Here is a 57,671-nt window from a genome sequence, read left to right as displayed (position 1 = left end):
GGTGATCGCGCGGGGTAATAACACACTGCGGCACAATGGCAGGGCACCAATATGCACGGTGCCCTGCAAAACCCCTTGCTGTGCGGCAAGATCTTCCGGGATATGGCGAATTTCATTCAGGGCGCGGCTGACATGTGGCGCCATTTCACGTGCGGCGGCCGTCGGCTGCATACCTCGCGGGGAGCGCTGGAACAGCACAATATTGGCTCCTTTCTCCAGCACCTTGAGCGCGGCACTGACGGCGGGCTGGCTGATATCCAGCGAGCTGGCCACGCTTTGCGTGTGCTGCAGATGAAACAGCCGTAAAAATATCTGCAGGCGTCTGACGTTGAACAACCAAATCGGTTCAGCGTCATCACGCATAGATTCACGCTGTTTAAACCGGGCGAGAAGTGCGGGTATCTGTTTGAGTTCCTGAAGGGCGCGCTGGGCGCGGGGTAGCACGCATTTTCCCTTCTCGGTAAGCAGCATCCCGCTGGCATGACGTTCAAACAAAGGCGTCGCCAGAGTGTGTTCCAGATCACGTAACGATCGCGTTACTGCCGATTGCGTGCGAAATAAATCTCCTGCAGCTTCCGAGACGGTTCCCCGTTCGGCAATCATACAAAGTGACCTTAGCTGCATGATTTTAATGTGGTTACCGTCTTCCTTTGCCAGCATGCTTTCTGCTCCTGATCCTCTGATAGTGATCACTACATAAATAAAAATCATAGCTCGTACAATGAAAGGCATTATTCGGCCTGGATGCTGCGTGTCAGGATGAAAAAAACGCAACAGAAGGGGAACACAATGGAAAACGCAGTGAAAAAGAGTGCTCTGGTGGTCAGTGCCCATTCAGCTGACTTTGTCTGGCGCGCAGGCGGTGCCATCGCTTTACACAGTGCGAGCGGCTATGACGTACACGTTGTCTGCCTCTCTTACGGGGAGCGCGGTGAGTCGGCAAAACTGTGGCGCAAAGGCAACATGACCGAGCAGACCGTGAAGCAGCATCGACAGGCCGAGGCCGAACGGGCAGCGGATGTGTTAGGTGCGAGCATTGAGTTCTTCGATCTTGGCGATTATCCCCTACGCGCAGATAAGGAAACGCTGTTCCGCCTGGCCGATGTGTTTCGCCGCGTGCAGCCACACTTTGTACTGACGCACTCGATTGCCGATCCTTACAACTACGATCATCCACTGGCGGCGAATCTTACGCAGGAAGCGCGCATCATTGCGCAGGCAGAAGGCTATCGTCCGGGAGAACCGATTATCGGGGCACCGCCGGTTTACTGTTTTGAACCGCATCAGCCGGAACAATGCTTGTGGAAACCGGATGTGCTGCTGGATATCACCCCGGTTTGGGAAAAGAAATACCAGGCGATTCAGTGCATGGCCGGGCAGGAACACCTGTGGGAATACTACACCCGCGTGGCGCTACAACGCGGCGTACAGGCCAAACGTAATACGGGGATTGCTTCGACGCGCGTCATCACTCACGGCGAAGGCTATCAAAGCCTGTTCCCAAGGGTAACGGAGGATCTCTCATGATCGCGGTGAACCAGAAAGGCATCGTTGTCACTCAGATTGAGCGGGGCGATTCTGCTCTGATTGCGCAGTTTGCTCGCGCCGGAGTGGCGACCGTCCATGAAGCGCAACAGCGGCAAGGTCTGCTTGATGTGCGGATACGGCCGATCCAGCAGGGCAGCTCGATCGCCGGCAGTGCGGTCACGGTGCTGGTTTCTCCCGGTGATAACTGGATGTTTCATGTGGCCGTGGAACAGTGTCAGCCGGGCGATGTGCTGTTGGTGGCGCCGACCTCGGATTGCCATGACGGCTTCTTCGGCGATCTACTCGCCACCTCGTTAAAAGCGCGCGGCGTAGTGGCGCTGGTGGGTGATATTGGTATCCGTGACAGCCAGACCCTGCGTGAGATGGGTTTCCCGGTCTGGTCACGTGCGGTATTCGCGCAGGGAACGGTAAAAGCCACGCTGGGCTCGGTGAACGTGCCAATTATCTGTGCCGGCCAGCTGGTGTATCCCGGCGATATTGTGGTCGCCGATGACGACGGCGTGGTGATTGTGCCGCGAGCGGATGCGAACACCGTTGCCAAGGCAACCCAACAGCGGGTCGCCAATGAGGAGAGTAAACGAGTAAGACTGGCTGCCGGGGAACTTGGGCTGGATATTTATCAGATGCGTGGCACATTAGCGGAGAAGGGATTGCGCTATGTCGATTCACTGGATGCCTTGCAAAAGAGTTCGCTATGAAACAGACGCTGATACCCTGTGTTTTGATGCGTGGCGGTACCTCTAAAGCTGCCTGTTTCCTTGCCAGCGATCTGCCGGAAGCGGGACCGCAGCGAGACCGCGTGTTGCTGGCCGTCATGGGTTCACCGGATCCACGTCAAATTGATGGCATTGGCGGAGCCGATCCGCTGACCAGCAAAGTCGCGATTATCTCACCTTCGACGCGGCCTGATGCGGATGTCGATTACCTGTTTGCACAGATTAACGTGGATAAAGCAGTGGTCGATTATGGACAGAACTGTGGCAACATCCTTGCCGCGGTGGCGCCCTTTGCAATAGAGAAAGGCCTGATAAGCGCGCAGGACGACATCACGCGCGTGCGCATCTTTATGGTCAACACCGGGCAAATCGCGGTGGCGCAAATCGCCACGCCCGATGGCACGGTGGAATATCAGGGCGATACGCAAATAGACGGCGTGCCCGGTTTTGGCGCAGAGCAAATTCTGCAATTCGAGGATATCGCCGGTTCCAGCTGCGGATCGCTGTTGCCGACCGGAGAGGCGCGTAATCGTTTTGACGGGATTGAGGTGACCTGCATCGATAACGGTATGCCCGTGGTGATCCTGCGTGCTGAGGATGTGGGATGCACTGGACAGGAAACCCGCGAGCAGCTGGAAAGCAACGCCGGGTTAAAAGCCCGTCTGGAATCCATCCGCCTGCAAGCCGGTCCGCTGATGAACCTTGGAGATGTGACCAAACGAACCGTGCCGAAAATGACTTTGATTGCGCCACCCGCTAATGGCGGTGCACTCTCCACGCGGACATTTATTCCCCATCGCTGTCACGCTTCTATTGGTGTACTGGGTGCGGTGAGTGTGGCCACAGCCTGCCTGATCCCCGGTTCCGTGACGCAGGGAATCGCGCAGATTACCGATGCCAGGCAGCAGCGTCTGGCGGTAGAGCATCCCAGCGGCGAGTTTAGCGTGATGCTGACCTGTGATGAGGCAGGGAAGGTGACGCAAAGCGGCTTGATACGCACGGCACGACTGTTATTTGACGGACGGGTCGCCATTCCAGCCTCACGCTAAAACACGAAATACCCTGCACGCTGACGTTCTCCTATGCTGACAACTTTATGGGTTGCCGGCATTTTCCATTCGCTCGCAAAACTCTTCGTTTCCACGCGTAACTTCGTGCTCCCACTCACACTGCCTGGCCAACCCTTATTTGCCTTAAATTAATGTCGGCTAATTCATTATTAATGTGACAAGTGTGCGCACGGTGTGTCTTTAATGTTACGAGTCGGTATATTTAATAGCGAGATTTTCAAATATTTAAAGGCGCAGGAATTAAGTGTTCTGAAAGTGATAATTGTTTTTTGTTTGTTAAATTAAATCGCTCGAGCTGTTATTAAAATACAATAACTCAATGCTTGTTAAAATTCCGTATTATTGATGTTGACCGTATGTCTACGGTAATTGTAACCCTGCTAAATAATAAGATAATCGCATCATTGCGGGATGAACGCTGATGATTTCTCCCTTCAATGCAACATAATTAACGCTCAAAACCCCGCTAAAAGCTTGAATTAAGTTGATAAAAATCAAAGATTATTCATAAATTAACCTCATGATTACATTTAATTCACATGAAAATCATTCATTTATACAGCGAATTTTTTCTTTTTGTTACAAGTTACCCCTTTAATTAGGATGCCTTTGTGTAAACGAAAATATAGAATAATTTACAGAAAAATTCTTATTACGAGCCGTGTCGATACCTACGCCTGCAAGTGTTATCGACAGACATTTCGTTAACAATCATGATTTATTTTCCCCGTTCTTTCTCCGGAATGAACGCCGAAGTGAATATCCTATTTTCCAGTCGTCACTTGTCTGGAAAATAAACTGTGGTTGTTGCTCGTAGTTAAGAGAAAGACGACAGTGCGGTACCGATTTCAACCTGTTATGCACGAGCTTGCTTCATCTCACTCCATAACATGTGAAACGGCGCTGGATTGCCGTTAACTAACTCGGTCACTCAAAAAAAGAAGATAGTCATGTTAAGTAACGATCTTACATCGCTGATCACGCGTATTGACTTCGCGCTAATTTCATCTATTCACATCATTTTTCCCCCGCTAACCATTGGACTGGCTGCACTGTTGTTCATCTCTGAACTGATGTGGGTCAGGAAGCAAGATGAGAAGTGGTATCGCCTGTGTCGCTTCTTTGAAAAGCTGTTTATCGTTAACTTCGGTGCTGGCGTGGCAACCGGCGTCACCATGGAAATGGCCTTTGGTATTCTTTATGGCCGCTTCTCGCAGGCTGCCGGCCCGTTCTTTGGTCAGGTGCTCGGCTATGAGACCATCACTGCCTTTATGTATGAAGCCGGCTTTATCGGACTGATGATCTTTGGCTGGGGCAAGATCAGTAAAGGGATGCACCTGTTTGCGACCTTTAACGTGGCGCTCTCTTCGACGCTTTCTGCGATGTGGATCCTGGTGGCTAACTCCTGGATGCAGACACCGACTGGCGTTGAGCTGCATAACGGCATCTTTATTGTGACCGACTGGCTGGCCGCGCTGTTTAACCCGAATGCGCGCAGTGCTTTCCCGCATATGCTGCTGGCGAGCTTCGAGCTCTCGCTGTGCTTCGTGGTGGCCACCTGTGCCTGGTATGTCCTGAAACAGCGTCATGTTGATCTGTTCCTGAAGCCGCTGAAGTACTCGCTGATGGCGCTGGCCGTGGTTGCTGCCGTTCAGATCTATATGGGTGACGTGCTGGGTGAAGCCACGCTGGAACATAAACCGGCAGCGCTGGCAGCGATGGAAGGGCACTACGATACCTATGATTCTGCGGGTAACGTCAACAGTGCATGGCACATCCTGGGTTGGCCAAACAAAGAAGGCACCGGCCTCGCATGGTCAATCGACATTCCGCACGGTTTAAGCCTGATTGAAACCAAAACCTGGAACGGTACGGTAACGGGCCTGAACAGCTTCCCGAAAGATCAGCAACCGCCTGTGGTATTACCGTTTTACGCCTTCCGCGCCATGTCGGGTGCTGCGGGTGCCATGCTGCTGGTTAGCCTTTGGGGCGTCTGGCTGATTGCACGTCGTCGCATGACCACTGAGCTGGCTCCGCGCAATAAGCTGTTCCTGGCACTGGCCGTTATCATGGTAGTCCTGCCTTATGTCGCAGTGATTGCGGGCTGGTGGACGCGCGAAATTGGCCGTCAGCCGTGGATCGTGTATGGCCTGATGCGCACCGAAGACGGCATGAGCCCGATGACCATGGGTCTGGCGATCTTCTGGCTGGTCGGCTTCGCTATCTTTGAAACCGCTGTGGTGGCGGGCACCATCTGGTTCCTGGCAAAAGTGGTGCGTATGGGACCAGATTTGACCAGCAAAATACCGGGCGAAGGGCATGAGCATTTAGGTCACCTTGATATGCCTGCCAGTGGTCATGCTGACCATCCTGAATATATCCGTCCGGTTTGATGGGAGAAGAAATCCATGGACATGCTTAACTCGACTCAGCACTTCCTGATCATCGCCTGGTGGTTAGCGTTTGGTATCAGCGTTCTTTTATATATCGCACTGGATGGTGCCGATCTGGGGGCGGGGATCTTCTCGCTCTTCGTCCGCGACCATGACGAGCGCGGTGCCATTATGTCGGCGATGGCCGGCACCTGGGATGCCAATGAAACCTGGCTGATTGTCGCCGGCGGTATTATGTTCGGCACCTTCCCGTTTGTGTACGGTTCAGCCTTTAGCTACTTGATGGTTCCGATGTCGCTGGTACTTTGGGGCATTATGTCCCGCGCAGTGGCACTGGAGTTCCGTCATCTGGCTTCGCCATTCTGGCAGAAGTTCTCAGACGGCATCTTCGGCGTCGCCAGCCTCGCCGTCACCTTCTTTGGTGGAATGTGCGTGGGCGCATTGCTGCAAGGTTTCCAGATGGATTCACCTGCACAGGGTGTTCCGACCTACGTGGGTGGCGCATTTAACTTCATCTCCGCTTTCTCCATCTGGACCGGTGTGGCTTCTTGTGTCGCCATGACGCTGGCTGGCGTATTGTTCGTGCGTGCTCGCTTCGAGAAAAACGAACCGATTCGTCAGGACGCGGCTCGCTGGACCGCGGTAATTTTCTGGCTAGCCATCGCTGCCGTGGTGATTACCTGGGTATGGAGTGCAGTGATCTTTGACTGGGCACGTACGAAATGGTTTGGTCCTCACTTCTGGATCTGGGGCTTGTTTGGTCTGATTGCGCTGGTGTGTATCGACCAGGTTCGTCGTGACACCCTGAAGGACAAAGATTTCGCCGCGGTGTTGTGGTTCAATGGCGCTGCGTTCATTCTGGGCTTTGGTATGCTGCTGACCATGTTCCCATGGATTGTGCCAGGCACCTGGACCATCTGGGCGGGCGCCAGTCCACAGGTTTCGCTGATTACCTTCACCATGACCATGGGTGGGTTTGTACCGGTAATGCTGATGTACAACTGGTATCAGATCTGGGTATTCCGCGGCCGTATCTCCAAGCTGGTTGGTCACGGGGGTCACTAAGACATCATGTCTGCTAGCTCTCCTCCTGGTAGAATAGCTGCCCGCCTGGCAGAACGTTGGCTTTCGAGCCTGCGTCGCCAGGCGGGCGGGTTATTTTCACTGTCCATCAGTATGGCGGCGCTCAATGCCATACTGATGATTGCACAGTGCTGGCTGTTAGCCTGGCTAATCAGTAACGCTGTCCTCGGCGGTAAAAACTTCACTGCGCTGTTGCCATATCTCTTATTGCTGCCGGTTGTGATGTTACTGCGCGCAGGTATCGATATCCTGCGTCAAGGCTTTGCATTCGAAGCGTCCGCGCGCATCCGCCAGGGTCTGCGCGGCATGTTGTTAGACCGCATCGCCACACTGGGTCCGTCATGGAGCCAGAATCAACGTACGGGCAGTATCGCCAGCTCGCTTGGCGAAGGCGTCGAAGCTATCGAAGCCTATTTTTCCGGTTTTCTTCCGCAAAAAATCATCATCGGCATTGTGCCGCTTGCCATTCTGGTGGCGCTTTTTCCTTTTGACTGGGTTTCCGGCTTGATCATGCTGATCACCGCACCGCTGGTGCCGCTGTTCATGATCGTAGTAGGAAAGGGCGCGGAGAAAATGAGCCTGAAGCAGTGGCACAAACTCAGCCTGATGAGTGCACACTTCTTTGATGTGATTGCTGGCCTGACAACGTTACGTCAGAGCAATGCGGCGCGTCGGCAAGCGAACATTATCGCGGCGATCTCGGACAGCTATCGCCAGACCACCATGAAGGTGTTGCGACTGGCGTTTCTTTCTTCATTAGTGCTGGAATTTTTTGCCACCATCAGCACCGCAATGGTGGCGGTGTATGTGGGATTCCGTCTGTTCTATGGCGAGATGGGCTTTCTGCCAGGGCTGTTTGCCTTGTTGCTGGCACCGGAATTTTTCCGTCCGCTGCGCGATTTGGGCACGCATTACCATGCCCGTATGGATGCGATTGGCGCGACGGAAGGTTTACTGGCGATCCTCAATGCGGAAGCGCCTGAATCGCCAGAGGGTAATGAAGTGCTTCCGGCGAAACCGCGTGAAATAAACGTCGAAGGCGTTAGCTACCAGTATGAAGAGGGTGGCGGTGTCACGGATGTTTCCTTTACTTTGCGTAGCGGGGAAACACTGGCAATTGTCGGCACCAGCGGTGCCGGTAAAACCACGTTATCGCGAATGCTACTGGGCTTTATCTCGCCCAACTCAGGGCGCATCGTCATTGATGGCAAGGATCTTTCTTCATTAGATCTTCCCGCATGGCAGCAGCAGATTGGCTGGCTCCCGCAGCGGCCCACTCTGTTTGCCGGTTCGATTGCTGAAAATATCCTGTTATCGCGTTCGGGTATCAGCCAGGCAGAGGTTGAAGCAGCGGCACAGCTGGCTCAGGCTGACACGTTTATCCATTCATTGCCGGCGCAATATGATTACCGCCTGGGCGACGGTGGAAAAGGGCTGTCCGGTGGGCAGATTCAGCGTATTGCGATGGCACGTGCTGTATTGAATGCGCCAGCCGTAGTGGTTCTCGATGAACCCACTGTGGCGCTGGATCGCCAGACGGCACAGAAGATGATTGCCGCTTTGGGTGAATCATTACCGGATAGCGCACGCTTAATCATCACCCACGATACGGAGATCGCCGCCACTGCTGATCGAGTCATCGTGCTGGAAAAAGGGCGGGTGGTTGAATCGGGGATGCCGCAGGCATTGCGCGACCACGCTGGCGTATTCGCGGAACTCGAACGCCTGCAAAAAGGAGATCTCGCATGAATGATCTTTGCCATCTCCTGCGCCTGGCGCGTCCATGGCGTTTTCGCATGGCGGTGGGGATTTTGCTCTCTGTGATTGTGATTCTCTCCAACGTTGCGCTGCTCGCCTTATCAGGTTGGTTCATCACGTCCATGGCGCTGGCTGGCGTAGGCTCACTGGCTCTGGAGTTTTTCACTCCGGCGGCGGCGATTCGTGGGCTCGCGGTATTACGTACCTTCGCGCGTTATCTGGAAAGGCTGGTGACGCACGACGCAACCTTGCGCTTGTTGTCGGTTTTACGCGTCTGGTTCTATCAGCAGTTAGCGGATCTTGCGCCCGCGCGACTGCAGGATTTCCGTGATGGGGATGTGCTGGCGCGTTTTCGTGCTGATATTGACAGCCTCGACAACTTCTATCTACGCATTCTGACCCCAGCGATTGCAGGGCTGATCTCGGCGCTGATTATTTTGGCCGGGATTTGCTGGTTCTCACCTTCAGTGGCAATCATTGATGCCGTGGTGCTGATTCTTGCAGGCGTGGTTGTGCCATGGATTGTGGCATCGTTGACGCAAGCCAGTGGCAACCAGATTGCCACCGTGCGTTCGTCCGTTCAGGCTGCATCCACCGATTTGGTACGTGGATTAGCAGAGTTACAGATGGTCGGCGCCGTTAGTCATCAAACCAAACATCTGCGCCAGCTTTCTCAGCAACTGATTAGCGCACAGCGTCGGCAAGCCTGGATCAGCGCCAGCGGCGGGGCGATCTGCGCCTTAATGGGACAGCTCGGGGTATTTTTCGCCTTTATCCTGCTCTTCAATACCGGGCACGCGAGCGGCATTTCTGCCAGTGAAATCGTGATGTTGCTGTTCACCATACTGGCGAGCACTGAAGCGGTGGCTGGATTGCCCGCTGCCTTTGCTTCACTCGGCACTACGCGTGAAGCGGCACGCCGTCTGTTCTCCATGACGGAGCTGACACCGGCGATCGTCTTGCCTGAAACCAGCCCGATACCGGAAAGCAGCGAATTATCATTTGCTGCTGTGACAATGCGTTACACGCCTGATGCGCCTAAGGTACTGGATAAGCTGAGCTTTACTGTGCCCGTCGGCCATTGTCTGGCGATTTTGGGACCTAGCGGAGCGGGTAAAACTACCGTACTGAATCTGGTGCAAGGATTCTGGGAAACAACAGATGGAGATGTGTCTATTGGTGGTCGCCCGGTCAGGACGCTTTCAGAAGAAACGTTGCGTCAGATGATTTCGGTGGTTGGCCAGAAAACCTATCTCTTTAACGCGTCGATTCGAGACAACCTGCGGCTGGTTTCACCGGATGCGGATGACGAGACATTATGGGATGCACTGGCACGTGCTGCCTTAGACGAAGAAGTCCGTGCATTTCCGCTGGGGCTCGATACCCTGGTGGGCGAGTTAGGAGGGCGTCTGTCTGGTGGTCAAGCCCGCCGGATTGGGATTGCCCGCGCTTATCTTTCCCACGCGCCGATCGTACTGCTCGATGAACCCACCGAAGGGTTAGACGCAGTGAATACGGAACTGGTACTTAACTGTTTGAAAGAACTTATTAAGGGTAAAACCACGTTGCTGGTGACCCATCAGATTCAACCACTTTCTCTTGCGGATAGCCGGTTACTGCTCGACAGACAATAACAAGAGCAGGGATCTGTTTTTTGGTTTATTTACATCTGCTTAGGGTCAACCTGAGCAGATGCTTAATCAATACAATAATAAAACTTGTGAGACAACTGACCAGGGATCACCATGGATAAAATGACAAACTCCAAAACCCGACGAAAGCATATTCGTTTCCCACATCTGCTGATTGATCAGATCGAAGAGAGTATGAAGAGCGAAAACATTCAAAACTTCTCAGCCTGGGTAGTTGAAGCTTGCCGTTTGAAAGCGCGGGACGTCGGCAACGAAAAGAAGTAGTTTTCAATTTCCCGTCAGTAGCAGGTCATCATCGCTGGCGTGTTGCAGACGGGAAATCCAATCTGGTTTAATCCTTCAAATTTCATCTCACATAAGTGTTCCGCGCTAGAAACAGCAGCGCCAGTAGAACGCAACACAGCAGATTCAGCTCAACAAAACACAGGCATATCCGAGGCGGTCATCTTAAGTTAGCCAGATAATCAAAGGGCGCATAATGTATATTATGTTAAATAAGGCATCTGAAGGCGCACTACAGACTTTACCAGGTATTACCTGCTGATAATTGATGACGTATCTTCTAATCCATACCGAGTGCCAAGATAATCCTCAATACAACTTTTAAGATTTTTAAGATGCGTGCCGGAAAAACTAATTCCACCTGCAAAATCAGGGTCTTCGCTAAAGCGATTGCCGCCATAGCACAGCCTCAATGAGGTACCGCCCTGGAATGTAAGGTCCTGCAGTAATCCTTCTCTATCCAGGCAATATAGAATGTCGTAATGCAGTAGCTCTTTCTCAACCACATTACGCATACCATCAAGTTCAGCTGACTCCATGGCTTGACCCACCAAATCGGCAAAATTAACCCTCTGATTCATCCTGAAGCTCCGTTGTATCGACCAGATGCAGGTTACGCCCTACCCGCCGCAAATCTCTGAGTGCTGTCTTCATCGTTGCCTGACGTAAAGGCGAGTCACCGATGTATGTGTCTTGCAAAATCTGTTCGGGAGAACGCTTGGTGTGCGTAAACTCAATGACGCCATAGGGCGTTTTATGTTCTTCAGAACGTCCAGTGGTCATCACTGTAATTCTGCTCATTGGAATCTGTGAGATAGCACCATAAGCAGATAACGCTGATTCCAGACTGAGATAGTTGTATTCACCTCTACGCAGCGCCAATACCACCCTTTCAAGCGTGTAGGCATCTTTACTTCTGGCTAAGGCGTAAACATAAACGCCTCGAATAGCACGTGTAAGGATGCCGTCTTTTACTAGTCGATTTAAACCTGCTTTAAGGGTTTTCGCGCTATCTTCAAAAAAAATTTTGGCTAAATCCCGAAGAGTAAAGACATAGCGTCCTCTCATATCAAACAGGTTAAGCTGCATAATAGCCGTCATTCTGTTCATAATTAAGTCTACACAAAGGCCAATAAAAGATGACTTATATGTAAACATAATCACATCCAAAACGTCAAGTGCACATGAAAACACCATATGTGTAGCCTTCATGTAGACTTATTTGGTAGTCGATGCTCATGTTTAATATCACTGAGGTATTCACCTCAACCTCCATGAATCGCTTAAAATACCGACAAAAAAAGGCATCGCTACGTCAATAATCAGTAGCAATCCCACACGCGAAATCTCAGAATTCACGTAGCGACGTCAGCCAATGTTGCTTTCAGTCAACTTTTAACCCGTCAGCGCGTCTGATTTCGATAGGATTCTCAGCCGTCAGCTCAGGCGTTTTTCCTGCCATCAACTACAGTTAACTGATTCAAACCTCAATAAAAAACAACATCATGCCCTTTTCTCTCACCACACATCTGTTCGCGCGACTGCGTCTGTTAATCTCGATTGTTGCCGGTGTTGTCTGCTATTTATTGCTGCCTGCAAAATTGGGAGAACTGCAACGCGTATTGATTGGCTGGAATGTGCTGGCGTGGCTTTATCTGTGGTTTATCTGGTTTCGCATGCTGCGTACCGATGCAGGTGAAATCAAGCGTATTGCCCAGATGCAAGATCAGAGCGCCGCGTTAGTACTTGGGATGGTTATTGTGGCCTGCATGATCAGCATCGTGGCGATCATGAGTGAGCTTCCGGCTCTCAAACATCTCACCGGCACACCGCGTGTGTTGCATCTGCTGCTGACCGCCATGACGTTGATTGTCTCATGGGCATTACTGCCGAGTTCGTTCGCTATGCATTACGCACATCAACATTACTTGCAGCGTAGTCAGGATGTCACACCGATGATATTCCCAGAAAAACCGGACGAACCGGCGTACTGGGATTTTCTCTATTTCTCATTCACCATCGCAGTCGCATCGCAGACCGCCGACGTGGCAACGGGTACCACCGAAATGCGTAAGCTGGCGCTGCTGCAATCGGTGATCTCGTTTATTTTCAATCTGGCCATTCTGGGATTGTCAGTGAATGTGGGGGCCGGATTGCTGAGTTAGCGCTTAGCGACGCCCTTTATTAATGGTTGCGGACCAGTTGAAGTCACTGACCTCACTGGCAGACTGCGCTTCAGGTTTCTTACGGCGCGTCGGTGTCTTTTTCGCTTTGTCCGCTTTGGCTTTCTCTTTGGTTAACTTAATAGTCATGACTTGCTGACGCGCATCTGCGGTATATTCTTTCTCTTTTTTCGCATCAGGCTCTTTACCACTGCGCTGGCGATGTTTTTCCATTAACCCTTTGAAGATTTCATCCACTTCAATTCGCTCAGCTTCATTAAACTGGTCGATTGAAATCATTTTCTTATCGCTCATCGCGTTATTTCCTCAGTAAATGGCTAAGCTCAAGTCTACACCATTGCTGCCGGCGCGGCTTTCTTGTAATCTTGCCCGCCAATCATCCGCCTGCAAATTAGGACGTAACATGACCACTCACTCTTCTAAAGATCCCATGCACGGCGTGACGCTGGAAATGATTATCAATGCGTTAGTGGCGCGTTATGGCTGGGTCGAACTCAGTAAACTTATCAATATCAACTGCTTCAAAAGCGATCCCAGCGTAAAATCCAGTCTCAAATTCCTGCGCCGCACGCCATGGGCACGTTCTGAAGTGGAAGCACTCTACCTCGACTCTCTCGAGGAACCCGCCAAACAAGATTCGGTAGATAGCGACTTTAACCCCTGGACTCAGGGCCAAAAATAAACACATCGGCTAACCTTCTCCTCGTTCTTTCATTTTGGTGACAACCTTGCCAGCGTCATCACAATTTCCAATGACCGGCTGCCTTGTAACTTCGTTTATCGCGTGACAATATCGATACATGTATATACATGTATCGCCCAATGCCATCACAACAGATAAACAAAAAATAACATAACGCACTGCGTTCATTGTTTCAGCGAGGAAACTATGTCAGCCGAATCACCTGCAGCCGATTATTCAGGCACAGAAAACCAGCGTCTGTCTGAAACCCGATCAATCGATTACATTCCGCTCCGTGAACGTCATGGCCACCCTTTCAGCCAGTTCACACTCTGGTTTGGCGGTAACCTGCAAATTACCGCTATTGTTACCGGTGCTCTCGCCGTAGTGTTGGGCGGCGATGTGGTGTGGTCGCTTGTGGGTCTGTTGGTGGGCCAGATTATCGGTGCCGCCATTATGTCGTTGCATGCCATTCAGGGCCCGCGTCTTGGCTTACCGCAGATGATCACCAGCCGCATGCAGTTTGGTGTGTTTGGTGCGGTGATCCCGCTGGTGCTGGTGTGCATTATGTATGTCGGATTTTCGGCCAGCGGCACCGTGCTGGCCGGTCAGGCACTGGCAAAGCTGATTAATGTGAGCAACGCGACGGGTATGATCCTGTTTAGCGCCATCATTGTGGTGATTGCGGTGCTCGGATACCGAGTGATTCACAAGCTGGGAAAAGTGGCGAGCGTGATCGGTGTGCTGGCCTTCGCTTATCTGTTCATCACCCTGCTTTCCACGCATGATTTATCGGCCGTGTGGCAGAATCAGCACTTCACTATCGCCAACTTCCTGCTGGCCGTTTCACTCTCTTCTTCCTGGCAGATTGCCTTTTGCCCGTATGTTTCTGATTACTCGCGCTACCTGCCAGCTAACGTATCGGCGAAGAAGCTGTTCAGTTCGGTGTTTTTTGGCACCGTTTTAGGCACACAAGCCTCGATGACGTTGGGCGTCATTGTGGCAGCGATTGCCGGAAAAGCGTTTTCCGGTAATGAAGTGGGATATATCGTTGGTCTGGGCAGTAGCGCCACTATGGCGATGGTAATCTACTTCGCCATCTGCTTTGGCAAGATTACTTTCACTACCCTGAATGCTTACGGCAGCTTTATGTCACTCACCACCATCGTGTCAGGCTTTCGTCAGCAAACGTCCCTCAGCCGAGGCGGACGTATTCTGTTTGTGGTGCTGATGGTCACGATTGCCTGCATTATCGCCCTGATCAGTGAGCCGGCCTTCCTCAAGTCGTTTACCCATTTCCTGTTGTTCCTGCTCGCTTTCTTTGTCCCATGGAGCGCAATCAGCCTCACCGATTTCTATCTGATCACCAAAGGGCGCGTGGATATTCCGGCGCTGTCACAGCCTGATGGCCGATACGGCCGCTGGAGCTGGGTTGGGATTGTGGTGTATTGCCTCGGCGTGATGGTGCAACTGCCCTTTATTGATAATCCGCTGCACCATGGCTCATTAACCTGGATATTTGCCGGTAATGATGTGTCGTGGATTATTGGCTGGTTTGCCACCGCATTAATGTGGTTAGCCGCGCGTCGATGGGATCGACGCGGGACGCTGGAAAGATCGATCTACCCTGCTGAGTGACGTTGTCACGGCCGCCATCTAAGGCGGCCGTTCTCTTTACTTATCGTTAGTAAAACGCCCGACAAGGGTTGAGGCACCCAAACTGTGCCCTTTCAATTTGGCAATCAATTCATCATGTGTAAGTCCCGCAGGTAATTGGTTTACCGGCAAGTCTGTGGCCACCATCACGAAGTTATAATGATGCATGCCACTTCCCACCGGTGGACAAGGACCATAATAATTTGTGGTGCCTGGCGAATTCTTACCCCGGTATAACCTTCGCCTTTAGTTAACTCGCCCTGCGCAAACTGCGTGCGATCCGCCGCGATGTTATAGGCCACCATATGCGTTACGCCTAAGCCTTTGCCACCCACGGGATCGGTGAGCATCAGCGCAAAACTGCGGGTGCCGGCCGGCGCATTTGACCAGCTTAAAGCGGGAGACACATTGTCGCCGGTGCATGACGGGTTACTTTTGTTGTTGCCTGCAAAGGTTTTATCCAGCGTGGCACTGTCGTTAAAATCCGATGATTGCAGCGTAAATACCGGGGCAGCCAGCACGGTTCCCGGAAGCAGCGCCAATAATAGTGCGCGTTTGAACATCATCATTTCTCACTCCTGTTGATGAAAAAATCAGCCAAAACATCAAGTATATAACCTGATCACAATCATGCCGCAGACTACACTGCTGAAAGCCCTCTTTGAAACGCAGGAGCATCGGATGCCAGCCTCATCACTCGCGTTGTTTACCGCCGCCACGCAGCAATGGTTTCGCCACACTTTTAAAGCGGCGACGCCCGCTCAACAGCAAGCCTGGCGAGCCATTTCGAGCGGTAAAAATTGCCTGGTGATTGCGCCTACCGGTTCAGGTAAAACGCTGGCGGCATTTCTTTATGCGATTGATGCCCTGTTCCGTGAGCGCAGTGGCGCAGAACTGCCTGAGCGGAGCCACAGGACGCGCATTCTTTATCTTTCACCGGTCAAAGCACTGGCGGCGGATGTTCAGCGCAATTTGCAACGACCTTTGGCGGGAGTGGCTGATGAGCGGCGCAAACGCGGTGAACCGGAGATCGCGATTGAGGTGGGCATGCGTTCAGGCGATACGCTCAGTGGCGAGCGGGCAAAATTACAGCGCCGTCCACCTGACATATTGATCACCACGCCCGAATCCTTATTCCTGATGCTGACGTCGAAAGCTCGCGATACGCTGTGCGGCATCTCCACCGTGATTGTTGATGAAGTACATGCCGTAGCGGGCAGTAAACGTGGCGCGCATCTGGCGCTCAGTCTTGAACGGCTGGATGCACTGCTCGCGCACCCTGCGCAGCGCATCGGTCTCTCTGCCACGGTAAAACCGCCCGAAGCCGTCGCACAGTTTCTTGGCGGGAGTCGCGAAACGCTGATCGTTAATCCTGCCGCACAGCGTCCATTGCAGCTCACCATCCGTGTACCCGTTGAAGATATGACGGATATCCAGCAGCGCCCCGATAGCCGTTCCGTTCAGGATGCCACACTTTCTGCCGGTTCCATCTGGCCACATATTGAAGCCGGGATTCTGGATGAGGTGTTACGCCATCGCGCCACATTGGTGTTTACTAATTCTCGTGAGTTGGCTGAAAAACTCACCGCGCGACTGAATGAACTCTACATGCGCCGCCTGGGAGAACAGCCCCCTGCGCCAGAAGCATCCTTTGCCTACGGTTCTTTTACCGGCGGCACGGAAAAACGCAATGTCACACCGGATAACTTATTGGCCCGATCCCACCACGGTTCTGTCTCCAAAGAGCAACGGTTGGAAATTGAGAACGCGCTCAAAGCGGGAGAGTTGCGCTGCGTTGTCGCCACATCAAGCCTGGAGCTGGGGATCGACATGGGCGATATCGATCTGGTGATCCAGGTGGGTGCACCGCCTTCGGTTGCCAGTGCGCTCCAGCGCGTCGGGCGCGCGGGTCATCAGGTCGGTGGCACGCCGAAAGGCATCATCTGGCCGCGTACCCGCCGCGATTTGGTGGATGCGGCAGTTATCGTCGAATCGATGATGGCAGGTGAACTTGATGCGATTACCCTGCCACACAATCCGCTGGACCTGCTGGCTCAGCATACGGTCGCCGCCGCCTCAATGGACACCCTGGAAATCGACAGCTGGTTTGAGCTGGTGCGGCGCGCAGAACCGTTCAAAACGTTACCGCGTAACGCATTTGACGCCGTATTGGATATGCTAGCCGGGCGTTATCCTTCCGATGAGTTCGCCAACCTGCGACCCCGCGTCATTTGGGATCGACAAAACAATACCCTCACCGGGCTGCCTGGCGCGCAGCATCTGGCCGTCACCAGCGGCGGCACCATCCCGGATCGCGGGATGTTCAGCGTTATGCTTCCCGAAGGTGAAGAACAGACGGGCGCACGTCGCGTCGGGGAACTGGATGAAGAGATGGTCTATGAGTCGCGAATTAACGACATCATTACCCTGGGCGCGACATCCTGGCGTATTCAGCAAATCACCCATGACCAGGTTGTGGTGGTGCCTGCGCCGGGCCGTTCAGCGCGTCTGCCATTCTGGCATGGCGACAGCCTTGGCCGTTCAGCGACACTCGGTGAAGCGATTGGTGGCTATTTACGACACGCCAGTAATGAGGCGTCACTGCCCGGCGACAGTCTTGACGCCAATGCCCGACACAATATAAAAAGCCTGATCGCAGAACAAATTCAGGCAACGGGCGAATTGCCAACAGATCGCAACCTGTTGATTGAGCGCTGTCGGGATGAAACCGGCGACTGGCGTCTGATCCTTCATTCGCCATATGGCCAGCGTGTGCATGCACCCTGGGCGCTGGCGGTTGCGGAACGCATTGGCCGCATCATGGGCATCAATCCAGCCGTGGTCGCCAGCGATGATGGCATCGTGGCACGTTTTCCCGATAGCGAAGGCCGGGTGCCCGGTGCCGAGCTCTTCTTGTTCGAGCCCGATGAACTGCAACGCGTCGTGACGGCATCCGTCGGGCATTCGGCGCTGTTTGCCGCCCGTTTCCGTGAATGTGCTGCCCGCGCCCTGCTGTTGCCGCGCCGCAATCCCGGTAAACGTTCACCGCTTTGGCAGCAACGTTTGCGTGCAGGCCAATTGCTCGAAGTGGCACGTCAGTTTGCAGACTTTCCCATCCTGATTGAGACGGCACGCGAATGTTTGCAGGACGTTTACGACCTGCCTGCACTGCATCATTTAATGGCACGTATCCATCAGGGTGACGTGCGGTTAACCGAAGTCACAACAGAAACTCCCTCGCCGTTTGCCGCACCGCTGCTGTTTGGTTACGTCGCCGAATTTATGTATGCCAGCGATGCGCCTCAGGCGGAACGGCGCGCTTCGATGCTAGCACTCGACAGCAATATGCTGAGTGATTTACTGGGCCAGGTGGATATGCGCGAACTGCTGGAACCCGCAGTGATTGCGCGTGTTGAGCAGGAATTGCAGCGTACCGTGGCGGAGTATCAGGCGCGCAGTATTGAAGCTCTGATAGATATGCTGCGCGAGCTGGGCCCGCTATCAACCGAAGAACTTGCCGCCCGTTTTACGGGCGATGAGCCGCTTGAGCCCGGTTTGCTCGCCCTGCAGCAGGTGCAGCGAATCATCAATGTAAACATTGCGGGTACCGCGCGCTGGGCGGTGGCTGAAGATGCAATACGTCTGCATGATGCGCTGGGTTGCGCTCTGCCTAACAATCTCCCTGCTGCACTGCTCGAACCGGTTAACCGCCCATTGCATGATCTGCTGGGGCGCTACGCCCGCACGCATGCGGTGTTTACCAGTTTGCAGGTAGCCCAACGTTTTGGCCTCGGACGCGCCGTTGTCGATGAAGCTCTGGAACAACTTCGCCAGCAAAATAAATTGCTTAAAGGCGATTTTCTGTCCCCCGAACCTGATGAGTCCACGCAGTGGGCAGCCGAAAGCGTGTTCCGCCGCTTGCGCGTGCGGTCGTTACAGTCCGCGCGCGACGCGACTCAACCCGTTGTGCCGGCCGCCTATGTGGCGTTTCTGCTTGAGCGTCAGGGGCTGTTGAGTGATGCGAGCGCCCGGCAGACACAAGGCGCCTTCTCAGGGCTGAATGGCGTGGTCAGAGTCATTGAACAACTGGCGGGCGTGGTGCTGCCAGTATCATTGTGGGAATCACAAATCTTCCCTGCACGCGTTCGGGATTATCAGCCTGCGATGCTGGATGAATTGTTTTCATCGGGAGAAGTGATTTGGTTCGGTCATACTTCATCAAACGTGCATGACGGTCTGGTTTCCCTGCATTTGACTGAGTTCGCCAGCGAAACAATCCCTGCTCTGGATAATCAAGTGACGTTGTCACCCATCGAGGCGTCCTTACTGGCGCTGATGCAGGATGGCGCGGGTTGGTTCGTCAGGCAGCTGCTCCCGCGCATAACCGAAAGGCTGGATAACGGAGAAATGATTGATCCAACGGACGTTTATCAGGCTCTTTGGCAACTGATCTGGCGCGGAGTCCTCACCATCGATACCTGGTCGGCGTTGCGACATCTTAGCCAAATGGCCATCACACCCAAACCGCGCCCTGTGCGTGCACGCCACGGACGGCACAGTCGCGCCAGTTTTAACGCCAGTCGCGCCGCAGAACCCCGTTTATCACTGAACACCATGGCCGGTCGCTGGTCGTTGATCCCTCGCCAGCCGATTGCCGACACCGAACGCGCGCTGGCATTAGCAGAAAATATGCTCGATCGATTTGGTGTCATCACGCGGGGATCCGCTATCGCCGAGCAGATCCCCGGCGGCTTTCCGGCGTTGCAACCAGTGCTGCGCGGGATGGAAGATGCCGGCCGACTGTTGCGCGGGCGTTTTATTGCGGGCATGGGCGCGGCACAGTTTGCCGATAACCCTGCTATTGATCGACTGCGTCAACTCGATGCGGGCAAGCCAGTGCGGCATGCTCACGTCGTCGTATCTGCAGTTGACCCCGCGAATCCCTACGGTTTAACACTGCCGTGGCCGCTCAGTATCACCGGAGCCAAACCCACGCGCCGCACGGGCGCTTTCGTGGTGATCGCCAGTGGGCACGTGCTGCTTTACCTTCCACCTGGCGGTAAAGAGCTGATGACCTTTGATGCGCAGGATAGCGACGAAGACCTTCATGCCGCGCTGGTAGCGCTGGGCCAGGCATTAAAGCGCGAGAAGCACCTTAATTTCATCCTCGAGCGCATTAACGATCAATCTGTCGGACAATCCAGTCTGTTCACCGCGTTAAAAGAAGCCGGTTTCTCCCGCGTACCCAAAGGCTACAGCTGGGACGGCTACCAGGCGCGCTGACGATAATCCTGTAGTTGCATCCTCTCCAGCTGGCGCGGCGTGGCAACGGGCCACGGTTGCTGCGGGAACAGGTAGAGCCGGATGCTGAACAGATGGAACAGCGGCGTCAGCAAACCGTCATCCTGCTTTGCCAGCCGTTCCAGCATCAGCAGCAGCCAGTCGAGTTCGTCCAGTAAATCCTGATGAGGCGGTGTTTGCAGCGATTTCAGGCGACGCTTCAGGAACAAGGCCAACTCGTGAAACATCTGTCCGCTGTCCAGCTGATGTTTTGCCAGCAGATCTTTATGGCGGGCGTAGTAATCAAAACTGTTCACGCCCAGCCACACTTCCGTCAATAACATCCCAGCAGTCGACATATCCGGTTGTGGATCCAGTCGTAAACGCGGCAGTACCACGTTGACTTTATCCAGCATCAAACTGATAAAGCGTTGTCTGCCCAGCAGCGATGAACCGGTACGTTCAAGTTCTTTAATGAAGCGCAACAGCTCACGTAACCCCTGACGGACCGCGCGCCGCGCCGTCCATGAGGGGCGTTTGTTGCGCATCAGCACGGTCACAATCACCGCAAAAAGCACGCCAGCCAGCGAGGCAATCGCATTGTTAATCAACAACACCAGATCGGGCTTGAGATGATGGCCTAAACCGATAAAGCCAGGAATCTGGATAGCAACGCTGATACCAATCATATTGGTTGAGGGGCGCGCAATAATCAGGCCCAGTATCAATAAGCCCGGCAGCAGACAAATAATCAGTGCTTCAAATGAGGTCGCCTGCGGCAACAGCAGCGCCACATAAATCACGCTGATAAAGATGGCCACAATCACGCCGCGCACAAACAATTTCATTGAGGTCAGTGGCGTATCCATACTGGCAAAAAGTGAACTCAGGATGGCGGCCATCACCGGTGCCGACGCGCCATCGTGCCAACCCGTGCCAATCCACAGTAAACAGGAACCAAAAATCGCGCAAAAGGCGGTTAATGCAGAAAGTCTGATCAACCCTTTGTCGTAGAAACGATGGGTGCGTTTGCCGCGGGCGGGCGTGGTGTCGCCCGAGAGATCGCTGACCAGCCCGCCGACGCTTTGATAGGCACCCGCAATGCGCACAAAGTCCGCCATGCGCTCCAGTAAACCGGTAAACAGCAGGCAGTGCTCAATCGGTAACTCCCCGTTACGCCAGGCCTGATTGATATCATTCTGACAACGACTTAATTCCAACTGTATACCGCTGGTTTCCCCGACGGCTTCGCCATCGTTGAGCCAATGCAAAAACAGACGGAACGCCACAGCGACGTTGTCCGGGAAGGTAATCTGCAGCGCTGATAATCGCTGCAGGCGCAGCTCAATCGCGGTGAGCGTGGGGATCAAGTAAGAGAGATGTTGATACTGCACGCTGACCAGACGAATCAAACGCCGCGCCGCATCGCCTTCATAGACGCAGTGCGTAATCAGAATTTCCACTTGCTGTGGATTGGTCGCCATACGCGTCAGAATTTCATCGCGCTCGGGAGATTTAACGCCAGAAATGCCTGACAGCAAATCGTGGCACAACTTGCGGGCATTCAAATACCACTGGCTGACACTCTGCTCCAGCAAGCTACGCATCGATACCGGAAACAAAAGTGCGTGCACCAGACTGCTGCACACTGTACCGACTGCGATCTCTTCAATACGGGATAACACGGTATTGGTGATCGATAACGGCGTCATGACTTCAGGAAAACCCATGATTGCGGCGCTGTAGCCTGCCAGCATGAACACATAGCTTTTCGGCGTGCGATCGTGCAGCGAAAGGTAAAGACACACACTCACCCACAGCGAAATGATGAAGCTGAAAAGTAATGGGTGTTCAACGGTAACGGGAAAAACAAAGAAGATAAACACGCCGCCCAGCAAGGTGCCAAGCATACGAAACAGTGATTTTGAAATGGTGGAGGCAGAATAAAGCTGGGAAGCGATGAAAACCGTGGTAATCGCCCAGGCCGGTTTATCCAGGTTGAGTTCGAGTGAAAAGTACAATGCCAGAAAGGCGGCCAGACAGGTTTTTACAGCAAAAAAAACGGTGTTTTTTGAAAACCACTGCATGACAGTATTGAGACCAGACGGCACTAAGTGCGGCGTATCCTGCCAGAATATTCAATCTACTCACGGCGATAAATATGTCAGATTGTTACAGCATCAAATTTGGTGATATTGGCAGGCAATCAATATCAGGATAATTGTTAAGGGTTACTAATGGTCAAGGCAATAAATCCACATCCATTTACAGAATCTCTATGATTTATAAAGCTATTGATCCAAGACCTGTCATCAGTCAGATAAATGTGTTCTGGATCACACTTTTCCAAATAACCCCTGTGATAACAACGGCTCCATAAAAACATTTCGCGCAATCTGGCGCAGAGATTTGCGCCAGATCATCGCAAGGTGAAAGTCAGTTGCTCACCACCATTACCCAGTTCGCATCTTTGCCAGCCGGTGCTTCACCCACACGCTTCAGCGAACCACTTTTGGCATCAATGGCGTAGCTTCCTGTCACTGCGCTTTTTTCACCGCTGGCGATGAGCCATTTTCCGTCTGGTGTTATGGCAATACTGCGCGGCTGCTTCTCAACCGGCCAACTGCCAATTAGCGTCAGTTTGCCACTGTGTGGATCAACCTGGTATCCGCTCACCGTGCTGCTGGTACGTTCGGTCACATACAGGAAATGACCGTTTGGCGTCAGGTGAATATCGGCTGACCAAATCCGTGGCGTGGTATCACTGTAGCCCGCTGGCCGCTCACGCCCATGCTGCAACTTATACTCTGTGGCCACAGCGTTGGGTGTTTCACTGACTTTGACCAGCTCGCCGCTCGGTTCACGGCGAAACTGGGTGATGATGCCGCCCATCTCGCCGACGTTATACAGATAGCGTTGATCCGGTGATAACACCGAATGACGCGGGCCATTTTCGTCGGCGGTTTTTACATAACCGTTGCCCAACGCGCTTAACTCACCCTCACCACTCAGCTTCAACTGCAATACGCGGTCAGTGCCGAGATTGCCGACGTAGGCGGTTTTACCAGCATCATCAACGATCACCGAATGTGCCGCATGGCCGGTTTTATAACTGCCAACCGGTGGCGCGATCACTTTGCCATCTTTGCCTAGTCGATAGACATGCACCACATCGCCATCGTAAGAGGCACCCAGCAGGAATCGTCCCTGCTTGTCAGTGCTGATATAGGGATAACTGGCCGTAGCAGGCACTGCTGCCTTCTGATTAAGATCGCCGGTTTCGCGATCGATCTGCCAGCTCACCAGTTGCAGTGGTTTGCTGCGAATGGCCGCGTATAAATGCTGGTGGTCGGCACTCAGTGCCAGCGGCATCACTTTTCCGCCTGCCTGAGTGCGGCCAAGCAATTGCAATGCGCCGGATTGTTCGTCCAACGCGTAGCGGGCGATGGTGCCATCATCGGCTTCTGAGACGTAGACAAAGGTTTTTGCCAGCAGCGGCGCGCTGAGCGCCATCGCTGTGAGTAATGTTGCTACCTGAAAGCTTTTCTTCATGTAAATTCCTTAGCGAACCAGAGCCGGACGTTTCGCGTCAAAACGCCAGTTATCAATCAAAAACTGCATGCCCAACGCATCGTTACGGTTTTTATCAGGCAGTGCGTTATAGAGGGCATGTGCCTGTTCGACGCGCTCCATATTCAGTTCAATGCCCAAACCTGGTCCCGGCGGCAGCTCCAGATAGCCATCACGAATTTGCGGCGGCTGGTGGCTGAGTTGCTGGCCATCCTGCCATATCCAGTGCGTATCAAAGGCGGTTTGACGATCGCCGGGCGCTGCGGCACCAAGATGAGCAACCATCGCCAGTGAAACATCAAAGTGGTTATTAGAGTGGCAACCGGTGGTAAGGCCCCATTCGTTGCATAGCTGCGCGACGACGTTGGCGTTGCGCATCGTCCAGAAATGGGGATCGGCGAGCGGGATGTCGATGGCGTTGAGCTGCAGGGCATGTTGCAACTGCCGCCAGTCATTGGCGATCATATTGGTAGCAACCGGCACACCAGTGGCGCGACGGAATTCCGCCAGCGTCTCGCGCCCGGAATATCCCTGCTCTGCGCCACAAGGATCTTCCAGGTATGGCACTTTGCCTGCCAGCTGTTTACCAAAGCGAATGGCTTCATCCAGCGACCAGCTGGCATTGGGGTCCACAGTGACGCGAGAGTGTGGAAACCGCGACAGCAAGGCTTCTACGGTTTCGACTTCCTGCTCGCCATGCATGACGCCGCCTTTTAGCTTGAAGTCCCGAAAACCATATTGTTCTACTGCCGCTTCTGCGAGCCGCACCACCGCAGCACTGTCCATTGCCGGTTGATGGCGTTGCCGGAACCAGCCATCCGCTTCGTCATCACCCGAACGGTAGTGCATATTCGTGCGTTGACGATCGGCGATATAAAACAGATATCCCAACACCGGAATGCGCTCCCGCTGTTTACCGCTGGCGAGCAGATCCGCTACCGGCAGATCAAGGAATTTACCCTGCAAATCGAGCAACGCAGCTTCAATGGCCGCCGCCGCGTTGTAAAACTTCTCTGGATTCATCTGCGGAATATGAATGTCGTTGGTGTGCGAAGTCTGCTGCTGCCGCGCGTCGCTGGCAAAGAGTTGACTGAGCGTGGCGTTAGCGCGCATCAGCGAGCTGCCAATGATCAGAGGGCGAAACTGTTCCAGCAGTTGCAACGTTGAAGCGTGGCACGGTGATTCCCCCACGCCGCTGTTGCCCGCTGAATCAGTCAGTAGCACCAGAATACGGGTGAAGTAGCAGTTATGCGCCCCGCCGATGTTCAGCAGCATGCTGTCGTATCCGGCAACCGGAACGATGCGCATCGATTTAATGACTGGTGTGTCGGACATGGTTTCTCTCCGTGTGACCGAATGCAGGGGGAACAGGTTTACGACGCAGCAGCAGCCAGACCCCGGTGATAACCGATACGCTGGTCAGCGCATACAGCCCGCCAGTGGTGCTGCCGGTATGCAGTTCAAGATAGCCAAACACGGTGGGTGCAAAGAATCCGCCGAGGTTACCGATTGAGTTGATGAGAGCAATGCCAGGCGCGGCGATTGAAGCAGGCAACTCGCTTTGCGGCATTGGCCAGAAAAAGGCGGCGCTGACTTTTGAGCCAATACAGGCGACGATCATCGCGATAAAGCCAAACCAGGGAGTCCCGGTGGTGGCCATAAAGGTGCCGCAAGCGGCAATGAGCATGGCAATGCCCAGCCCTTTGTCCAGCTTATCGCGGTAGCGGTCGGTGGTTTTACCCAGCAGGAACAAGGCAACAATGGCACACAGCCAGGGAACGGCGGTCAACAAACCAATTTCAAAGCTGTTATAGCCCTGAATGCGCTGGATAATTTGCGGCAGCCAGAACACCAGGGTGTAACCGGTCATGGTCATGGTGAAAAAAATCAGGCAATAGAACAGCAAGCTGCGATCGCGCAATAAACCCCAGCGGCCATACTCTTTGGCATGCACGTTACGCGCGGCATCTTCCAACGCCAACTGCTGTTGCAACGCGCGCTTTTCGCTGTCATTTAGCCATTTAGCATCCTGAGGTTTCGAGACCAGTACCAGCGCGGCCAGCAAACCGATCACAATCGATCCGCCCCCTTCCAGGAACATCACCCATTTCCACCCGGCCAGCCCATTCACCTCATGCAGCATCAGAATGGCGCCGGTCAGCGGGCCGGAAAAGAGAAACGCGCTGGCTGTGGCACTGAGCACCATCGCAGTTGCCCGTCCACGCCATGCGTTCGGAACCCATTGGCGAAAGTAGAATAAGACGCCAGGGAAAAAACCAGCCTCTGCCACGCCCAACAAGAAGCGTAGGACATAGAAATGCAGCGGCGTGCTAACAAACCCGGTTAACACAACGACCATACCCCAGGTGATCATGATGCGAGTCAACCACACGCGCGCACCCAGTTTTTTCAACATCATATTGCTGGGCACTTCGAACAGCGCGTAGCCAATAAAGAACAGCCCTGCGCCTAAACCAAAGGCTGCGGCACTGATCCCCGCATCCGTCTGTAACTCGGCTTTGACGAATCCAATGTTGGCTCGGTCAATCTGGTTAACAATCAGCATCAGCGCCAGCATCGGGATGATGCGACGGAAAAACTTAGCGATTGCGGAGGCGATATGTGCGTCGTGATCTGCTGCTAAATCATAAGATTGTTGAACCGTCATGCGTCACCTGTTGGGTTAATTGCACCGCTATAGGTATACGCAGTCCATTAAAGGGCGGTTATGTGAGAATGCCCGAGACCGTTTGTGCAGATGTTGAAGGGGCTTTGATGTTCAATGCGTTAGCGGTTTTCACTGCGTAAAGTTTTGTGTGGGTTTGTGCGCTGGCTCACTGGGAAGGTAGTTTCAACTACACTTGCCTGATTCAAATGAGTAAAGAGGTTTACATGACGCAATCACCTGACAGCAATCAAGCCTGGCTACTGGCATCTCGCCCCGATGGCGAACCGGTTAAAGAGAATTTCCGGCTCGTTGAGCAACCCATTCCCTCTATCAAAACCGGTGAAATGCTGCTCCGCACGGTTTACCTCTCACTGGATCCTTATATGCGTGGGCGCATGGATGACAGTAAATCCTATGCGCCTCCGGCACAAATCGATCAACCCATGGTCGGCGGTACGGTTTCTCAGGTGGTTGAATCTCAGCATCCCGATTTCAAAACCGGTGACTGGGTACTGGCAGGCAGCGGATGGCAACGTTATGCCGTCTCGGATGGCGCCGGCGTGGCGAAAATCGGTGATCTGACCCACCCATCCTGGGCGCTGGGTATTCTGGGGATGCCCGGCTTCACCGCTTACATGGGCCTGATGGACATTGGCCAGCCAAAAGCGGGCGAAACCCTGGTGGTTGCCGCCGCGACGGGTCCGGTGGGTGCCACCGTCGGGCAACTGGGCAAGCTCAAGGGCTGTCACGTTGTTGGTGTTGCGGGCGGTGAAGAGAAATGCCGTTACGCGATTGAAAAATTGGGTTTCTCCGCCTGTATTGATCACCATCGTGAGGATTTTGCTGAACAGTTGGCGAATGCCTGCCCGGACGGGATTGATATTTATTTCGAGAACGTCGGCGGTAAAGTGTTTGATGCCGTGTTCCCGCTGTTGAACACCGCCGCGCGCGTTCCGGTTTGTGGACTGGTTTCAACCTATAACAGTAGCAAAACCCTACCCGATGGCCCTGACCGCACGCCGCAAATCCTGGGCGGGATCTTGAAACGCCGCATTCGCATGCAGGGCTTTATTATCTTCCAGGATTACGGTGATCGATATCCGGAATTCCTGCAAGCGATGACGCCATTGGTTGAACAGCAAAAAATTCACTATCGCGAGCATATGATCGATGGATTGGAAAATGCGCCACAGGCGTTCTTCGATATGTTGAAGGGCAAGAACTTTGGTAAAACCGTGGTGAAAGTGGCTGAAGAATAGTGACTGGAGCCGGTTATTCTAAATATTAAATAGCCGGCTAAATAACGGCGTTATGTCTGTTTTGTTTGCGGTAATAGCAGTTCTTTCAGAATCTTAGTGCGTTGCCGTTGAGTTAGCCAAAACGCGCGTGGAACCCAGGCTGGACGTGGCTGGGCTGCATACAGGTGCTGCATTTCTTTTAACCAGGTTACGTTACTCATTGTTCCCTCCTTTGTTGAAAAAAGTATGGAGGGAGAAACCCTGAACAAATAGTGAGAAGATTATAAAATTTGTTCAGGGTTTAATCAGTGAAGGCGAAGCTATTACCGTTTAACGCCCTTTCTTTTTACGGCCAGGCTGCGCAAAGCGCTGACGTCCTGCCGGTTTAGCCGCGGTTTTCTCAGGCAGCTTTGCACCGTTCGATGCGATTTTTTTCGCTGCTGTTGCCGGCTTCTTCTTCGCCTGGCTTTGCTGTGTTTTTTGATCTTCTGAAGATGAATCTTCGATCAAATTAAACAGGTCAATCAATTCGTCATCGGTGAAGTCGCGCCATTCACCCAGCGGGATGCCTTTCAGGCTCACATTCATGATGCGGGTACGTTCAAGCCTGGTAACTTCAAAGCCAAAATGCTTGGTCATACGACGAATCTGGCGGTTTAATCCCTGAACCAGCACGATGCGGAATACAAAGGTCGATTCTTTCTTCACCTTGCATTTTTTCGTCACGGTACCCAGCATCGGCACACCTGCGCCCATCCCGGCAATAAATTCATCAGTGATCGGCTTATCCACGGTCACCAAATACTCTTTCTCGTGGTTGTTACCGGCTCGAAGGATTTTATTGACCAGATCACCGTGGTTGGTAAGGAAAATCAGGCCCTGCGAGTCTTTATCCAGACGACCGATCGGGAACACGCGTTTGCTGTGGTTAACAAAATCGCCGATGTTATCGCGCTCACCCTCTTCCATGGTGGTGATAATCCCCACTGGCTTGTTGAGCGCAATCAGCACCAGGTCTTCTTCATTGCGCGGCTCAATCAGCTGCCCATTCACTTTCACTTCATCCCCGGCAAAGACCTGTGCGCCAACGGTAGCGCGCTTGCCGTTAATAAAAACGTTGCCCTGTTCGATGTAACGATCGGCATCGCGGCGCGAGCAGATTCCGCTCTCGCTAATGTATTTGTTCAGGCGCGTGGATGAGTTAGGCAGCATGGTTCCTCCGAAAAAAAACGGACTATACAACAACCTTAGCCGTTGTGTAAGACACGGTTAAACATCATTGCACCAGCTTGCAACCTCATCACCACTTGATAACAGCACACTAACATTGTGGTTGTTACCAAAGGATCGATCAGCGACAATTGTCATCCATCGTTTTTTCTTATGACAGAGTATTATCTTCATGACACACCTGCGTCGCGCCAGCTGGATAACATCGCTGCGGACTTTCCTCGCCCGTCTTTGGCCTCATCCGTTGCCGGTCGCCAAAAAACAGATGGCTATAGCCAGCATCGGTGCGGGTCTCGGCCTGATGATCACCAGCCTGACCAGCCATTGGCTACTCGGCGAGGTCAACTTATGGTTTGTGGCCCCGATGGGAGCTTCAGCGGTGCTGCTTTTCGGACTGCCGAATAGCCCGCTAGCACAGCCCTGGTCAATTGTTGGCGGGAATCTGGTCGCGGGTGTGATCGGTGTAACAACGGCGATGTATGTGCCCTATCCCGCTGTAGCTTGCGGCATTGCAGCTTGTCTGGCGATTGCCGTGATGTTTCAGCTTCGCTGCCTGCATCCACCCAGCGGAGCAGTGGCGCTGACAGCGATTCTGGGTGGCAGTGGTGTGCAGCAACTGGGGTATCAGTTTATTCTCTCTCCTGTGCTACTAAATTCCGCGTGCCTTGCTCTGCTGGCGATCATTTTCAATAATCTTGCTGGTCGGCGCTACCCCCATCCGCTGGCCGCCAACGAACCCAAAACGAATCCAGTGGCATTAGAAGTACCCATCACTCGTGATGACCTGCATCAGGCGCTTGAGAACGGCCAGCTTCTCGACATTGACGAAGATGATTTGCAGCAGCTTTTACAGCGTGCTGAAGAGATTGCGCGTCGTCGCCAACAGCTGCCTGTACAGCCGCTGAAGCGCGCCAGTTAAATAGCAGGCGGCATTAAACCCGCCTGCTAATAGCATCAAAACAAACCGCGACTTATTTCCCCGCCGAAGCCGTTAATCCTTACAGCATTTCCATCCACTTCTACCACCGCAAAGGGTACTTCGCTTGGGCCATCGAGCATGCCCTTCATGGTATAAAAGCCTGTCTCACCAATGGTCGCAGAGTTGCCGCGGTGGTCATGTCCAGAGAAACAAAATCGTATGTTGTAACTACTTAGGAGATCCACCAGCACATTGGCGTTCATCAGAATATGAGTGGTGTGAGGTGCCAGCGGATAATGGCCAAACACACCCACTTTCTCACCCAGTTGCTGAGCTTCAATCAGCTGCTGTTCAATCCAGATCAACTGCTGTTGGCCTACGGAACCGTTCCATGGCTGAGCCTGGGGTTGTCGCTGCGCCTGTAGCTCCCTCAGCAAGGTTTCCGCCTGGTAGTAGTCATCACCATTCTGCGCATTGCAGTACAAACTGACATCATTTCCGTCATAAACGATAAAGCGCCACCCCGCCAGGCGAAACGCGTAATAACTTTTGGGTAACGCCGCACGATTATTGAGATGCCCGGCAATAGTTTGCGCGTCATGATTACCCAGTACCACCGCATGTGGATGTATCAACTGGTCATAGAGCGGCAGAATGGCAGCATAGCCTGTCCAGTTACGGTCAACCAAATCACCCAGCGTCACGACAAAATCCAATGGCTTCTGATTCAACGCTTCAATTGCCATCGGTAACTTATTGAGAGCATGACGGTAATAGAGATTATTCGCGTTATCAGCCTCGACATCGGCATACTGCGGATCTGCAATGACACCGAAGCGCAGCACGTTATCCATCATTGCAGGACGTAAATCAGGTAAGGCATAAAGCTCGGCCACATCACCGAGAAGTTCTTGCTGCAGAGATGTCAGTGGATGCGGAATTGTCACGGAAAGCACTCCTTAGCGAATACCGGCACGCATAAACGACTGAATAAATTGACGCTGAAAAATCAGGAACAGCACCAGCAGCGGCAAGGTGGTCATCAAAGTTGCGGCACCAATTAGCGCCCACTGCACGCCCTGCTCTGGCGCGGAGAACAGCTGTAATCCGACAGTGAGCGGTCTGACGTTGACGGAATCGGTAATCACCAGCGGCCACAGGAAATCATTCCAGTGGAAGCTAATCGAGACCAGGGCAAAAGCGATGTAGATCGGTTTTGCCAATGGGATGTAGATTTTGCGCAAAATATAAAATCGGCTGGCACCCTCCACGATAGCGGCCTCTTCCAGCACCAGTGGGATGCTTTTGAACGTCTGACGCAGCAGAAAAATGGCAAAGGCTGAGGCGAAATAAGGCAATGCAATTCCCGTTAAGGTATCGCGAAGGCCTAACGCACCGATGGTTTTGTAGTTGTTCAGAATCAATACATCCGGGCTAATCATTAACTGCAGCAGGATCAGCGCGAAGATAACGCCTGAGAGCTTCATTTTGAAGCGCACCAGCGCATAGGCCGCCATCGTTGCTAAAACTAGCTGGACGGCCACGATCATCAACACCAGCAGCGTGGTATTAAGGAAATAACGTGCGAAAGGCGCGGCATGCCAGGCCTTAATAAAATTATCAAAGGTTAGCGGCGAGAACAGCGAGAAGCTGGCCTGGTCCGATGCCGGATGGATTGCCACCCACACCGCTACCAGAATCGGCAGTAGCCACAGCAGTGCTGCCAACCAGATGGTCAGGTTCAGACACCAGCCACCCAACGAGTTCGTCTTCTTCATTGATAATGGGCTCGCTTGTCCAGCAGCGTAAATTTAATCAGCGCAATCGCCGCCAGGATCACCAGTAACACCACGGTCATCGCCGCAGCAGCAGGCATATCCCAGAAACTGAATGCGGTGCGATAGATATAGAACAGCAGCAAACTACTGCTGTTATTGGGTCCGCCGTTGGTCATGGCAATCACCTGATCGACAATGCGGAACGCATTCATCGAAGCATTGATCAACACAAACAGCGTGGTCGGCATCAGCAGCGGCCATTGCACACGGCGGAAGAAGTAACCGCGTGAGGCCCCTTCGATCGCCGCCGCTTCATTGAGGCGAGGATCGATCTGTTGCAACGCGGCGAGATAGAAAATCATAAAGAAGCCCGCCTCGCGCCAGACAGAAACCGCCATCAAACAGTAGAGCGACGTGCCCGGCTCACCGAGCCAGTTCACGGCCGGCAGTGAGAACAGTGCCAGCAACTTGTTTAATAGCCCGAGCTGCGGGGTATAGAAAAACAGCCACAGATTGGCGATGGCAATCATGGGGAGCAGTGAAGGAATAAAGAACGCGGCGCGCACCAGCGAATTCGCCGCCAGACGCCGGTTCACGGCCAGCGCCATCATCAAAGCCAGCGTGACGGCCAGCGGAATGGTGATAAGTGCATACAGTAAGTTATTCCACAGCGACTGGATGAAGATATCGTCATCCAGCAAAGCCATGTAATTATCCAGCCCAACAAACTGGGCCGGATGATTATTACGGGAAGCGCTAAACAGACTCTCCCAGATCGTCGCCACCGCTGGATAGTGGGTGAACAGCAGCAAAAAACTCAGTGCTGGCAAAATCAGCAGGTAACCATAAAGCTGCGTCGACCAAAATGCGGGGCGACGCTGTGGCGTACTGGCAATCATCGTGCTCATCGCGCTTCCGTTACTGGTAGGACTTTAACAGACGATCCGCTTGCTTCTGCGCACCTTCTAGCGCTTCTGCCGGAGTTTTCGCTTGGGTCACAGCCGCTTCGACAGCATGGTTCAACGCATCCTGAATCTGGACGCTGTTATAGGTCGAGAGTTCCGGCTGGGCATACTTGAGCTGCTCACGCGCAACCAGCGCCTGCGGCACCTCTTTCACGTAGTCTTTCATCACCGTGGTGTCCCATGCAGCCGGAGATGTCGCCACATAACCGGTCGCGATACTCCAGCGCGCAGCCTGCTCCGGTGAAGTCACCCAGCGGATAAACTCCATCGCGGCTTTTTGCTGCTCTGGTGAGGCATTCTTGAACACGTAAAGGTTACCGCCGCCGGTTGGGCTGCCACGCTGAGTTTTCTCAGGCAGCATCGCCACACCAAACGGGAATTTGGCGTTATCGCGCACGTTGGTCAGGTTACCGGTGGTGGTGACCATCATGGCGGTTTTACCACTAATAAAGTCCTGTGGCGTGGTACCCCAGGCAATTGCGCCTTTTGGTGACACTTCTTCTTTCTGACCCAGGTCGGTCAGCCACTGCAGCGTCTCAACGTTGCCCGGTGTATTGAAGTTCACCGCGGTGCCTTTACCGTTATCCAGACGGCCGCCGTTGGTGGCAGAGAGTCCCTGGAAGTTCCAGTAGCCGTTAGGCGTGGATGGAATCTCGATGCCCCACTGACTCACGCCGTTGGCATCTTTCACCGTCAGCTTTTTACTGAACTCGACCACTTGCTGCCAGTTTGCCGGCGGTGTATCGCCATTCAGGCCGGCTTTTTCGAAGGCCTGCTTGTTCCAGTACATTACCACCGTTGAACGCTGGAAAGGCACGCCCCACACTTTGCCGTCAATGTGACGCAGGAACGCTGGGTAGAATCCATCGATCCATTTTTTGCCTTCATCACCCGAAGCCAAATCGCTGGCAGCGACAATCGCACCGGCATCAATCAGGGAATACGCTTCGATGTCGCCGATCACGGCCAACTGAGGCGCATTACCACCACGAAACGCGGTCAGCGCTTTGGTGACAGTGGTGGCGTAGTCACCGGTATACACCGGCTGAATGCTCACTTCTGGATGCACTTTTTCGAAATCAGCCACCAGCGCGTCCACGGTGTGGCTGACTTTGCCACCCACCGCAATCGGATAGTACATCTGCAATTTGACAGGATCGGCCGCAAAAGCGGAAACCGTAGTGCAGAGCAGTAAAGCAGAGGCCAGACGTGAGTAACGAATCGCAGACATGATTATCCCTTGGGCGAAAAACAACGGTTAAACAGCGTATTTTTTCTGTGAAACAAACATTTGTTGCTCGGCAGAAGTACAGCGCTTGCCGGTCGTGGTGGAAAACAGATATTGACGGGTTGCGGACCACTGCAAGCCGACCTGACTATCCTCGACAAAATGCTGCATGCCGGGCACTTTCACGGTGATGGCATCGGCCAGGCCAGCCAGTTGGCACACCAGCAAGGTGTCAGCGCCCATGTATTCGTAACTGATCACCCGGGCTTTTAACGCAGCGTGTTCAGGTGAAATTAGCTGAATATACTCGGCGCGCAGGCCCAGACTCAAAGCGATTTCTTCGCATTGCTCAACCACCGGCGCCTGCAAATGGCTCAGGTAATGACGGTTCTCTTTGTTATGCAATGGCAAGATGTTCATGGGTGGTGCGCCGATAAACTGCGCGGCAAAGACAGTGGCAGGATTGTTGTAGAGATCGTTCGGCGTGCCTTGTTGCTCAATGTGGCCGTCATTCATCAGAATAATGCTGTCCGCCATGCTCATCGCTTCGGTCTGGTCGTGAGTGACATACAGCATGGTAAGCCCGAGCTTCTTCTGTAATGCACGAATCTCACGGCGCATGCTTTGGCGCAGCTTGGCATCGAGGTTGGACAGTGGCTCATCCATCAGACACAGGTTGTTATTCGCGATAACCGCCCTTCCCAACGCCACACGTTGCTGCTGGCCACCAGAAAGCTGCGACGGCAGACGATCAAGCAACTTATCCAGTTCCATCAGCTTGCTAACGTCTTCAAGCCGGGCCGCAAAAGTCTGCTTATCTTCACTGCGCGCCTTTAAACCAAACAGCAGGTTCTCGCGGACATTCAGATGTGGAAACAGCGCATAGGATTGAAACACCATCGAGAGCTTGCGCTGTGATGGAGGCAGATGAGTGATATCGCTGTGCCTGAAATGGATCTCGCCGCGATCGGCGGTTTCCAGCCCGGCAATGGTGCGCAGCAGCGTGGATTTGCCACAGCCGGATGGCCCAAGCAGCGCAACAAAGCTCCCTTCTGCGGCATCAAAGGTAATGTCATTAAGGGCAATTTTATCGCCCCAGGCTTTAGTGATGTGATGTAGCGAAAGGTGGCTCATGCATCCGCAGTCCTGAAAACAGAATGGCGGTAAGCTAGCTCAGGGAAATGAAGGATTTATGTTGCTGAAGTGACGGTTGAGTGACTGAAATAAATCTCAGATAACATGACGATAAAATTGGCATTATTCTGTGGTAGTCTCGGATAAATACCCCATTGAGTGAGGATGCAAGACTGATGGCCACCAACGAACAGACATTATTGGATTCCGGATTTACTCAGAAAGACGTTCTGAAACTCAATAGATACCAAAGAAATAACCAATTAACGCTCGATAACGTCATTAGCGACTTGTCTAAACGCTTCCAGTCTGCATTATTATTGACGTCTGGTCTGGTGCTGATTTATATCATTACGCTATTCATCGCCTCACGAGAAAACATCATTTCAATGGGCATTGCACTGATCGTCGCCCTGGCCATCACCTGGTTTTTTCAACCTCCGGTTTTGGCCTGGAAATCATGGCAGTTTCATAAAAAGCAGCGTTAGTGTTGTGGTTCTTGATTGCCAATAAGATCAACGATGATCTTCGCTTTTAACCCATACCCCACCATTTTCATCGTGATCTTAGGCATGCTCATGCTACTGACCTTGCGGTAATAGTCACTCGGCAGGTAGTGGAAAAGTCGCCATGTTCCAGGTTTACGCAGCAAGCCGAATACACTATAAACACTGGCAGCAAGGCTCACTGTGTTATAGAAGACAAGTCCGCTTTCCGCTTTAAATCCCATAAATTCTGCAGCATGCATCGCGCCATCAGCAATAGCCCCTTGTGACTCAGGCTTATTCATCAATTGATGGTTCACCTCACGAGAAATCCCATTCACACCGTCCATGACGAGGGTTGCACCCACTAACATACCAATGGGCGTCATGGTGCCAGCTAACGCGACACCGCCTGCAATTGCCAAACCTGATAGCACCACCTTCACCGCACTGATGACATAGCCAACAATGCGATCGTTCTCTTTGACCCACTCAACCTTGGCGTAAAGTTGCGCGGCCCTGGTCTTCAGCATCGTTGATTGCTGAATTAAACTGTCACGCTCAGCACGCAAGTTTTTAATACAGAGCATACATTCTTCATCAGTCTTGGCCTTACGGGCCAGAGTAAACTGCTGATCAATATAGCCCTTAATCTCTTGCATAAATTTGATCCGGGATAGGCCATCACGTAAATGCTGTGAACCTACACGATTCGCGGCCTGGATAAGATTGCGTGCTTCGAGATTGACCATAGTATCGCTCCATGCACGGTTTTGTTGTCCGGCCAATAATGCTGCATCCATCAGTCTCACTCCTTTTAATATGCCCTAATATTCTTTTACCTGAGCTTGAATACATTAAAGTGACATGTGAATAAGATTTATGGAGATAATGATGATTAATTCGTGACGTTTTTCAATTTAAGGAGTGTTAACTGAGAATGGGCGTAATAGTAGGCGCAGTAAGAAAATTGGATGGCGACAAAAGAGCGGCACCGCTTAGTGCCGCCATGAAATAATACCCTACTGCGACATACTCAAAATCGTCCGAATATTTTGCGCCGTGGTGGCAACAATATCGATCGCGCCGGTACGCAGTGCCCCGAGCAGCGCCATTGCTTTGGTATTCTCGGAGGCAATCGCAATCACGCAGGGAATCTTGCGCAGTTCTTCGATGCTAAGACCAATCACACGATCATTCATCACCGTATCCACATGCTGCCCCTGTGAATTGAAGAAGTCATAGCCTGCGACATCCCCGGTCACACCTTGATTAACGTGCGCATCAATGATCTCATGCGGCGTAAACCAGCCGAGTTTCACCATGTAGCTGTTTTCATTCATATCACCGATACCCACTAGCGCGACATCCGCTTTGCGTGCACGATCGAGCGTCTCTTTGATGGTGCCGTTCTGCATAAAGGCATCGCGCAGCGCGCGGTTCTCAACATAGGCGGGGGCGTACAGGGTTTCACTGATGCCGCCGAACTTCTTGGCGAGTCGACGGCTGATGTGATCGGCATTAATCGCATCACCCGGACGATGAGTTCCACCAATACCGCTGATGAACAGGCAGTTACGTGTGGGCACCTGGCCGGGATAATCGGCGACAGCGGCGACGTTACGCCCTTGCCCTACAGCAACAATGGCATTGTCTTTTAATGATTGCGCAAGATGGGCTGAGACTAACGCCGCCACCTGACGACGCTGTTCTTCATCGTCCGGAGAATCGAGTGCGATGAGGGCACGTTGCAGTTGAGGGAAACGGTTTTGCAGTTGTTGTTCCAGACGCGTACTGAACACCGGATGGTACCGCACATTAATTTCGACGATGCCCTCTTCGCGGGCGCGCTTAAGCAGTCGGCCAACCTTAATGCGGGATATCCCAAACTTACGCGCAATCTCCTCCTGGGTGATTTCGTCCTGATAATAGGCCACCGCAATTTCTGTCAGCAGCTCGGAGTCCTGAGAAAGCGTGTTTTTTTCCATCCGTTACCTGTCTTGTATCGTGACACCTGATTTAGGGAAGGAGTTATATCATTGATACGACTCGCTTCGCCAGACAGCAGCGAGGCGAGTCGCAGGTTGCGTCACGCTTAACGCTTGATGGCGTCGATTTTCAGCATGCGAGCAATCACGATATCCAGCTCTTTCTGATCGAAGATCTGTTTCCAGTCTGGCTTCACAATCTTCTCGCGACCGTATTCCATCGCGATCATGCAGGCATCAGAGAACGGGTTGGTGGCGCGGAAGGCCACTGCCAGTGCGATCTGAATATGGCCATACAGCATCGCTTTGGCGGCTTCTTCCGGCACGCCGCTGTGCTTCACGGTCTCATCCAGCGCTTCTTTCATAAATGCGCCCACCATGCAGGCCACGGTTTCCACCAGCGTTGGCTCCAGATAGGCCAGCTGCGTCACGGTGACCCAATGCACGGCTTCTACCGGACCGTACATCACGCTGATCACTTTGCTCAGTTCTTCTTTCTGCGCATCGGAGCCGGTTTCATAGGACGCTGCTACGTGCTGTACCGCCGCGATACCACCGAAGGCATCCGCGTGCTCTTCTTTGGTGTAGCGCTCAAGGAAGACGGATGGATGGCAAGGGTGCGCCACCGCATATTCGATGCCATCACGATGGGCGATCAGGTTTGCATAAGCTGCGGCTGGATCCAGCGTCAGCAGGATCGCGCCAGCCTTCATCTGCGGCACAACACCTTCAGACACTTTGCCCAAAACGATATCCGGCACGGCCAGAATCACCACGTCACTGACCGGCACTACAGAGGCTGAATCTGACAGTTCACGACCTTGCGCCGTCACTTGTTCCTGCGCCTTCGGTGAGTTCTCTACGTAAAACACCTGGTAATCGCTTTTCTGAAAGTTGGCAGAAATGCGCATACCCATTTTGCCGCCTGCGCCAATTACGGTGATGGTTTTCAATGCATTGCTCATTGGTATAACTCCTGATCTTGTTTACTACGTAAGAATTCAACGGTGCGGCGCGTCCATTCGGCTTCGCGCTCGCAGGTCAACGCGGCATCGTCCTGCCACGGCAACCAGTGTTCGACGATTTGGTTAATCTCTCTTTCTGCCGGGCGCACGCTGGCGATCATCCGGTCATAGTCCAGCAAGCCCTCACCCATCAGGCAACCAGCATAGGTAAAGCCGACCCAGCCATCCCGACGCGTAAAGGCAAAGTCTTTGATATGCAAATTGCCGACGCGGGCCGCCGTATTGGCAATCACCTGTTCTGGCAACTCCAGTCCTGCCACGCAGTTGGCGGGATCGAGACACACGCACAACCACGGCGACAGAAACTTGTTAATGACCGACATCATCGCGCCGCTGTTGACCTGCTCATAGGTCTCCAGACACAGACGCACCTGCTGACGCGCGAAATCAGGCAACACCGCCGCAATTAACTCTGCCGCTTCATCGAGTGACGGACGGTGATCGGCGGTGTAGAACATGGAGCGCACCACGTGGGCATCGAGAATATTCGCCATATGCAAATAGCGACGCAGATGGGCGGTGCCCAGTCCACGCGTGCCCAGCTCCAGCGTGATACCCAGCTTGTCGGCCAGATGACGGAGATCCTGCAACTGCTCGTCAGACCAACTCTCAATCGCCGGATAATCACAAATCTGGAACACCGACACGTCCATATCGGCGGTCTGCTGCAGCATCTGCTCCAGCGTCAGCGGATGCGGGACCTTGCTGGACATGCGCCAGAAAAAGGCATAGGTACTGAGTCCGATACGGCTCATGAACGGATCTCCTTCGCCAGCGCGCTGGCTTCTTCAATGATTTGCGCCAGTGCATTCGGATCGTGGGCAAAGCGGCCAAGGAATAGACCATTAACGTCTGCTCCCAGGCGCTGAATCAGCCCCGGTCCGGCGCTGCCGCCGTAAATAATTTTCAAGGAGATGCCATCCGGCGTTTTCAGCTGTTGCAGGCCCGAACACACTGCACGGATATAGCTATCGGGTGCAGGTTGTGGGGCACCAATCGCCCACTGCGGCTCATAAGCAAAGAACACTTCGCCGCGTAAACCTTGTTGCACTGCATCGGCCAATGCTTCCGCCAGTTGCAGCTCGCACAGCGCGATGGCCTGCTCCGGCTCGGCCTGCTGTTCTTCACCGATGCACAGCACTGGCGTTAATCCGTGGCGCAGCGACATGGCTACTTTGGCGGCGATCTGCGCTTTATCTTCATGGAAATGGCGACGACGTTCGGCGTGCCCGATTTCGGCCAGTGAGCAGCCGAGTTCCTGCAACATGCTGGCGCTGACTTCACCGGTCCAGGCACCATTTTCAGCCTGACAGACATCCTGACCGCCAAAACGCACTGGCGTTTTTGAGAAAATTTCAGCCACAGCGGGAATAGCCGGGTATGCAGGCAGGACAAACAACCCGACTTCACCGTTCTTCACCGCTGGCAGCTGCGCCAATCCGGCCACTTTGCGGCACCAGTCCAGCGTCTGCTGGTAGCCGAAGTACATTTTCAGGCTAACGCCAAGCCAGATTTTAGGCTGAGACATCATTACGCTCCTTACTAAGAGGCTTTATGTTCTTTGAGCAGCTCGCCAACGGTATTGACGATCATCGCCAGAGAAATCGCACCCGCATCCGGGGTACCGACACTTTTCTCGGCTAACGGACGCGCGCGACCCATTTTCGGCACCAGCTGCGCCGTGTCCTGTGCGGCCTTATCGGCAACTATCGCGGCGGCCAGCCAGGCATCCGTCAATGAAGCACCCTCCGCAACTGCTGCATTCAGGCTGTCACTAAATGGCACCAGCACATCCACCATGGTTTTATCACCGACTTTGGCTTTCCCGAAATGCATAATGCCGTCTTTGGCATCGCGCACGCCGGTAGCGACGCGTTGTGCATCAGGCGACTGGCTATCGCCGATGGCCGTACCCAGCGCAGTCAATGCCACGCCCCACAATGCACCCGAGGTGCCGCCTGCTTTATCGGCCCAGGCATCCGCAGCACGGCACAACAGGCTGCCTGCACCTGCGCCACGTGCAGCCACTTCACGCGCTTTCTCAACCGCGCCCAGCACGCCTCGTTCCATACCGATACCGTGGTCACCGTCACCGGCTACCGCATCGATATCTCCTAATTTTTTTGCGTTACGCTGCAATAAATCCGCCACCGACTCCAGGATGTGTAACACGCGCTGCGCGCTCTGCTGTGACTCAGCTGAAGCCTGCGGTAATGCTTCTTCCGTGCTCTCTTCACGCTCTTCCGCACTTAAGGGTTCAGCGATCAGCACGCTTCCTTTGCGATAGGCCGGTGCATTTGCCGGCGCACACCACAGTGTCTCCAGCTCATCGTCCAGCCACATCAGCGTCAGCGATGCGCCCGCCATGTTGAAGCTGGTAACAAACTCACCGACATCCGGCTGAACCACTTTTAGTCCTGCGGCGTCCAGCAGTTGTGCCACGCGGCGATACACCACGAACAACTCTTCATACTTCACTGAACCCAAACCGTTGAGGATCACCGCAACGCGATGACCTTCAATCTGTTTAACGTCGGCAGGCACTTCGCTCAGCAGACGTTCAACAAACAGCTCGGCCAGCTCATCGGCACTCGGCACATCAGTCTCACTGATGCCCGGCTCACCGTGGATGCCCAGCCCCAGCGCCATGCGCCCTTTTTCAACTTCAAACAGTGGATGTGTGGCACCCGGCAAGGTACATCCGCCAAATGCCACACCGAACGTCCGCGTACGATCGTTAGCATGCTGGGATTTGCTGAGCACGGTCGCTAAATCGTCGCCCGCTTCTGCCGCGGCACACGCCGCTTTAAACACACACAAATCACCGGCCACACCGCGGCGCTTCGCCAGTTCGTCTTTGCTGGCGCTGGAGATATCATCCGTCACCGCCAGAGTTTCACAGGCAATCCCTTCGGCACGCAGGCGTTCGCATGCCTGGCCGAAGTGCAGTACATCGCCTGCATAGTTACCGAACATCAGTAACACGCCAGCGCCGTTGTGCGCCGCTCGAGCCACGTTGTAGATCTGCTGAGCAGACGGCGAAGCGAACAGATTCCCCATTGCCGCGCCGTGAGCCAGACCTTGTCCAACCAACCCGGCGAAGGCCGGATAATGACCGGAACCGCCGCCCACAATCACCGCTACAGTATTGGGTTGGCTACGCGTGCTGCGCACCACACCACCGGTGACCTGACGAACTTTATCGGCGTTGGCGGCGACAAAGCCTTCAATGAGTTCAGCGGCAAAGGCTGAAGGTTGATTAAACAGGTACGTCATTTTAGTGCTCCTGTGCGATAGAGGTCGGCTGAGACTGCGGGCGCTTACGATTCAGTAACAGCATGAGGACGGCAGACAGCAGCATGAATCCGCCGACCACGAACATCGGTAACTCATAGCTGTTGGTGGCATCGTGCAGTGCACCGGTGATGTAGCCCGCTGAGAAGCCCGCCACGTTTCCTAAGGTATTAATCAGTGCGATGGCCGCTGCGGCTGACGCGCCGGTCAGGAACTGCGTTGGCAGCGTCCAGAAGTTAGGCAAGGCAGCAAAAATGGAGCTGGCGGTAATCGCGATCACCATGATGGTGGTGAACGGTGAGTCCATATACAGCGCGAGTGGCACGCTGATGCCGCCAGCCAGCGCCGGAATCGCGATATGCCAGGTTTTGCACCCGCGACGCGTGGCGTCTTTTGACCAGAAGTACATCACCACGGCAGCAATCAGGTACGGCACACCGGTGATCAACCCTTTCTGCATCACGTTAAAGGTGGTGCCGAACTGCTGCTGGAAGCCAGCAATAATGGTTGGCAGGAAGAACGCCAGTGCATACAGACCATAGATAAAGCCGAAGTAGATCAGGCACAGCATCCACACGCGGCCGTTGCCCATTACGGAGCGCAGACTGTGTTTCTGATGGCCCTGCTTCTGCTGATGCTCCGCTTCCAACTCGTTGGTCAGCCAGGTTTTCTCTTCAGCCGTTAACCACTTCGCCTGACGCGGTGAATCCACCAGCCAGAACAGCGCCACAATGCCGATCAGAATCGCGGGGATGGAAACCCCAAGGAACATCACGCGCCAGCCATCCAGTCCAAACAGACCGTGCTGCTGAATTAAGCTTGCGGCCAGCGGTGCGCCGAATACCACGGTCAGCGGCTGGGCCAGATAGAACAGCGACAGGATTTTGCTGCGATGGCGTCCCGGCACCCACATGCTCAGATAAAGGATCGCACCTGGGAAGAAGCCCGCTTCAGCGATACCCAGTAACAGGCGCAGCGTATACAGGCCTTCGACACTGCTCACCCAGGTGAACAGCAGCGAGACGATACCCCAGCTGATCATGATGCGCGCCAGCCAGCGACGTGCGCCGAACTTATGCAGCGCCAGGTTACTCGGCACTTCCAGCAGGATATAGCCGATAAAGAAAATGCCCGATGCCAGACCGAACTGCACGCCCGTCAGGCCAAGGTCCTGCGTCATGCCGTTTGGGCCAGCAAACGAGATCGCGGTGCGATCGAGGAAGTTGATAAAGAACATCAGTGCCACGAACGGCACCAGACGCCAGGAGATTTTGCTGATAGCGGATTTCTCAACCGCCGTCATGTTTTGCTGACTCATAACGCACCTCCGTGACGTGCGTGGTTAAAGCTGTTGTTTGGTGTTGACCAGACGCCAAAAGAGCGCTGGCTGCAGGTGTACTGAGAGGTACGGTGTAAATGACACATGTTCGAGTCCTCAAGGGGTCTTCTTGTACATTGGTATCGTTATGCGAACAAATGAACACTACACGTATAAATGTACATCTCTCAACTGCAATGATTGAAAATGTGAGCCTGCTCATGAGATTTGATTTTGGTCCTGAATCGGAAAAATACGCAGAAATGCGGCGGAATCAGCGTGGTATCAGCGCCCTTCACGCTTTTCATCACAAAATCAGCACGCAAGACATATGAACAACCATTGAACATATGATTGTATTTATGGCAGGCTATCGATGAACATCTTCTCGCCTGCATAACAAACGTTCAGGCATCAGAACTAAACCCTGCTGGAGAATGACGATGAAAACTATCGCAATTGGCGCCGATGATGCGGCTATCGAATTGAAAAACATCATTAAAAAACTGCTTGAAGAGAAAGACTTTCAAGTGACGGATTACACCAATGACGCGCAAAACGACCGTCCGATGTACCCGGATGTGGCTTTTGCACTGGCAACCGCTATCCAGAAGAACGAATTTGAGCGCGGAATTCTGCTGTGCGGCACCGGTATCGGCGTGGCAATCGTGGCCAATAAAGTAGAAGGCGTGCGTGCGGCACAGTGTCATGACACTTTCTCCGCTGAACGTGCCCGTAAAAGCAACAATGCTCAGATCATGACCATGGGCGCACGCGTTATCGGTCCAGAGCTGGCGAAGAACATCGTCAATGCCTGGCTGGCCTCAGAGTTTGAAGGTGGTGGCTCCACCGCCAAAGTCGAGAAGATCGGTTACTACGAACAAGTTTCACATACTAAATAATCACCGACTTCTCACCTCTGGAGAACCTTATGTCAACACGCCGGGAAAGAGCCAACGCCATCCGTGCTTTAAGCATGGATGGCGTGCAACAAGCCAAATCAGGCCATCCGGGTGCCCCCATGGGCATGGCGGATATTGCGGAAGTACTGTGGCTCGACTTTTTGCAGCACAACCCTACCAACCCTAAATGGGCCAACCGCGACCGCTTCGTATTATCGAATGGCCACGGTTCGATGCTGATTTATAGCCTGCTGCACCTGAGCGGTTATGATCTGCCACTCAGCGAACTGAAGAATTTCCGTCAGCTGCATTCAAAAACGCCGGGTCATCCGGAATACGGCTATACGCCGGGCGTTGAAACCACCACCGGCCCGCTGGGTCAGGGGATCGCCAATGCCGTCGGCTTCGCGATTGCCGAACGTACGCTGGCGGCGCAGTTTAACCGTCCTGGTCACGACATCGTTGATCATCACACCTATGTGTTCATGGGTGACGGCTGCATGATGGAGGGCATTTCGCATGAAGTATGCTCCATCGCCGGCACCCTGAAGCTGGGTAAGCTGGTGGCCTTTTATGATGACAATGGCATCTCTATTGATGGTCACGTGGATGGCTGGTTCACCGACGATACCGCCGCCCGTTTCGAAGCGTACGGCTGGCATGTCGTGCGTGACGTAGACGGTCACGACGGCGACGCGATTACGAAAGCGGTTGAAGCAGCCAAAGCGGTCTCGGACAAGCCTTCTCTGCTGATGTGTAAAACGGTGATCGGTTTCGGCTCACCGAACAAAGCCGGTACCCATGATGTCCATGGCGCGCCGCTGGGCGACGACGAAATTGCACAGACCCGTCAACAGTTGGGCTGGAATCATGCGCCGTTTGAAATCCCTTCAGAACTCTATGCGCAGTGGGATGCCAAAGAAGTCGGTCAGGCAAAAGAGTCCGCGTGGGATGCCAAAGTAGCGTCTTATGCCGAGGCTTATCCGGAACTGGCCGCTGAGTTTACACGCCGCGTGAACAACGAGTTGCCTGCCAACTGGGAAAGTGAATCACAAGCCTTTATCGAGCAGTTGCAGGCGAATCCGGCCAAAATTGCCAGCCGTAAAGCGTCGCAGAATACGATTGAAGCCTTCGGTAAGATCCTGCCGGAATACCTCGGCGGCTCTGCTGACCTGGCACCAAGCAACCTGACCATGTGGTCGGGCTCTAAGCCGATCAATGAAGATCCTGCTGGGAATTATATTCATTACGGCGTGCGGGAATTCGGGATGACCGCGATCGCTAACGGTATCGCGTTGCACGGTGGTTTCCTGCCGTACACCGCCACCTTCCTGATGTTCGTCGAATACGCGCGCAACGCGGCACGTATGGCGGCGTTGATGAAAGTGCGTCAGATCATGGTCTATACGCATGATTCCATCGGCTTAGGCGAAGATGGCCCAACCCACCAGCCGGTTGAGCAGATGGCGAGCCTGCGCGTGACGCCGAACATGAGCTTGTGGCGTCCGTGTGATCAGGTTGAATCTGCGGTGGCATGGAAATATGCGATTGAGCGCGTCAACGGCCCTACTGCCTTGATCTTCTCGCGTCAGAATCTGGCGCAGCAAGACCGCAGCGCGGAGCAACTGGCCAACGTGGTTCGCGGCGGTTATGTGCTGAAAGACAGTGAAGGGATTCCAGAACTGATTCTTATCGCCACCGGTTCCGAGGTTGAACTGGCGGTTGCTGCTTATGAGCAATTGACGGGCGAAGGCCGCAAGGTGCGCGTTGTTTCGATGCCGTCTACCGATGCTTTTGACAAACAGGACGCGGCTTACCGTGAGTCTGTACTGCCGAAAGCGGTTGCTGCTCGAGTGGCTATCGAAGCGGGTATCGCCGATTACTGGTTCAAGTACACCGGCCTGCACGGCGCGATTGTCGGCATGACCACTTTTGGCGAGTCTGCACCGGCTGAACTGCTGTTTAAAGAGTTTGGTTTCACCGTTGAAAACGTGGTTAAAACGGCAAAATCGATTCTGTAACCCGTCGCGTAGTCGCCAACCCTGGCATTATGTTGGGTTGCATGCACTTTCAGGCGGCAGCAATGCCGCCTTTCCATTGAGATACCTGCACAGCATCAATAAATGATCGGCGTAACGATATATTGCGTCCCGACACGAACAGGATGCGCACCTGACACTTTACGACACGCCCCCCGCTTATCTTTGCATCCAATTACGCGTATTCTGTCCTCCGCTTGCCCCTTTCTCACGGAACTGGAGGAAACATGTCCACCTTACGTTTGCTGATCTCTGACTCACACGATCCCTGGTTTAACCTCGCGGTGGAAGAGTGCATCTTCCGTCAGATGCCCACCACTCAGCGCGTATTATTCTTATGGCAAAACGCTGAAACCGTGGTAATTGGCCGCGCTCAAAACCCGTGGAAAGAGTGCAATACGCGTCGGATGGCAGAAGATGGCATCAAACTGGCGCGGCGCAGCAGCGGCGGCGGTGCGGTGTTTCATGATCTGGGCAACGCCTGTTTCACCTTTATGGCCGGTAAACCGGAATACGATAAAACCGTCTCGACAGCGATTATTTTGCAGGCACTGGAAAAACTGGGCATGCCCGCCGAAGCCTCGGGCCGCAACGATATCGTGGTCAATGTGAATGGCGATATGCGCAAGATTTCCGGTTCCGCTTATCGCGAAACGCCGGACCGCGGTTTTCACCACGGCACTTTCCTGATGAGCGCCGATCTGTCGCGCCTTGCCGATTACCTGAACCCGGACATCAAAAAGCTTCAGGCTAAAGGGATCACCTCAGTGCGTTCCCGCGTGGCGAATATCGCGGACTTTATTCCTGATATCCGTTTTGCTGACATCCGTCGTGAGGTGATTGCTGCTTACTTCGCGCATTACCATGAAACCTGCGAGCCTGAATATATTTCACCTGAAGCGCTGCCTGACCTTCCCGGCTTTAAGGAGCAGTTTGCACGCCAGAGCAGCTGGGAGTGGAATTTTGGCCAGGCGCCTGATTTCTCACATCTGCTGCAAGAGCGTTTTGTCTGGGGTGGCGTTGAGATTCACTTTGACGTGGAGCGCGGCACCCTTACCCGTATCCAGATTTTCACCGACAGTCTCAATCCCGCGCCGTTAGAAACGCTGGCGATGCGGCTGCAAGGAGTGGCCTATCGCCCGGAGTCACTGCAGGCTGCAATGTTAAAACTCATTGCGGAGTTTCCAGAGCAGCAGAAGGAACTCAGCGAATTAGCGAACTGGCTGGTGAACAGCATCAGATAAGATGGCGCTGCACCTGCGCCTCAATCAGTCCTTGCAACTCTTTAACGCCATCCAGTTGTCGGATATCGCTACACACCACGGCATTTGAAATGGCGTCTGCCGCTCCCAGCAACCCCCACAAGCTGGATTGCGGCAGCTTCGCTTCAGCAAACCACAGACGAAACTTAGCCATAAAATCGAGTTGGTATTTGCGCTTCACCTCGGCCAGTTCTGGCGTGCTGTTGAGCGCTGACAGCACATCGGGGATCTCGCGCCCCTGAGTGAGCACACAGTTCACGTAGCAAGTCGCCACCGTGCTGGCGCGTTCTGCCAAATCGTCACCTGCCTTAACCATCGCCGCATCAATGACAGCGTTTTGCCGCACATCAAAGTCCTCATACAGCGCAGCGATCAGCCCGTGGCGGGTGCCAAAATGCTCATACACCACGGGCTTGCTGACACCCGCTTCAATGGCCACTCGCCCAAGAGTAAGGGCATCGCTGCCGTGCTCTCGCACCAGATTCCATGCTGTGCTAATCAGCTGCTCGCGGCGGGCGTCGAAGGTCATACGCTGGCGCGTGGGTGAGCTCATACAGGTTCCTTCAAAGTGAAAAGTCGCTGCCCTAATTGCCGGGCAAGTGCGTAATGCGCATCAGGATAACCCTCATCGGACGGCAACAACAGTTCGCTGGTGATCACCGGCGCGCCGCAATAGCCAAATATTCCCTCATCAATCTGAGTTCGCATGCTGCTGAAATAGCCACGTCGCAGGTAAGTGCGCGTATTCGCCGCGCCCAGTGCCAGCAGATGCACTTGCAGATGCCCCAATTTCTTTATGACCTTTTCGCCGGTGTCGTCATATGCCCAGCCTTGAGTAAATACCCGGTCAATCCACCCTTTCAATTGTGCCGGGAAGGACCACCAGTAAATCGGATACACCAATACCAGCGCATCGGCACGGTTCAGACGCTGCTGTTCCGCCAATACATCCTCAGGCGAGACGGTTCCCGATTTGAACTGTTCGATATCGGCCTGATTGAAGCGTGGATCAAATTGCTCAGCCGCTAAATCGGCTATTTCAACACTGTGTGAGCCGCTGGCTGTGATGCCTTTAACCAGCTGTTCAACCGCAGCATGCGTGTGTGAATGGGGGTCTGGATGGGCGGTAACGATAAGCGTGTGCATGGGGTTAACCTCCGATATTGATTGACCTACTATTGGTAACTTACTGTTGGTAGGTTGTCAATTATTCGTTTGTTGCTGGACTTAAGCATGTGATTCCATTGGTTGGGATGATGGATGATCACAGCGTTTTGGGATTGGCTGGTGGCCGCGTGGTGGCGTCGATAATAAAGGCTGAGGTTGGTTGACTCGGTTGCTGAGTGGCGAAGGTGGTTTTGTCAAAACGGGCACCGTGTCAATGGCCGTAGCACCTCTGATGCTGCAAGGGCTATTCGCAGCGCTGAGGCTTTTACGTTGGGCCAGGAGATCCACGCAGGGATGCGTGGATCAGTTCGGGGCCGACCAGGGATGGTCGATCCCCGAACGTTCCGTAGGCACGACGTGGAAGCCGAGGGCACCGCGTCAGCGGCGCGAGGACTCCCCGGCAGCAGCAGAGGTGCTACGGCCCACACCACCGCACACAAAAAAGGCTACCATTGATTTAACAATGGCAGCCTACACTCACACAAAAGTGACACCGTCACTGACCAAAAATGCAATCACAGTCGCGTCACGCTCGCCTCGGACTACAGGCAAGGCGCCCTGCTCGCTGATAGAATCCCCCGGCATCAAGCGCTCATCACCAACACGCACAATACCGTCCAGCAATGTCAGCCATGTTGAGTAACCGGCGATATGAGGCACTTCCACCTGTCCGCCCCGCTCCACTTTCAGATCATAAATAAAAACTTCCTGACCCAACTGCAGCGGTGCATCGCTATTTTCAGGTCCCGCCAGTAGCGTCCACTCATTAAGCGGTGACCCATCAGCGCGAGTGAAATCCAGAGTGCGTGGCGCACCGCCGCTTTTTGCCGGACGGATATAAACCTGCAGCATCTCGGTTTCAATAAAAGGCGCAGACTCTTCATAACGCACCCCAGTGCCCGCACTCACCACCATGGCGCGTTTAGCATTGAGCGCGGTCTTCTCGCCGTTTTCAGCAAGGTGCTGAGCCGACCCGCGCCACACGTAGCTAAAAATCTCTTCGTCCTGACGCGTGTGCATCGGAATACGCGCATCCATTTTCAACGACATCTGATCAATAATCGCCAGCGGGCCAAAAGCCTCACCGGGTCTTTGCCGGCGGATGGTAAAGCGGCCGTATTCAAACAGTTGGTCCCGCTGGGCACGCATTACGTTCATGGTTTGCTCCTCAAAATGTTGCTATGCACATCATGATAGCGACATGAAAATCGCAGAACAGGTGTTCAATTTGCTCGCTTATGTCAAAATTTTTGAATATTGATAACCAGTAGCAATAATAAGAGTGAGAAACGAGTAAAATGCCGCCAGTTTTCAGCATTCAGGATTAGTCAGCCTGTTCATTTTTGCGTAAAATACGCTTTTCCGTGATGAGTAAATAACATGAATCGCAGCGAACAGATTCTTGATGCAGCCGAACAGTGCATGCGACTAAAAGGTTTCCATCAAACTTCCATTCAGAATATTGCCAGCCAGGCTAATGTCAGCATTGGTTTAATTTATAAATATTACAAAAACAAAGAAGCCATTATTGAAGCGCTGGTGACCAATGTCGTGCAACGCATGATTGCATTATTAAATGCTGATTTTGAGCGAATTGCCCATGCGGGTGGCATGACGCATTCGGTGCAGGATATTGTGCCGCCTGAGGTCGAGCACAGTATTGTGTTGCTGATGGAGGTGTCATCTGAAGCCACACGCAATGAGCGTATTCGTCAGATAATGAATGATGCGTGGCTGGTATTAAAAAACAACTTTATTGCTCAGGAGCAGACGCTAAATCCGGCGCTGAAAGCCGACGTCATCAACACTCGGTTGCATATCATCTCACTGGTGATTGATGGGATGATCATTCGCCGTTGCATGAAACAACGTGACGTGCCCGACGGGTTTATGCCTTTTTTTGATGCTATCACGCGTGACATCAATCAGCATGATATGCCCTGAAATCAGCCAAACAAATGATGTGAAAGGATGCCATTGATCCTGCCCTGCTCTTGATGATCCAGGTTCTTATCGCCAAATGCGCGACAGGCAACACCGTCTACCAGCATTAACAAAAATTGGATACGCTCATTGCGCTGCTGTGGACTCACGTGAGCATACTGACGGCTAAAGGCTTTTTCCAAATCAGCAATCAATAGCTGTTCTTCCTGTGCCAAAACTTCCCGCACAGATTGATTGCGCGATGCTTCCGAATACATCTCCAGCAATAAACAGCGGTCCTGATAGGGCCAATCCTGCCAAAACGAAGATTCCGCATTAATAATATCGGTGGTGCTGATTTGGTGCGGCAGATTATCTTGCAAAAAAACGCGCCAACTCGTGGCGATACTTTTTATTGTTTCGCTAACAATTAATTCTTTGCTATCAAAGTAACGATATATCTGCCCTGCCCCCAAACCTGACTCACGACTGATATCGGCCATGCTGGCACCGTGAAAACCGGAGCGGCTAAAACATATTTTTGCAGCGGCGATAATTATTTGCTGCCGCTGTCGCACGAAGGCGTCATTCTCTGATTTGCTCAACATAACTCCTAAAATGACCGTCACGTAATTATTATTTTTTCATATCATACGCGAAGGGATTTATAGCCGAAATGGCGGCTATAAATCCGGTTACATTTTTCCCCAGGTCGTTAACGCATCGACCTGGGGCGATCATCACAGTTTCAGTTCAGATTCTTTCAACGCCGTACCACCACCCAACACTTTGTAGAAGGTATTAAGGTTTTGGTAATAGGCCTGCTGCACGCTAACCAAACTGGTGCGCGCGGTATACAAGGTGCGCTGAGCGGTTAACGCATTCAGATAAGTGTCCACACCATTTTGATAACGCAGGTCGGCCAGATGGTAGTAAGTCTGCGATGCGGCAACATTATTACGTTGGCTGGTCAGCTGATCGTTAATGGTGCCGCGCCGCGCCAGCGCATCCGCCACTTCCGAAAACGCGGTTTGCACCGACTTCTCATACACCGCCACGTAATACTCTTTCTGCGCTTTGGTGTAGTTGAGATAGGAAACGTTATAACCGCCTTTGAAAATCGGCAACGAGATGCTGGGCGCAAACGACCAAATGCCCGCACCATTTTTGAACAGCGATGACAAATCAGAACTTCCGACGCCACCGCTAGCGGTCAGGGTAATGCTCGGGAAGAAGTTAGCGCGTGCCGCCCCGATATTGGCATTCGCCGCTTTCAGGTTATGCTCGGCCTGCAACACATCAGGGCGATTATTCAGGGCATCCGAAGAGATCCCTGCTGGCACAGTTTTCAATGCATTGCCGATGGACTCGATATTCTCAGGCAGCAGCGCGTCAGGCACGCTTTTTCCCACGACCAAATCCAGCGCATTCTTATCCTGCGCCACGCTGGTGGTATAGCTGGCCACATCCGCTTGCGCAGAGTGATAGGTGGTTTCTGCAGAAGCAACATCCACCATCGAATCCACGCCATTTTGCAGACGTTTGCGCGTTACTTCCAGCGACTGGCGCGCACTTTCCGCCGTCTCTTTGGCGATCGCCAGATTGCTGCGGTCGGCGGCCAGCTGTAACCAGTAATCCACGGTGTTATACAGCACCGTCAGGCGCGTGCTGCGTGCGCCCTCCAACGTGCCGAGATAGGTTTCATACTGCTGACGCGACAGGCTTTGGTTCTTGCCAAACAGATCCAACTCGAAGGAGCTGACGCTGCCCTCCGCCGAATAGGTATTACTGAGGGCCGTTTGATTTCCCTCCCCTGTTAACGCACGTGACCGCGTGCCGCTCACGCCTGCGCTCAGGGTTGGGAACAGATCCGCGCGCTGCTCACCATATTGAGCATGGGCTGATTTCACACTCGCCACTGCTTCACGCAGATCGCGACTGCTGTCCAGCGCCATCGCTACTACCTGGCGTAACTTCGCATCCAGCACATAATCCTGCCAGCTGATATCACGATAGTTTGCCGGAGTCCCTTGCAGTGAGCGATAGGCATCACCGCTTGGCGCAGTGGTGCTGACCGCATCCTTCGGACGATCGTAATGTGGATCGAGTGACACGCAGCCCGCGAGGAAGCACGGCAAAAACACCATTAACAATTTTGCAGACATATTATTCCTCCGCCTTCACAGCAGATTCGGTTGACTGTGCATCGTCATGCGGAATCGCCGGGAATACGCGACGGACCAGAACAAAGAACAGTGGAACAAAGAAGATGGCGAGCAAGGTCGCGGTCAGGGTGCCGCCGATAATGCCGGTCCCGATCGCAATACGGCTGTTGGCCCCGGCACCCGTGGAGATGGCGAGCGGCAGCACCCCGGCGGTAAACGCCAGTGAGGTCATGATGATAGGACGCAATCGCATGGTGGCAGCGTGAATCGCGGCTTTCACCAGATTCTCGCCTTTGCGGTAGTTATCCTCCGCGAACTCCACAATCAAAATCGCGTTCTTCGCTGATAGCCCGATGATGGTTAACAACGCCACCTGGAAATAGACATCGTTTTCCAGTCCACGCAGCGTAATCGCCAGCAACGAACCGATGACGCCCAACGGCACCACCATCATCACCGAGAACGGCACTGACCAGCTCTCATACAGCGCGGCGAGACACAGGAACACCACAATCAGCGAGATGCCATACAACGACATTGCCTGGTTGCCCGAGAGTTTTTCCTGATATGAGAGCCCGCTCCAGGCAAAGGTGGTGCCAGCCGGCAGTTTGGCCGCCAGTTTCTCCATCGCGGTAATGGCATCGCCCGAACTTTTACCGGAGGCAGAAGATCCCTCTATCTCATACGAGGCCAGACCGTTATAACGCGACAGCACATCAGGTCCGTACGCCCATTGCGACGAGGCAAATGAAGAGAACGGCACCATGGTGGTATTGCTGCTGCTATCCGTTCCGCGCACGTACCATTGATCGATATCTTCCGGCTTACTGCGGAACTGCTGGTCGCCCTGAATATAGACTTTCTTCACGCGGCCACGGTCGGTGAAGTCATTGACGTAGCTGCCGCCAATCGCTGCGCTCAGCGTAGTGTTAATGTCACTGATGGTCAGACCCAGCGACTGCGCTTTGGCATCATCAATGCTCACATCTAATTGCGGCAAATCAGGCAGTGAGTTTGCACGTACCGCACTCAACACCGGATCCTGATTGGCTTCGGCAATCAGCTGGTTACGCATCTTCAGCAGCTGGTCACGGTCGGTGGCTCCGCGTCCTTGCAGTTCGAAGGTAAAGCCGTTGGATTGCCCAAGGCCAGAGACCGAAGGCGGTGACAAAACAAAAATCTGCGCATCACGAATGCTGGAGAGCGCCGCCATGGCGCGGCCGGCAATCGCATCAGCGCTGTTCTCGGTGCCTTTACGTTCGCTCCAGTTTTTCAGCGAGATAAAGCCAATACCGGCGTTTTGTCCGCTACCGGCAAAACTGAAACCATTGACCAGCATGCTGACGTTAACGTTATCTTTCTCTTTGGTGGCGAAATACTGCTGCACCTGGCGACGGACTTCACTGGTACGGTTTTCCGTGGCACCCGGTGCCAGCTGATACTGTACCATGATATAGCCCTGATCTTCGGTCGGCAGGAAGCCGGTCGGCAGACGCATATAAAGCACGGCACAGCCAATCAGCAACACACCGTACAGCAGCAAATAGCGCACAGAACTGTTCACTACATGGCCGACGCCGTTTTGATAGCGGCCCTGCACTTTTTCATAGCTGCGGTTGAACCAGCCGAAGAAACCCTTGGTGCCACTTTCGTGATTATGCGGTTTCAGTAAGGTGGCACAGAGTGCCGGCGTCAGCGTCAGTGCCACAATCACCGACAGCACCATCGACGACACAATGGTGATCGAGAACTGACGATAGATCACGCCGGTTGAGCCACTGAAGAAGGTCATCGGCAGGAACACCGCTGACAGCACCAATGCAATCCCCACCAGCGCACCGGTGATCTCTCTCATCGATTTTTCGGTGGCCTGTCGTGGTGGCAAGCCCTCTTCGCGCATCACACGCTCGACGTTTTCTACCACGACGATCGCATCATCAACTAACAAGCCGATGGCGAGCACCATGCCGAACATGGTTAAGGTATTAATCGAGTAACCGAACAGTGACAGCACACCAAAGGTGCCCAGTAACACCACCGGCACGGCAATCGCTGGGATCAAGGTGGTACGAATGTTCTGCAGGAACACGAACATTACAATAACCACCAGAATCACCGCTTCTATCAGCGTTTTCACTACTTCTTCAATCGAGATTTTTACGAAGTCGGTGCTGTCGAGTGGATAGGCAATTTCATAGCCAGCGGGCATGCTGCTGCGGAACTCATTGATGGTGGATTTCACCGCTTCAGCAGTGGAGAGCGCATTGGCACCCGACGCCAGCTGCACGGCGATACCTGATGCCGGATGACCGTTCGCCAATACGTTGGCGCTGTAGTCTTCATCACCCATCTCGACGCGTGCCACATCACTCAGGCGCACCACCGATCCGTCCGCCTGGCTTTTCAGTACGATATTGCGGAACTGTTCTGGGGTTTGCAGACGTGAACGCGAACGCACCGTCGCCACCAGTTGCTGCTCTTTACTGGCTGGCTGTGCACCCAACTGACCGGAAGAGACCTGGGTGTTCTGGCTCTCCAGCGCGGTGGTGACATCCGATGGCATCAGTGAATAAGAAGCAAGCTTGCTTGGGTCCAGCCAGATGCGCATCGCGTATTCGGCACCAAACACCTGTACGCTACCCACACCGGTCACACGGGCCAGCGTGTCTTCCATATTACTGACCATATAGTCAGCCACATCGGAAGAGCTGCTTTTATTGGTTTTATCGTACACCGCGAGGATCAGCAGGAAATCGCTCTGCGCTTTCTCCACGGTGACACCCTGAGTGGTCACCGCGGTCGGCAAACGGCTCTCTGCTTGCTGAACCTTGTTCTGCACCTGGACCTGAGCGATATCTGGATCGGTGCCCTGCTGGAAGGTGACGTTGATTTTCACCTGCCCGGTCGATGCCGTGCTGGTGGAGTTAAAATAGAGCAGACCATCCAGACCGGTGAGCTGCTGCTCGATGACCTGAGTGACGCTGCTCTCCAGCGTTTCCGCCGATGCACCGGTATAGGTTGCCTGGATACTGATCTGCGGTGGCGCAACGTCAGGATATTGCGCCACAGGCAGACTGTTAACACTGAGCAAGCCGAACATCATAATGCAGATGGCAATAACCCAGGCAAACACCGGCCGACGAATAAAGAACTGAGCCAACATATCAGTTACCCTCGCTGGTCGCGGCTTTATCGTTTGGCGTCACTTCCACGGCTTTCACACTCATGCCCGCCTGCACTTTTCCGGTACCTTCAACAATCAGTTTGTCACCGCTGTTGAGGCCAGAGGTAATCAGCCACTTATTCCCAATCACGCGGTCAGCCACCACTTCACGGCTCTCGACTTTGTTCTCTTTATCCACCACCAGCGCCGTGGCGTTGCCTTTCGCGTCACGCGTGATGCCTTGCTGCGGTGCCAGAATCGCATCGGATTTTACGCCGTTGGTCACATTGGCGCGCACATACATGCCCGGCAGCAGCTCATGTTGCGGATTAGGGAAGATGGCGCGCAGCGTCACGGTACCGGTGGCTTCGTCTACTGACACTTCCGTCAACTCCAGCTTGCCCGGATGGTCATAGGCACTGCCATCTTCGAGTTTCACTGTCACCGGTACGGCGTCAGTGCTCTGCTGCAACGACGCCTGCTGACGTTTCAGTTTCAGCAGTTGCACGCTGGATTGGGTCAGGTCGACATAAATCGGGTCGAGGGCACGAATGGTCGCCAGCGCGGTGGTTTGACTGGCAGTCACCAGCGCTCCTGGCGTCACCGATGAAATACCAATACGGCCGCTGATCGGCGCTTTGATCTGGGTGTAATTCAGATTGATGCGCGCACTTTCCACGGCGGCACGATATTGATCCACCGACGCCACGTTTTGTTGATAGGTTGCCAATGCATCATCAGCATCCTGACGCGATACGCCATTCTCTTTCACTAATGCAGCGTAACGCTCTGCTTTTAACTTGCTGCTTTTGACTAACGCCTGTGCGTTCTTTAATTGTGCGAGCGCTTGATCGTAGCTGGCCTGATAGCTGGCAGGATCGATTTGATATAGCACCTGACCCGCATTCACTTCATCGCCTTCAGTAAACAGGCGCTTCAGGATAATGCCTTCAACCTGCGGGCGAACTTCGGAGGTCATACTGCCAGTAACACGCCCGGCAAGTTGGCTGTCCAGCGTAACCGATTCGTTTTGCAACGTTTTCACGCCCACTTCCGTGGTGGTTGCCGCGGCTTGTTGATTGCTGCTTTGATCACAAGCGGCGACTAACATCACCAACCCGGCGATCACACTGCGCTGAAAATTCTTCATGAATAACCCTGTAGTGAACGTTCATTCTCAAGTTGAAGTCTATCAAATTAGCACTACCTCAACTGTCAGGAAAATGAAAAGAGTCAGATCGCGGCTTAGCTTCGGGTGCTAAAAGCGTGAAACCACCAAAACACCCTTCTGTTGTGAGAAAAGTGAATTGGAAACATGAGGATTATTCAATATCAGAATGAAAGATCGTCAGGTTACAAATAAACAACAGATATGTACAAAAATTGCCAACTCATCAGAACTATTCGATGTTTATTTGCGTTATATCACACTTATGCCCTACTTTAATTGCTGGCGACTTTAGGAAATCCGGCCCCAATAAATAACTTCCCGTTAAAGTTGCGCAGGATATCTTACCCAGTTAATACCATAACCTACCGCTATATTTTTCTCGTGACTCATCTAACCGAAGCGAATAATGGGTCATAATAAAAATTTATTTTTCACTTCAAATTAAAGTCATACAGGAAATACCACTTCACTTAACCCTCTCGCAGAGCAATATCCATGGGGAATGTCTATTTGTCATACTAAAGATGACAATTAAAATAAAAGCGTTATGTTTTCGTTAGCAAAGTGTTTAGGAAGTTTCTTATCTTCACACAGGCCAGCAAATAATATAAAAACGTTAAAAGTTTTGTAAATTCGGATCATTACACAGAGCCTCCCTTTAAACGGAATTAAGTGCTCAGCAGGTTTTTATTGCCGTTTTATTTCAGGGTGCAAAATTAGAATATTTTGCGGTCCG

47 protein-coding genes and 2 pseudogenes (1 of these 49 only partly in view) are annotated in these 57,671 nt (G+C 53.3%); 19 read left to right on the top strand and 30 right to left on the bottom strand.

The genetic code is table 11. From position 1 onward, the window contains the following. Positions 1-660, bottom strand: partial view of a LysR substrate-binding domain-containing protein gene (locus ACXI0A_RS11625; protein ID WP_476148734.1) — the 5' portion only. The gene continues 570 nt to the left of window position 1, outside the view; 660 of the gene's 1,230 nt are visible here — the first part of the coding sequence; it begins with the start codon at positions 658-660; the stop codon falls past the left edge of the window. A gap of 129 nt (positions 661-789) precedes the next feature. On the opposite strand from ACXI0A_RS11625, the gene ACXI0A_RS11620 reads away from it, so the two are divergent. The 8 genes from ACXI0A_RS11620 (at position 790) to ACXI0A_RS11585 (ending at position 10,484) form a co-directional block, all read left to right on the top strand. Continuing rightward, positions 790-1,527 (top strand): PIG-L deacetylase family protein, encoded by a 738-nt coding sequence (locus ACXI0A_RS11620; protein WP_224928333.1) that lies wholly within the window; start codon positions 790-792, stop codon positions 1,525-1,527. Then, entirely contained in the window at positions 1,524-2,246 is a 723-nt protein-coding gene (locus ACXI0A_RS11615) for a 4-carboxy-4-hydroxy-2-oxoadipate aldolase/oxaloacetate decarboxylase (RefSeq protein ID WP_476148736.1), read from the top strand. Before ACXI0A_RS11620 ends, ACXI0A_RS11615 begins: the two co-directional genes overlap by 4 nt. After that, complete coding sequence (locus tag ACXI0A_RS11610) at positions 2,243-3,313, top strand: 4-oxalomesaconate tautomerase (RefSeq protein WP_476148737.1); 1,071 nt, start codon at positions 2,243-2,245, stop codon at positions 3,311-3,313. The genes ACXI0A_RS11615 and ACXI0A_RS11610 overlap by 4 nt, the downstream gene beginning before the upstream one ends. Before the next feature lie 971 nt (positions 3,314-4,284). Continuing rightward, the gene (locus tag ACXI0A_RS11605; RefSeq protein WP_476148739.1) at positions 4,285-5,727 is read left to right on the top strand and encodes a cytochrome ubiquinol oxidase subunit I; all 1,443 of its coding nucleotides are present in this window, start codon (positions 4,285-4,287) and stop codon (positions 5,725-5,727) included. 15 nt (positions 5,728-5,742) lie between these two features. Then, positions 5,743-6,792, top strand: a complete 1,050-nt coding sequence (locus tag ACXI0A_RS11600; RefSeq protein ID WP_224928345.1) for a cytochrome d ubiquinol oxidase subunit II — start codon at positions 5,743-5,745, stop codon at positions 6,790-6,792. Positions 6,793-6,798: 6 nt separating this feature from the next. Further along, positions 6,799-8,559: a thiol reductant ABC exporter subunit CydD gene (gene cydD, locus ACXI0A_RS11595; RefSeq protein ID WP_476148741.1), complete on the top strand. Its 1,761-nt coding sequence runs from the start codon at positions 6,799-6,801 to the stop codon at positions 8,557-8,559. After that, positions 8,556-10,202, top strand: a complete 1,647-nt coding sequence (cydC, locus tag ACXI0A_RS11590) for a thiol reductant ABC exporter subunit CydC (protein ID WP_476148743.1) — start codon at positions 8,556-8,558, stop codon at positions 10,200-10,202. Before cydD ends, cydC begins: the two co-directional genes overlap by 4 nt. 111 nt (positions 10,203-10,313) lie before the next feature. After that, positions 10,314-10,484, top strand: a complete 171-nt coding sequence (locus ACXI0A_RS11585; RefSeq protein ID WP_476148744.1) for a YlcI/YnfO family protein — start codon at positions 10,314-10,316, stop codon at positions 10,482-10,484. 290 nt (positions 10,485-10,774) lie between these two features. On the opposite strand, the pseudogene ACXI0A_RS11580 reads toward ACXI0A_RS11585, so the two are convergent. Together ACXI0A_RS11580 and abiEi are read right to left on the bottom strand one after the other, a co-directional pair. Continuing rightward, positions 10,775-11,083 (bottom strand): annotated as a pseudogene (locus tag ACXI0A_RS11580) (nucleotidyl transferase AbiEii/AbiGii toxin family protein); the annotation flags it as partial. Next, positions 11,067-11,612, bottom strand: coding sequence for a type IV toxin-antitoxin system AbiEi family antitoxin (gene abiEi, locus ACXI0A_RS11575; protein ID WP_476151062.1), 546 nt, complete (start codon positions 11,610-11,612; stop codon positions 11,067-11,069). The pseudogene ACXI0A_RS11580 and the gene abiEi, both read right to left, overlap by 17 nt. Before the next feature lie 395 nt (positions 11,613-12,007). Here abiEi and ACXI0A_RS11570 point away from each other — a divergent pair, with 395 nt between their 5' ends. After that, positions 12,008-12,667, top strand: a complete 660-nt coding sequence (locus tag ACXI0A_RS11570) for a DUF1345 domain-containing protein (RefSeq protein WP_476148745.1) — start codon at positions 12,008-12,010, stop codon at positions 12,665-12,667. Between the two features lie 3 nt (positions 12,668-12,670). On the opposite strand, the gene ACXI0A_RS11565 is transcribed toward ACXI0A_RS11570, so the two are convergent. Continuing rightward, complete coding sequence (locus ACXI0A_RS11565) at positions 12,671-12,979, bottom strand: hypothetical protein (RefSeq protein WP_476148747.1); 309 nt, start codon at positions 12,977-12,979, stop codon at positions 12,671-12,673. Between the two features lie 109 nt (positions 12,980-13,088). Here ACXI0A_RS11565 and ACXI0A_RS11560 point away from each other — a divergent pair, with 109 nt between their 5' ends. Further along, complete coding sequence (locus tag ACXI0A_RS11560) at positions 13,089-13,367, top strand: VF530 family DNA-binding protein (protein ID WP_476148749.1); 279 nt, start codon at positions 13,089-13,091, stop codon at positions 13,365-13,367. A gap of 207 nt (positions 13,368-13,574) precedes the next feature. Then, a complete protein-coding gene (locus ACXI0A_RS11555) occupies positions 13,575-15,005 on the top strand; it encodes a cytosine permease (protein ID WP_476148751.1) in 1,431 nt (476 codons plus the stop codon). Between the two features lie 36 nt (positions 15,006-15,041). Here the strand turns inward: ACXI0A_RS11555 and ACXI0A_RS11550 are convergent. Then, positions 15,042-15,592 (bottom strand): annotated as a pseudogene (locus ACXI0A_RS11550) (YbhB/YbcL family Raf kinase inhibitor-like protein). A 112-nt stretch (positions 15,593-15,704) separates the two neighbouring features. Here ACXI0A_RS11550 and ACXI0A_RS11545 point away from each other — a divergent pair. Next, entirely contained in the window at positions 15,705-20,306 is a 4,602-nt protein-coding gene (locus ACXI0A_RS11545) for an ATP-dependent helicase (protein ID WP_476148753.1), read from the top strand. On the opposite strand, the gene ACXI0A_RS11540 is transcribed toward ACXI0A_RS11545, so the two are convergent. The 4 genes from ACXI0A_RS11540 to ACXI0A_RS11525 all read right to left on the bottom strand — a co-directional run bounded on the left by ACXI0A_RS11540 (position 20,291) and on the right by ACXI0A_RS11525 (position 26,541). Next, positions 20,291-22,390: an FUSC family protein gene (locus ACXI0A_RS11540; RefSeq protein WP_476148754.1), complete on the bottom strand. Its 2,100-nt coding sequence runs from the start codon at positions 22,388-22,390 to the stop codon at positions 20,291-20,293. The genes ACXI0A_RS11545 and ACXI0A_RS11540 overlap by 16 nt on opposite strands. A gap of 349 nt (positions 22,391-22,739) precedes the next feature. Beyond that, on the bottom strand, positions 22,740-23,855 hold the full coding sequence (locus ACXI0A_RS11535) for a beta-propeller fold lactonase family protein (RefSeq protein ID WP_476148756.1): 1,116 nt from the start codon (positions 23,853-23,855) through the stop codon (positions 22,740-22,742). A 9-nt stretch (positions 23,856-23,864) separates the two neighbouring features. Next, positions 23,865-25,208: an enolase C-terminal domain-like protein gene (locus tag ACXI0A_RS11530; protein ID WP_476148757.1), complete on the bottom strand. Its 1,344-nt coding sequence runs from the start codon at positions 25,206-25,208 to the stop codon at positions 23,865-23,867. Continuing rightward, complete coding sequence (locus tag ACXI0A_RS11525) at positions 25,186-26,541, bottom strand: MFS transporter (RefSeq protein ID WP_476148758.1); 1,356 nt, start codon at positions 26,539-26,541, stop codon at positions 25,186-25,188. The genes ACXI0A_RS11530 and ACXI0A_RS11525 overlap by 23 nt, the downstream gene beginning before the upstream one ends. 224 nt (positions 26,542-26,765) lie before the next feature. Between ACXI0A_RS11525 and ACXI0A_RS11520 the strand changes: the two genes are divergently transcribed. Next, the gene (locus tag ACXI0A_RS11520) at positions 26,766-27,800 is read left to right on the top strand and encodes a zinc-binding dehydrogenase (protein WP_476148759.1); all 1,035 of its coding nucleotides are present in this window, start codon (positions 26,766-26,768) and stop codon (positions 27,798-27,800) included. 50 nt (positions 27,801-27,850) lie between these two features. Here ACXI0A_RS11520 and ACXI0A_RS11515 read toward each other — a convergent pair whose 3' ends face one another. Beyond that, positions 27,851-28,000: a hypothetical protein gene (locus ACXI0A_RS11515; RefSeq protein WP_479485256.1), complete on the bottom strand. Its 150-nt coding sequence runs from the start codon at positions 27,998-28,000 to the stop codon at positions 27,851-27,853. Between the two features lie 109 nt (positions 28,001-28,109). Then, on the bottom strand, positions 28,110-28,991 hold the full coding sequence (gene rluF / locus ACXI0A_RS11510) for a 23S rRNA pseudouridine(2604) synthase RluF (RefSeq protein WP_476148760.1): 882 nt from the start codon (positions 28,989-28,991) through the stop codon (positions 28,110-28,112). 190 nt (positions 28,992-29,181) lie between these two features. On the opposite strand from rluF, the gene ACXI0A_RS11505 reads away from it, so the two are divergent. Beyond that, positions 29,182-29,928, top strand: coding sequence for an HPP family protein (locus tag ACXI0A_RS11505; protein ID WP_476148761.1), 747 nt, complete (start codon positions 29,182-29,184; stop codon positions 29,926-29,928). Between the two features lie 35 nt (positions 29,929-29,963). Here the strand turns inward: ACXI0A_RS11505 and ACXI0A_RS11500 are convergent, their stop codons facing one another. The 5 genes from ACXI0A_RS11500 to ACXI0A_RS11480 are packed head-to-tail and all read right to left on the bottom strand — an operon-like array spanning position 29,964 to position 35,033. Continuing rightward, a complete protein-coding gene (locus ACXI0A_RS11500; RefSeq protein WP_476148762.1) occupies positions 29,964-30,875 on the bottom strand; it encodes a metallophosphoesterase in 912 nt (303 codons plus the stop codon). Positions 30,876-30,887: 12 nt separating this feature from the next. Next, a complete protein-coding gene (locus ACXI0A_RS11495) occupies positions 30,888-31,706 on the bottom strand; it encodes a carbohydrate ABC transporter permease (protein WP_224928403.1) in 819 nt (272 codons plus the stop codon). After that, the gene (locus ACXI0A_RS11490; protein ID WP_224928406.1) at positions 31,703-32,614 is read right to left on the bottom strand and encodes a carbohydrate ABC transporter permease; all 912 of its coding nucleotides are present in this window, start codon (positions 32,612-32,614) and stop codon (positions 31,703-31,705) included. The genes ACXI0A_RS11495 and ACXI0A_RS11490 overlap by 4 nt, the downstream gene beginning before the upstream one ends. Positions 32,615-32,624: 10 nt before the next feature. After that, entirely contained in the window at positions 32,625-33,902 is a 1,278-nt protein-coding gene (locus tag ACXI0A_RS11485; RefSeq protein WP_476148765.1) for an extracellular solute-binding protein, read from the bottom strand. Between the two features lie 27 nt (positions 33,903-33,929). Beyond that, entirely contained in the window at positions 33,930-35,033 is a 1,104-nt protein-coding gene (locus ACXI0A_RS11480; protein WP_476148766.1) for an ATP-binding cassette domain-containing protein, read from the bottom strand. A 176-nt stretch (positions 35,034-35,209) separates the two neighbouring features. Between ACXI0A_RS11480 and ACXI0A_RS11475 the strand changes: the two genes are divergently transcribed. After that, the gene (locus ACXI0A_RS11475) at positions 35,210-35,521 is read left to right on the top strand and encodes a hypothetical protein (RefSeq protein WP_476148768.1); all 312 of its coding nucleotides are present in this window, start codon (positions 35,210-35,212) and stop codon (positions 35,519-35,521) included. On the opposite strand, the gene ACXI0A_RS11470 is transcribed toward ACXI0A_RS11475, so the two are convergent. From ACXI0A_RS11470 to ACXI0A_RS11440, 7 genes are all read right to left on the bottom strand, one after another. Next, complete coding sequence (locus ACXI0A_RS11470; RefSeq protein ID WP_476148770.1) at positions 35,518-36,321, bottom strand: DUF4225 domain-containing protein; 804 nt, start codon at positions 36,319-36,321, stop codon at positions 35,518-35,520. The genes ACXI0A_RS11475 and ACXI0A_RS11470 overlap by 4 nt on opposite strands. 219 nt (positions 36,322-36,540) lie before the next feature. Continuing rightward, a complete protein-coding gene (locus ACXI0A_RS11465; protein ID WP_476148771.1) occupies positions 36,541-37,506 on the bottom strand; it encodes a sugar-binding domain-containing protein in 966 nt (321 codons plus the stop codon). A gap of 107 nt (positions 37,507-37,613) precedes the next feature. After that, the gene (locus ACXI0A_RS11460; RefSeq protein ID WP_224928422.1) at positions 37,614-38,471 is read right to left on the bottom strand and encodes a phosphogluconate dehydrogenase C-terminal domain-containing protein; all 858 of its coding nucleotides are present in this window, start codon (positions 38,469-38,471) and stop codon (positions 37,614-37,616) included. After that, the gene (locus ACXI0A_RS11455) at positions 38,468-39,286 is read right to left on the bottom strand and encodes a TIM barrel protein (RefSeq protein WP_476148774.1); all 819 of its coding nucleotides are present in this window, start codon (positions 39,284-39,286) and stop codon (positions 38,468-38,470) included. Before ACXI0A_RS11455 ends, ACXI0A_RS11460 begins: the two co-directional genes overlap by 4 nt. Beyond that, entirely contained in the window at positions 39,283-40,059 is a 777-nt protein-coding gene (locus tag ACXI0A_RS11450; protein WP_476151064.1) for a triose-phosphate isomerase, read from the bottom strand. The genes ACXI0A_RS11455 and ACXI0A_RS11450 overlap by 4 nt, the downstream gene beginning before the upstream one ends. 14 nt (positions 40,060-40,073) lie before the next feature. After that, on the bottom strand, positions 40,074-41,807 hold the full coding sequence (locus ACXI0A_RS11445; RefSeq protein ID WP_476148775.1) for a dihydroxyacetone kinase family protein: 1,734 nt from the start codon (positions 41,805-41,807) through the stop codon (positions 40,074-40,076). Between the two features lies 1 nt (position 41,808). After that, positions 41,809-43,143: an MFS transporter gene (locus ACXI0A_RS11440; protein WP_224928434.1), complete on the bottom strand. Its 1,335-nt coding sequence runs from the start codon at positions 43,141-43,143 to the stop codon at positions 41,809-41,811. A 443-nt stretch (positions 43,144-43,586) separates the two neighbouring features. Here ACXI0A_RS11440 and ACXI0A_RS11435 point away from each other — a divergent pair, with 443 nt between their 5' ends. From ACXI0A_RS11435 to ACXI0A_RS11425, 3 genes are all read left to right on the top strand, one after another. Beyond that, positions 43,587-44,045, top strand: coding sequence for an RpiB/LacA/LacB family sugar-phosphate isomerase (locus ACXI0A_RS11435; RefSeq protein WP_039328632.1), 459 nt, complete (start codon positions 43,587-43,589; stop codon positions 44,043-44,045). A 29-nt stretch (positions 44,046-44,074) separates the two neighbouring features. Next, the gene (gene tkt, locus ACXI0A_RS11430) at positions 44,075-46,066 is read left to right on the top strand and encodes a transketolase (RefSeq protein ID WP_476148778.1); all 1,992 of its coding nucleotides are present in this window, start codon (positions 44,075-44,077) and stop codon (positions 46,064-46,066) included. A gap of 245 nt (positions 46,067-46,311) precedes the next feature. Then, entirely contained in the window at positions 46,312-47,328 is a 1,017-nt protein-coding gene (locus tag ACXI0A_RS11425) for a lipoate--protein ligase (protein WP_476148779.1), read from the top strand. On the opposite strand, the gene ACXI0A_RS11420 is transcribed toward ACXI0A_RS11425, so the two are convergent. The 3 genes from ACXI0A_RS11420 to ACXI0A_RS11410 form a co-directional block, all read right to left on the bottom strand. Further along, positions 47,321-47,899: a TetR family transcriptional regulator gene (locus ACXI0A_RS11420; protein WP_476148781.1), complete on the bottom strand. Its 579-nt coding sequence runs from the start codon at positions 47,897-47,899 to the stop codon at positions 47,321-47,323. The two genes, ACXI0A_RS11425 and ACXI0A_RS11420, sit on opposite strands and share 8 nt — an antisense overlap. Then, positions 47,896-48,492, bottom strand: coding sequence for an NAD(P)H-dependent oxidoreductase (locus tag ACXI0A_RS11415; RefSeq protein WP_476148783.1), 597 nt, complete (start codon positions 48,490-48,492; stop codon positions 47,896-47,898). Before ACXI0A_RS11415 ends, ACXI0A_RS11420 begins: the two co-directional genes overlap by 4 nt. A 498-nt stretch (positions 48,493-48,990) precedes the next feature. Continuing rightward, complete coding sequence (locus tag ACXI0A_RS11410; RefSeq protein ID WP_476148784.1) at positions 48,991-49,671, bottom strand: pirin family protein; 681 nt, start codon at positions 49,669-49,671, stop codon at positions 48,991-48,993. Positions 49,672-49,893: 222 nt separating this feature from the next. Here ACXI0A_RS11410 and ACXI0A_RS11405 point away from each other — a divergent pair, with 222 nt between their 5' ends. Next, on the top strand, positions 49,894-50,457 hold the full coding sequence (locus ACXI0A_RS11405) for a TetR family transcriptional regulator (protein WP_476148785.1): 564 nt from the start codon (positions 49,894-49,896) through the stop codon (positions 50,455-50,457). A gap of 2 nt (positions 50,458-50,459) precedes the next feature. Here ACXI0A_RS11405 and ACXI0A_RS11400 read toward each other — a convergent pair whose 3' ends face one another. From ACXI0A_RS11400 to ACXI0A_RS11385, 4 genes are all read right to left on the bottom strand, one after another. Continuing rightward, on the bottom strand, positions 50,460-51,044 hold the full coding sequence (locus ACXI0A_RS11400) for a TetR/AcrR family transcriptional regulator (RefSeq protein WP_224948303.1): 585 nt from the start codon (positions 51,042-51,044) through the stop codon (positions 50,460-50,462). Between the two features lie 132 nt (positions 51,045-51,176). Beyond that, positions 51,177-52,601 carry an efflux transporter outer membrane subunit gene (locus ACXI0A_RS11395; protein ID WP_476148787.1) on the bottom strand — a complete coding sequence of 475 codons (1,425 nt, stop codon included), beginning with the start codon at positions 52,599-52,601 and terminating at the stop codon, positions 51,177-51,179. Between the two features lies 1 nt (position 52,602). After that, entirely contained in the window at positions 52,603-55,764 is a 3,162-nt protein-coding gene (locus ACXI0A_RS11390; protein WP_476148789.1) for an efflux RND transporter permease subunit, read from the bottom strand. A gap of 1 nt (position 55,765) precedes the next feature. Further along, positions 55,766-56,914, bottom strand: a complete 1,149-nt coding sequence (locus tag ACXI0A_RS11385; protein WP_476148791.1) for an efflux RND transporter periplasmic adaptor subunit — start codon at positions 56,912-56,914, stop codon at positions 55,766-55,768. Positions 56,915-57,671: the final 757 nt, after the last annotated feature.

This window comes from Pantoea sp. C1E2, assembly GCF_056491465.1.
This window is presented reverse-complemented; position numbering and strand designations above follow the sequence as displayed.

Coding starts and splice junctions, on each gene's coding strand:
- ACXI0A_RS11620 (WP_224928333.1), top strand. CDS start 790: ATGGAAAACGCAGTGAAAAAGAGTGCTCTGGTGGTCAGTGCCCATTCA.
- ACXI0A_RS11615 (WP_476148736.1), top strand. CDS start 1,524: ATGATCGCGGTGAACCAGAAAGGCATCGTTGTCACTCAGATTGAGCGG.
- ACXI0A_RS11610 (WP_476148737.1), top strand. CDS start 2,243: ATGAAACAGACGCTGATACCCTGTGTTTTGATGCGTGGCGGTACCTCT.
- ACXI0A_RS11605 (WP_476148739.1), top strand. CDS start 4,285: ATGTTAAGTAACGATCTTACATCGCTGATCACGCGTATTGACTTCGCG.
- ACXI0A_RS11600 (WP_224928345.1), top strand. CDS start 5,743: ATGGACATGCTTAACTCGACTCAGCACTTCCTGATCATCGCCTGGTGG.
- cydD (WP_476148741.1), top strand. CDS start 6,799: ATGTCTGCTAGCTCTCCTCCTGGTAGAATAGCTGCCCGCCTGGCAGAA.
- cydC (WP_476148743.1), top strand. CDS start 8,556: ATGAATGATCTTTGCCATCTCCTGCGCCTGGCGCGTCCATGGCGTTTT.
- ACXI0A_RS11585 (WP_476148744.1), top strand. CDS start 10,314: ATGGATAAAATGACAAACTCCAAAACCCGACGAAAGCATATTCGTTTC.
- abiEi (WP_476151062.1), bottom strand. CDS start 11,612: ATGAACAGAATGACGGCTATTATGCAGCTTAACCTGTTTGATATGAGA.
- ACXI0A_RS11570 (WP_476148745.1), top strand. CDS start 12,008: ATGCCCTTTTCTCTCACCACACATCTGTTCGCGCGACTGCGTCTGTTA.
- ACXI0A_RS11565 (WP_476148747.1), bottom strand. CDS start 12,979: ATGAGCGATAAGAAAATGATTTCAATCGACCAGTTTAATGAAGCTGAG.
- ACXI0A_RS11560 (WP_476148749.1), top strand. CDS start 13,089: ATGACCACTCACTCTTCTAAAGATCCCATGCACGGCGTGACGCTGGAA.
- ACXI0A_RS11555 (WP_476148751.1), top strand. CDS start 13,575: ATGTCAGCCGAATCACCTGCAGCCGATTATTCAGGCACAGAAAACCAG.
- ACXI0A_RS11545 (WP_476148753.1), top strand. CDS start 15,705: ATGCCAGCCTCATCACTCGCGTTGTTTACCGCCGCCACGCAGCAATGG.
- ACXI0A_RS11540 (WP_476148754.1), bottom strand. CDS start 22,390: ATGCAGTGGTTTTCAAAAAACACCGTTTTTTTTGCTGTAAAAACCTGT.
- ACXI0A_RS11535 (WP_476148756.1), bottom strand. CDS start 23,855: ATGAAGAAAAGCTTTCAGGTAGCAACATTACTCACAGCGATGGCGCTC.
- ACXI0A_RS11530 (WP_476148757.1), bottom strand. CDS start 25,208: ATGTCCGACACACCAGTCATTAAATCGATGCGCATCGTTCCGGTTGCC.
- ACXI0A_RS11525 (WP_476148758.1), bottom strand. CDS start 26,541: ATGACGGTTCAACAATCTTATGATTTAGCAGCAGATCACGACGCACAT.
- ACXI0A_RS11520 (WP_476148759.1), top strand. CDS start 26,766: ATGACGCAATCACCTGACAGCAATCAAGCCTGGCTACTGGCATCTCGC.
- ACXI0A_RS11515 (WP_479485256.1), bottom strand. CDS start 28,000: ATGAGTAACGTAACCTGGTTAAAAGAAATGCAGCACCTGTATGCAGCC.
- rluF (WP_476148760.1), bottom strand. CDS start 28,991: ATGCTGCCTAACTCATCCACGCGCCTGAACAAATACATTAGCGAGAGC.
- ACXI0A_RS11505 (WP_476148761.1), top strand. CDS start 29,182: ATGACACACCTGCGTCGCGCCAGCTGGATAACATCGCTGCGGACTTTC.
- ACXI0A_RS11495 (WP_224928403.1), bottom strand. CDS start 31,706: ATGAAGAAGACGAACTCGTTGGGTGGCTGGTGTCTGAACCTGACCATC.
- ACXI0A_RS11490 (WP_224928406.1), bottom strand. CDS start 32,614: ATGAGCACGATGATTGCCAGTACGCCACAGCGTCGCCCCGCATTTTGG.
- ACXI0A_RS11485 (WP_476148765.1), bottom strand. CDS start 33,902: ATGTCTGCGATTCGTTACTCACGTCTGGCCTCTGCTTTACTGCTCTGC.
- ACXI0A_RS11480 (WP_476148766.1), bottom strand. CDS start 35,033: ATGAGCCACCTTTCGCTACATCACATCACTAAAGCCTGGGGCGATAAA.
- ACXI0A_RS11475 (WP_476148768.1), top strand. CDS start 35,210: ATGGCCACCAACGAACAGACATTATTGGATTCCGGATTTACTCAGAAA.
- ACXI0A_RS11470 (WP_476148770.1), bottom strand. CDS start 36,321: ATGGATGCAGCATTATTGGCCGGACAACAAAACCGTGCATGGAGCGAT.
- ACXI0A_RS11465 (WP_476148771.1), bottom strand. CDS start 37,506: ATGGAAAAAAACACGCTTTCTCAGGACTCCGAGCTGCTGACAGAAATT.
- ACXI0A_RS11460 (WP_224928422.1), bottom strand. CDS start 38,471: ATGAGCAATGCATTGAAAACCATCACCGTAATTGGCGCAGGCGGCAAA.
- ACXI0A_RS11455 (WP_476148774.1), bottom strand. CDS start 39,286: ATGAGCCGTATCGGACTCAGTACCTATGCCTTTTTCTGGCGCATGTCC.
- ACXI0A_RS11450 (WP_476151064.1), bottom strand. CDS start 40,059: ATGTCTCAGCCTAAAATCTGGCTTGGCGTTAGCCTGAAAATGTACTTC.
- ACXI0A_RS11445 (WP_476148775.1), bottom strand. CDS start 41,807: ATGACGTACCTGTTTAATCAACCTTCAGCCTTTGCCGCTGAACTCATT.
- ACXI0A_RS11440 (WP_224928434.1), bottom strand. CDS start 43,143: ATGAGTCAGCAAAACATGACGGCGGTTGAGAAATCCGCTATCAGCAAA.
- ACXI0A_RS11435 (WP_039328632.1), top strand. CDS start 43,587: ATGAAAACTATCGCAATTGGCGCCGATGATGCGGCTATCGAATTGAAA.
- tkt (WP_476148778.1), top strand. CDS start 44,075: ATGTCAACACGCCGGGAAAGAGCCAACGCCATCCGTGCTTTAAGCATG.
- ACXI0A_RS11425 (WP_476148779.1), top strand. CDS start 46,312: ATGTCCACCTTACGTTTGCTGATCTCTGACTCACACGATCCCTGGTTT.
- ACXI0A_RS11420 (WP_476148781.1), bottom strand. CDS start 47,899: ATGAGCTCACCCACGCGCCAGCGTATGACCTTCGACGCCCGCCGCGAG.
- ACXI0A_RS11415 (WP_476148783.1), bottom strand. CDS start 48,492: ATGCACACGCTTATCGTTACCGCCCATCCAGACCCCCATTCACACACG.
- ACXI0A_RS11410 (WP_476148784.1), bottom strand. CDS start 49,671: ATGAACGTAATGCGTGCCCAGCGGGACCAACTGTTTGAATACGGCCGC.
- ACXI0A_RS11405 (WP_476148785.1), top strand. CDS start 49,894: ATGAATCGCAGCGAACAGATTCTTGATGCAGCCGAACAGTGCATGCGA.
- ACXI0A_RS11400 (WP_224948303.1), bottom strand. CDS start 51,044: ATGTTGAGCAAATCAGAGAATGACGCCTTCGTGCGACAGCGGCAGCAA.
- ACXI0A_RS11395 (WP_476148787.1), bottom strand. CDS start 52,601: ATGTCTGCAAAATTGTTAATGGTGTTTTTGCCGTGCTTCCTCGCGGGC.
- ACXI0A_RS11390 (WP_476148789.1), bottom strand. CDS start 55,764: ATGTTGGCTCAGTTCTTTATTCGTCGGCCGGTGTTTGCCTGGGTTATT.
- ACXI0A_RS11385 (WP_476148791.1), bottom strand. CDS start 56,914: ATGAAGAATTTTCAGCGCAGTGTGATCGCCGGGTTGGTGATGTTAGTC.